Origin of the sequence: Microbacterium ureisolvens (assembly GCF_015278315.1) — a bacterium.
GTDB lineage: Bacteria > Actinomycetota > Actinomycetes > Actinomycetales > Microbacteriaceae > Microbacterium > Microbacterium ureisolvens.
Genome location: NZ_JADIJE010000010.1, coordinates 112,953 through 170,623 on the forward strand (window position 1 = coordinate 112,953; position 57,671 = coordinate 170,623).

Below are 57,671 nucleotides of genomic sequence, written 5' to 3' on the forward strand. Positions count from 1 at the left end.
CCGGCATCCGTCTTCGCCGCGCTGTTCGCGGGCGAGCCGCACGCGTTCTGGCTCGACGCCGGCCCCGATGCCGCAGAGGGGTGGAGCTTCATGGGCGCGGGCGTGCCCGACGACGCGGCGCACGTGCGGGCCACCGTGTGCGCCGACGGGTTGCGCGAGCACACGGCCGGGCCGTTCGGCGGGGGCTGGATCGGCTGGGCCGGCTACGACGAGGCGGCCGCCCGGGCGGGCGCTCCTTCCTCGCACGACGACGACGGCGTCCCCCACGAGCGGTGGCTGCGCGTGTCGCGGTTCGTGGCGTTCGACCACTCGACCATGCGCGCGCACGCATATGCGCCGACCGGTGAGGCGGCCTCGCTGGCCGACGCCGTCGCTTCCGCGTCGGCGCCGGCGCCGTTCGGTCCGACCGCGGTGATCGGTCGCGCGCGCGGCCGCCATGCTCCTGATCAGTACGCCGCGCTCATCGAAGGGTGCCGCGACGCGATCCGGGAGGGCGACGCGTACCAGCTGTGCCTCACGACGCGCTTCGAGGTCGAGGCATCCGTCGATCCTCTCGAGGTGTATGCGCGGCTGCGCGCGGCGACGCCCGCCCATCACGGTGGATTCGTGCGCTCCGGTGACGTGGCGCTCTTGAGCGCGAGCCCTGAGCGCTTCCTGCACGTCGAGCCCGGCCCCGACGGCTCGGGCACCGTGCGGACCAGGCCCATCAAGGGCACACGCCCGCGGGGGACGGATGCCGCCACCGACGCGGCGCTGGCCGCGGAGCTCCGTGCGAGCGAGAAGGAGCGCGCCGAGAACGTCATGATCGTCGACCTCATGCGCAACGACCTGTCGCGGGTGTGCCTGGACGGCACGGTGACGGTCGACGCGCTGCTGGAGGTCGAGTCCTACCCCGCCGTGCACCAGCTGGTGAGCACGGTGTCGGGGCGCCTCGCGCCCGGTACGACGTTCGACCGGCTCCTCGAGGCGACCTTTCCCGCGGGGTCTATGACGGGCGCTCCGAAGCTCTCGGCGATGACGATCCTGCACGATCTCGAGGGTGCCCCGCGCGGCGTGTTCTCGGGGTGCTTCGGATGGGTCGGCGACGACGGCGCGCTGGACCTCGCCATGGTGATCCGCTCGATCGTGGTCGCGCCGCACCTCGCGTACGTGGGGGCGGGCGGGGGCATCACGTGGAGATCGGATGCCGCTGCCGAGGTCGCCGAGGTGGGCATCAAGGCCCGCGGGCCCCTGGCCGCCCTCGGCGCCGCCCTTCCGCCGGGCTGGTGAGGACACCCGTCCGCTAATCTGGAAGACGCGCTTCGCGCGCTGCGCGCGCTTTCCGGCATTCCATGATTGGTGCTTCCCTCGTGAGTCAGACCGAAACCCCCGACACCTCTGCGCCCGCCGAGGGCTACGACGCCTACGCGATCCAGCAGAAGTGGCAGGCGCGCTGGGCCGAAGCCGACCCCTTCCGTGCGGGCGGCCACGACGACACCCGTCCCCGCAAGTACGTCCTCGGCATGTTCCCGTATCCGTCGGGAGACATGCACATGGGCCATGCCGAGAACTACGCCTACGTCGACACCGTCGCCCGCTTCTGGCGTCACCGTGGCTACAACGTGCTCAACCCGATGGGCTGGGACTCGTTCGGCCTGCCCGCCGAGAACGCGGCGATCCAGCGCGGGGCAGACCCCCGCGAGTGGACCTACGCCAACATCGCGCAGCAGAAGGAGAGCCTGAAGAACTTCGGCACCTCCTACGACTGGAGCCGGGTGCTCCACACCAGCGACCCCGAGTACTACCGCTGGAACCAGTGGCTGTTCCAGCGGCTGTACGAGCGCGGCCTGGCGTACCGCAAGGAGAGCCCGGTCAACTGGTGCCCCCACGACCAGACGGTGCTCGCCAACGAGCAGGTCGTCGACGGGCACTGCGAGCGGTGCGGCACCGAGGTCGTGAAGAAGAAGCTCACGCAGTGGTACTTCAAGATCACCGACTACGCCGACCGCCTGCTGGACGACCTCAACCAGCTGGAGGGGTTCTGGCCGCAGAAGGTCATCCGGATGCAGCGCAACTGGATCGGGCGCTCCGTCGGCGCCGACATCGACTTCGAGATCGAGGGGCGGGCCGAGAAGGTCACGGTCTTCTCCACGCGCCCCGACACGCTGCACGGCGCTACCTTCATGGTCGTCGCGCCCGACAGCGACCTGGCCGCAGAGCTCGCCGCCGGGTCGTCGGCCGAGGTCCGCATGCGCTTCCAGGACTACCTGGAGACCGTGCAGCGCGAGACGGACATCGAGCGCCAGAGCACCGACCGGCCCAAGACCGGGGTCTTCCTCGACCGCTTCGCGGTCAACCCCGTCAACGGCGACCGGCTGCCGATCTGGGCGGCCGACTACGTGCTGGCCGATTACGGCCACGGCGCGGTGATGGCCGTGCCCGCGCACGACCAGCGCGACCTCGACTTCGCACGCGCCTTCGACCTGCCGGTCAAGGTCGTCGTCGACACCACGGCGCCGATCACTGGTGCGATCCCCGTCATCGAGCTCGATGACGACGGCGTGCCGATCGACCCGGGCCCGCTCGAGACGCTCGACGACATCGACCCCGCACGGACGGGCATCGCCCTGACCGGCGAGGGCCGGCTGATCAACTCCGGGTCGCTGGACGGGCTGTCCAAGCGCAACGCCATCGCCCGCATCATCGAACAGCTCGAGGCTGCCGGCACCGGCCGGGCGGCGAAGTCGTACCGCCTGCGCGACTGGCTCATCTCGCGCCAGCGCTTCTGGGGCACGCCGATCCCGATGATCCACACGCAGGACGGCCGCATCGTGCCGGTGCCGGACGACCAGCTGCCGCTGCGCCTGCCCGACGCGCAGGGCCTCGATCTGGCGCCCAAGGGCACCTCGCCGCTGGGCGGCGCCACCGAGTGGATGCAGACCACCGACCCCGAGACGGGCGAGCCTGCGCTGCGCGACCCCGACACGATGGACACGTTCGTCGACAGCTCCTGGTACTTCCTGCGGTTCCTGGCGCCGACGTCTGACGTCGAGGCGTTCCCGTCCCGCGAGGCCGACCGGTGGGCGCCCGTCGACTCGTACATCGGCGGAGTCGAGCACGCGATCCTGCACCTGCTGTACGCGCGCTTCATCACCAAGGTCCTGTTCGACATGGGCCTGATCGACTTCACCGAGCCCTTCTCGAGCCTGATCAACCAGGGCATGGTGCTCCTGGGCGGCACGAAGATGTCGAAGTCCAAGGGCAACCTCGTCGAGTTCGCCGCGAGCATGGTGCACCCCGGGGCCGACGCCTCCCGTGTTGCGATGGTGTTCGCAGGTCCCGTCGAGGACGACATCAACTGGGAGGACGTGTCGACCACGGGCGCCCAGAAGTTCCTCGCGCGCGCCTGGCGCATGGCGACCGACGTCACGAGCGACCCCGACGTCGTCTGGGCGGAAGGGGATGCGGCGCTGCGCCGCGTGACCCACCGCCTGCTGGCCGAAGCGCCCGGCCTGGTCGAGCAGACGAAGTTCAACGTCGTCGTCGCGCGCCTGATGGAGCTGGTCAACGCGACCCGCAAGGTGATCGACACCGGCGCCGGCCCCGCCGACCCCGCCGTGCGCGAGGCCGCCGAGGCCACTGCCATGATCCTCGACCTCTTCGCACCGCACACGGCGGAGGAGATGTGGGAGATCCTCGGCTATGACGGCTTCGTCGGACTGGTGCCGTGGCGCAACGCCGACCCGACGCTCCTCGTGGAGGAGAGCGTGACGGCCGTGGTGCAGATCGACGGCAAGGTGCGCGGCACGCTCCAGGTGCCCGCTCGCATCGACGCCGCCGAGCTCGAGCGTCTCGCCCGGGCGGACGAGAAGGTCGTCCGCTCGCTCGCGGGTCGTGAGATCACCCGCGCGGTCGTGCGCCCGCCCAAGGTCGTGAGCTTCAGCACACACTGAGCCTCCTCCACAGGAGGAGCCGGTTCCGGGGTCTGCACATCCCGGAACCGCGACGCGTCGAGCGCCCGCCCGGGGACTCTAGCGTGAGTGCGTGACAGCCGGTGATGCCGACGGAGCCGGGGCGACGGATGCCGCATCCGCACGCCGACGGCTGGGAGCCGGTGCCGTCGTCGTGCTGGTCGTCGCCGCGCTGGCGGTGACCGTCGGCATCGGCATCGTCCGTGGTGCGCTCGCCCCCGTCGATCAGGTCGTCGTCGACACGACTCCCTCCGCGTCCGCCGAGGCCGCCTCGGAGCTGTACGTGCACGTGTCGGGCGCGGTCCGGGCGCCCGGGCTGTATGTGCTGCCGACCTCCGCGCGGGCGGTCGACGCGATCGCCGCGGCCGGCGGCTTCGCCGACGACGCCGACCGTGGCGCCGTGAATCTGGCCAGGGCGCTCGACGACGGCGAGCAGCTCGCCGTGCCCCGCCAGGGCGAGACTCCCGCCGCCCCCGCCGGTCCGGCCGCCGCCACCGGGGCTGCGGACGCGCCGCTCGACCTCAACACCGCTGATGCCGCGCAGCTGGAGACATTGCCGCGGATCGGTCCCGCGCTGGCGGAGCGCATCGTCGCCTGGCGGGATGACAACGGGGGCTTCACCAGCGTCGAAGACCTGCTGGCGGTCCCGGGGATCGGCGACAAGATGCTCGAGTCGCTGCGCGACCTGGTCACGGTCTGACGTGCGGCACCGCGCCGGCCTGCGCCTGGCACCCGTGGCCGGGGCGACCTGGGCAGGTGCAGCCGCCGCGATCCTCGCGCCCGACACCTCACCATGGGTCGCCTTCGTGCTGTGGTCGCTCGTCGCAGTGGGGCTCGTGGTGCTCCTGCGCCTCGGTTCTGTCGCGGACTCCGCCGGCGGCCGCGATACAGGGCGACGGCGGCGCGCTCCCCGGAACGGCCTGCGGCGCGTGATCGTGGTGACCGTGCTGGCGGCGGCGGGTTCTGCGGCGGCCGCGTCGCACGTCGCGTGGGCCCAGCCCGAGCGAGCCGGAGTCTCGCAGCTGGCGCTGGACGGCGGGCGGGCGGTCGAGGCCCGCGCCACCGTCGTGGGCAAGCTCGAGAGGCGCGCCGACGGGAGCCTCTCATTCGACGCTCGATCGACGATCCTCACGACGGGGGCCGAGGCGCACCGAGCGGAGGTGGAGATCACGGTGCGCGTCGCACCCGCCGAGGTCGGCGACCCGGAACAGCTCGACGTCGGGGCCGTGGTGGAGGCGAAGGGCACGGCGCAACCCGCGAGGGCGGGGGAGCGCGCCGTACTGGTGCTGTGGGCGTCGCGCGGCGTCGAGGTCCGCCGGCCGCCGGAGGGTGCGGCCCGCATCGCATCCGACCTCCGCCGCGGCCTCGTGAGCGCCGTCCGCGGCCTGCCCGGGGAGGGAGCAGGGCTCGTTCCCGGCCTCGCCGTCGGCGACACCTCCATCGTGTCGCCGGCGCTCGACGGCGCGATGAAGGAGGCCTCGCTGTCGCACCTGACGGCGGTGTCGGGCGCGAACTGCGCGCTCGTCGTCGGAATCGCCTTCGCCGTCGCCGCGGCCTGCGGTGCCTCACGCCGTGGACGGGTGGCCAGCGGGCTCGGCGTGCTGGTCGGCTTCGTGCTGCTCGTGACTCCTGAGCCGAGCGTCGTGCGGGCCGGCGCGATGGCCGCGATCGCCATGCTGGCGATCCTGCTCGGTCGCAGCGGGGCGGGCATCGCGGTGCTGTCCGCCGCGGTGGCGCTGCTCCTGGTGCTCGACCCGTGGCTGGCGGCCTCGCTCGGCTTCGCGCTCTCGGTCGCGGCGACCGCATCGCTGCTCGTGTGCACGCGACCTCTGACCGGCGGACTCGCCCGCGTCGTTCCGCGCCCGCTCGCCCTCGCCCTCGCCGTTCCGCTGGCGGCACAGCTCGCGTGCGGGCCGCTCCTCATCCTCATCCAGCCCACCGTGCCGGTCTACGGTGTACTCGCGAACCTGATCGCCGGCCCCGCGGCGCCGGCGGCCACGGTGCTCGGCCTCGCCGCCTGCCTGAGCGCGCCCCTGCCGTGGCTGCAGTCAGGTCTGGCCGCCCTGGCGTGGATTCCCGCGTCGTGGATCGCGGCGACGGCCACGACCGCCGCGGCGCTGCCCGCCGACGCGATGCCGTGGCTGGAAGGATGGCCGGGCGCCGTCGCCTTGGCGGCACTCGGCCTGGCGATCGGACTGGTCATCACACTCGAACGGGGTGGTGCGCTCCGCCGCCGGATCGCGCGCGTCGTCTCCATCGCGCTCGTCGCGGTCATCGGGGGCGTCGGGCTCGGTGCCGGCGCGCTCACCACCGTCGTCGGGAGATGGACGCTCCCCTCGGAATGGTCGGTGCTGGCGTGCGACGTCGGCCAGGGCGACGCCGTCCTGCTCCGCTCTGCGGGAGCCGTCGCCCTCGTCGACACCGGACCCGCGCCCGAGCCGCTCGCCGCGTGTCTGTCTCGGGCAGGCATCGACAGGATCGACCTCCTCGTGCTCACCCACTGGGACCTCGACCACGTCGGCGGCGTCGACGCGCTGGACGGCCGGGTCGGCACGGTGCTGCACGGCCCCGCCGACGCGGCCGCGGCGATGCTGATCGCCTCGCTGACTTCCCGCGGAGCGCGGGCGGTCGAAGCGTCCAGCGGATCGACCGGCTCCCTCGGTGACGCGCGGTGGCGGGTGCTGTGGCCCAAGTCCGGCAGCCGCGCCTTTCCCGTCGGTAACGATGCCAGCGTCGTCCTCGACGTCCGCGGCGGCGGTATCCCGGCCACCCTGCTGCTGGGGGACCTGTCGGCATCGCCGCAGCGCGTGCTGACGGCATCCGGCGCGCTATCGCCGCCCTACGCGATCGTCAAGGTCGCACACCACGGCAGCGCCGACCAGGACGCCGAGATCTATGCACGCGCGCAGCCCGCCGTCGCTCTGGTCACCGTGGGCGCCGGGAACGACTACGACCATCCGCGCGACGAGGCGCTCGACATCCTCAAGGCGGTGGGGGCCCGCACGCACCGCACCGACCGGGAGGGCGCGATCGCGCTGTGGTCGTCGGAGGTCGGCGGGGTGAGCGTGTGGCGTGAACGGGGCGGGTGAGCGTGCTCCGGGAGGGGAGACGGGAGAGCTGTCCGACCGGAGCGCCGGACCCGAGCGAGGGCTGGGCGCGACGGGGCGTCGGCGGCCGTCGGTAGGCTGGTGTCATGGCACCCACCGCACGCCGAGCACCCGCGAAGGCGACGCGCAGCGCCATCCCGCAGCTGTCGTGGCGGTCGCCCCAGCCTGCGCCGATCGTCCTCGTCTCGGGCCCGGAAGAGGTGTGCGCCGAACGCGCGATCGCGGGCGTTCGCGAGTATCTGCGTGCCGAAGATCCCACGCTCGAGGTCTCCGACATCCGCGCCGACGACTACGCCGCGGGCACGCTGCTCGGTGTCACCTCGCCGTCGCTGTTCGGCGAGCCGCGGCTGGTTCGCGTGAGCGGGGTGGAGAAGTGCTCCGACACGTTCCTCGCCGAGGCGATCTCCTACCTCTCCGCCCCGCAGGACGGCGCCACGGTGGTGCTGCGCCATACCGGCGCGAGCGTGCGCGGCAAGAAGCTCCTCGACGCGATCCGCGCGGGGCAGGGCTCCGGGGTCGAGATCGCCTGCCCGGCGGTGAAGCGCGATTCGGACCGGTTCGACTTCGCCGCCGGTGAGTTCCAGTCCGCCAAGAAGCGCATCGCGCCCTCAGCGCTGCGCGCCCTCGTCTCCGCCTTCGCCGACGATCTGACCGAGCTCGCGGCCGCGTGCCAGCAGCTCATCGCCGACGTCCCCGGCGACATCACCGATCAGATCGTCGAGCGCTACTACGGCGGCCGCGTCGAGACCTCCGCCTTCACCGTCGCCGACACCGCCATCGCAGGCCGCTACGGCGAGGCGCTCATCGCCCTCCGTCACGCGCTGGCGTCGGGCGCCGATCCCGTCCCGCTCGTGGCCGCGGTCGCGATGAAGCTTCGGACCATGGCCCGCGTGGCCGGCAACCGGGAGTCCGCCTCAGCCCTCGCCGCACGCCTGGGCATGAAGGACTGGCAGGTCGACCGCGCCCGCAGAGATCTCGTGGGATGGAACGAGGAGAGCCTCGGCCGGGCGATCCAGGCGACGGCACGGGCGGATGCCGAGGTCAAAGGCGGCTCCCGCGACGCCGTCTTCGCGCTCGAGCGCATGATCACCGTCATCGCGACGCGCGCGCCGTACGGCGCCTGACCCGGCCCATGCGAAAGGCCCGCCCCTTGCGGGACGGGCCTTTTCGAGTGTCATGCCCGGCGGAGCCGGGGGAGCATCAGAGCGCCGAGACCTGCTTGGCGATGGCCGACTTGCGGTTCGCCGCCTGGTTCTGGTGGATGACGCCCTTGCTGACGGCCTTGTCGAGCTTCTTGCTGGCCTTGCCGAGCGCCTGCTCTGCGGCGGCCTTGTCGCCCGCGGCGATGGCCTCGCGGGTGCGACGGACGAGCGTCTTCAGCTCGCTCTTGACGGCCTTGTTGCGCTCGCGCGCCTTCTCGTTGGTCTTGTTGCGCTTGATCTGCGACTTGATGTTCGCCACGTGTCGACGGTTCTTTCGTTCGGAGGTGAATCGGTTTGATGTGCCGTTCGGCGAGAGAGGGGCGCCTGGCGGCGGTCGTGAGGGCGAACCCACACGCAAGCCAAACAAGGATTCTATCAGGTCGGCGAGCGGCCCGTTGACGCCCACGGCTCCCGCGGATCTGTCCACAGGCACCGAACGCCGAGCCCCGTCCATGATGCATGATCGACGCGTGGGTGCTCGCGCCTCCCGACGCGCGACCCGTGACGAAGGAGTCCGCCGTGCCGCAGCATCCGTCCGTCGACCTCTCGCCGTTCCCGCCGGGGTTCCGATGGTCCACGGCGACGGCTGCCTTCCAGGTGGAGGGGTCCCGCGACACCGACGGGCGCGGACGCTCGATCTGGGACGACTTCGTCGACACGCCTGGTGCCGTCCGTGACGGCGCCACGGCCGATCCCGGACCCGACAGCTACCGGCGGCACGCCGAGGACGTCGGACTCGTCGCGCGCCTGGGCGTGGACCGCTACCGCTTCTCGATCTCATGGGTGCGCGTTCAGCCGGAACCGGGCGGTCCCATCCTGCAGGCGGGACTCGACTACTACCGGCGCCTCGCGGACGACCTGCACAGCGCAGGCGTCACACCCTTCGCGACGCTGTACCACTGGGATCTTCCGAGCGTGCTCGAGGCGCAGGGCGGGTGGCTCGAGCGCGACACGGCGCTGCGCTTCGGCGAGTACGCCGAGATCGTCGCCGACGCGCTGGGTGACCGCATCCGTCACTGGTACACGCTCAACGAACCGGTCTCGACGTCGCTGCAGGGGTATGCGGTCGGCACGCTCGCCCCGGGCCGTCAGCTGCTGTTCGGCTCGCTCCCCACCGTGCACCACCAGCTGCTGGCACACGGGCTGGCGATTCAGGCGATACGGGCCGCGGGCGCGGAAGAGGTGGGCATCGTCAACAATCACACGCTGGTCCTGCCGGCGTCGCGGGCGGATGCCGATCTCGCGGCGGCCGGCGTCTACGACGTCCTGCACAACCGGATCTTCGCCGACCCCGTGCTCGCCGGCGCGTACCCCGACCTCGCAGCACTCGGCATCCCCGAAATGGCTGCGGTGCCGGGTGACCTCGAGCTGATCTCCACGCCGGGGGACTTCTACGGTGTGAACTTCTACAACCCGACGACGATCGCCGCCGCACCCCCCGGAAGCCCCGTGCCGTTCGAGCTCGTGCCGACGCCCGGCGCCCCCGTCACGGGATTCGGGCCGGAGTGGCCCATCGTGCCCACCGCGCTCACGGAGCTGCTGCTCGACTTCCGCGAGCGCTACGGCGACCGGCTGCCTCCGCTCGTGATCGGCGAGAACGGCGCATCATTCCCGGAGCCGGACCACGTCGACCGGCCCGTCGACGACGAACAGCGCATCGCTTACCTCGCGGGGCACATCGACGCGGTGGGAGCCGCGGCTCGGGCGGGTGTGGACGTCCGCGAGTACACGGTGTGGTCGCTCCTGGACAACTTCGAATGGGCCGACGGCTGGTCGCAGCGCTTCGGCCTCGTCCACGTCGACTTCGACAGCGGGGCACGCACCCCCAAGGCGTCGTTCGACTGGTACCGCGAACTCATCGCAGGGGCGCGCTCATGAGCGGGGCGCAGGGCGCCAAAGCCGGCGCGCGGTGGTTCACTCTCTTCACCCTCGCCTGGCTGGCGCTGTGGACGGTGCAGCTCACCCCTCTGCAGCTCCTCATCCCGCTGCAGCTCGACACGCCCGACGACGCCGACGGCTGGGTCTCGGGTGTCGTCTCGTCGGGTCTCGTGCTCGCCGTCGGCGGCGTCGCCGGCGTCATCGCCGCGCCCATTGCGGGCGGACTCTCCGACCGCACGAGGGGCCGGATGGGCAGGCGACGGCCGTGGGCGCTGACGGGCGTCTGGCTCGCCACGCTGTCGCTGGTCGCCATCGCCTTCGCGTCGGGCCCGTGGGGCGTCGGGGTGGCGTGGGTCGGGGTCTCGGTGGGGATCGCGGTCGCCTCAGCGGCCTTCACGGCCCTCATCGCCGACCAGCTGACGACGCAGCGCGGTGCCGCCTCCGCGGCCGTCTCGTCGTCGCAGGCCCTCGGCATCGTGGTCGGCGTGGGCGTGATCGTGCTTCTCGAGCTGGGCGTCGCGGTGGGCTATCTCGTGCTGGCCGGGTTCCTGGCGGTGATCGGCACCGCCGCCGCGCTGCTGCTGCCCGACCCGCCGGCACCGGCGGACGCCGCCGTCGCGCGGGAGGTGCGGACGCTGCGCGAGCGCCTCGCCGTGCTCGGCGACCGGGACTTCGCGTGGCTCCTGGCCGGCCGCCTCACCGTCAACATCGGCAATGCCCTCGGCACCGGCTTGCTGCTGTTCTTCCTGCTGTACGGGCTCCACCGGGATCCGTCGACCGCCGAGGACGAGCTGCTGCTCCTGATCCTCGTCTACACGCTGTTCGTCGTCGTCGCCTCGATCGTGTCGGGGCGGATCTCCGACCGCACGAGGCGCCGCATCCCGTTCGTCGTCTGGTCCGCCGTGCTCCAGGGGGTGGCCTCGATCGTGCTCGTGGTCGCACCGTCGCTCACCTCCGCGATGATCGCGGCGGCCCTCCTCGGCATCGGCTACGGCGCGTACATGTCCGTCGGACTGGCTCTGGGCACAGACCTGCTGCCGTATCCCGAGGACCACGCCCGGGACCTCGGCTTCGTCAACGTGTCAGCGAGCCTCGGGCAGCTCATCGGCCCGCTCCTGGGCGCGGGACTGGTGGCGCTCGTCGGCGGCTTCTGGCTGCTCTTCTTGGTGGGGGGAGTGGTCTCGATCGCCGGCGGGCTCATGACCTACGCCATCCACAGCAGAGAGCGCTCCGGCTCAATCGTCTGAGGCTTCGAGCGTCGTCAGGGCGACCTCGAGCAGCGCGTTGAACACGCGGGGGCGCATCACGGTGACGTGGTGGGTCGTTCGCGGAACGACGACGAGCTCGGCGTGCGGGGCGATCCGCATGAACAGCCGCTCGTTGACGCGCAGCTGGTCGTACTGGCCGTTGACGAACCACAGCGGCACCTCGATCCGCCGGAGAGCGGCGAGGAGATCGAGCACCGAGAGGCTCCGCAGCGCGACATCCTGCGCGTCCAGCGCGTAGCCGCCGGCGCCGAAGTCCGCGCGCGTCTCGTGCGGGAGGATGCGATCGAGCATCCGGTCGGTGAGCCACATGCCGCGGTCGGGGAGCGAGTCGAACCCGCGGGCCAGCACCCGATACGTCGCAAGGCCGACCCCGCGCGGGATGGCGGTGCACGATGCAGCGACGAAGCCGGCGACCGGAGGGGGTTCCTCGGCGCCGACGTACTCGATGCACAGGAGCCCGCCCATCGAGTGACCCGACAGCAGGACCGGCCCGTGCTCCGCGGCGGCTCGTACCGCGCCGTCGATCGTCTCGAACGCCGACTCCAGGGTGAACTCCTCCGCGATGCGCCCGCCGTGCCCGGGCAGATCGACAGCGGTCACCGGGTTGCCCCGTGCGGCCAGATACTCAACCTGCGAGCGCCACATCGTCGCGGACGTCCGGATGCCGTGCACGAGCACGACCTGGACCGTCATGACGAACAGGCTAGCCGGGGGCGCGCCTAGCATGGCGGCATGCCCGACATCGCCCCGCACATCGCGCGCATGCCGGGCTCCGGCGTACGCCACATCCTCGAGCGCGCCCTGCGCCGGCCCGGCACGATCATCCTGGCGGTCGGCGAGCCGGGTGAGGTTGCCGGTGCGGAGATCCGGGATGCGGCTGCCGACGCCTGGCGGGCCGGCGCGATCCGCTACACGCCGAACGGCGGCATCCCCGCGCTCCGCGAGGCTATCCGCTCGAAACTGGCCCGCGAGAACGGCCTGGAGGTCCACCCTGAGCAGATCTGGGTGACGGTCGGCGCGACGCAGGCGCTGTACCTCGCGATGGCGCTCACGCTGTCGCGCGGGGACGAGATCCTGGTGCCCGATCCCGGCTATACGACCTTCACGATGAACGCGCACCTCCTGCAGGCAGTTCCCGTGCCGTACCCGCTGCGTCCCCAGCGCGCATTCCAGCCCGACCTCGCCGAGCTCGAAGCGCTGGTGACGCCGCGCACGCGCGCCCTGATCGTGAACACGCCATCCAACCCGCTCGGCTCGACCTTCGATCGGGAGACCCTGCAGGCGCTGCTCGCGCTGGCACGACGGCACGACCTCTGGCTGATCAGCGACGAGGTGTACGAGCGCTTCACGTGGGGCGAGCCGCACGTGAGCCCCGCCACCCTGGACGCGGACCGTCGCGTGCTGTCGGTGTTCTCGATGTCGAAGACCTACGCCATGACCGGCGCTCGCGTCGGCTGGCTCGTCACGCCGCCGGGCTGGCGGCAGACCATGCTCCGTGTGCAGGAGTCGGTCGTGAGCTGCGTCGACGAGCCGTCGCAGCGGGCCGCCGCCGCGGCGCTCACCGGCGACCAGGCCGCCGTGCAGCGCAGCGCCGCGCACTACCGCGACAACCTCGCGGCGGCGACGGCCGCCCTCGACGCGCGCGGTCTGCGCTATCTGGCGCCCACCGGCGCGTTCTACCTGTGGATCGACGTCTCGCACGTGTCGGCGGGCGACGTGGTGGCGTGGTGCGAGCGTCTCCTCGACGAGCGGGGCGTCGCCGTCGCGCCGGGAAGCGCGTTCGGCGCATCCGGCGAGGGATGGATCCGCGTGTGCGTCGCGAGCGACCGCGCAGAACTTCTGGAGGGCATCGGCCGGATCCCTGCGCCCACCTGACCGCACGGCGATCCGGCCGCTCGCAGGGTTGCGGCATCCGTCACCCGTAGAATCGTCTGGACATGTCACCGCGCGCCCTGAAGCCCCTCGAGCCGTCCGCCACACCGCCCGAGCTGATCCGCAACTTCTGCATCATCGCCCACATCGACCACGGCAAGTCGACGCTGGCCGACCGCATGCTGCAGATCACCGGCGTCGTCGCCGACCGCGACATGCGCGCGCAGTACCTCGACCGCATGGACATCGAGCGCGAGCGCGGCATCACGATCAAGTCGCAGGCCGTGCGCATGCCGTGGTCGACCGGTGACGAAACGTTCGCGCTCAACATGATCGACACGCCCGGCCACGTCGACTTCACGTACGAGGTCTCGCGCTCGCTGGCCGCCTGCGAGGGCGCCATCCTGCTCGTCGACGCAGCCCAGGGCATCGAGGCGCAGACGCTCGCGAACCTGTATCTCGCGCTCGAGAACGATCTTCACATCATCCCCGTGCTCAACAAGATCGACCTTCCGGCGGCCGACCCCGAGAAGTTCGCGGCGGAGCTCGCGAACCTGATCGGCGGAGACCCCGACGACGTGCTGCGAGTGAGCGGCAAGACCGGCATGGGCGTCGAGACGCTGCTGGACCGCATCGTCGAGCAGATCCCCGCTCCGAAGGGGAACGCGGATGCCCCGGCCCGCGCCATGATCTTCGACTCGGTGTACGACTCCTACCGCGGCGTGGTGACCTACGTCCGCATGGTCGACGGCAAGCTGGAGCCGCGCGAGCGGATCCAGATGATGTCGACCCGAGCGACGCACGATCTCCTCGAGATCGGCGTCTCCAGCCCCGAGCCGGTTCCGACCAAGGGCCTGGGCGTCGGCGAGGTCGGCTACCTCATCACCGGCGTGAAGGATGTGCGCCAGTCGAAGGTCGGCGACACGATCACCAATCAGCGAAAGCCCGCCTCCGAGGCTCTGCCGGGCTACACCGACCCGAAGCCGATGGTCTTCTCGGGCATCTATCCGATCGACGGCAGCGACTACGCCGATCTGCGCGAGGCCCTCGACAAGCTGAAGCTGTCGGACGCGTCGCTCCAGTACGAGCCCGAGACCTCGGTCGCGCTCGGCTTCGGCTTCCGCTGCGGCTTCCTGGGACTGCTGCACCTCGAGATCATCACCGAGCGGCTCTCCCGCGAGTTCGACCTCGACCTCATCACGACCGCACCTTCGGTCACCTACGAGGTGCTCACCGACACCGGCGAGACGGTCGTCGTCACGAACCCCAGCGAGTATCCCGACGGCCGGGTAGCCGAGGTGTCCGAGCCGGTGGTGAAGGTCGGCATCCTGCTCCCCAAGGACTACGTCGGCACCGTGATGGAGCTGTGCCAGTCGCGCCGCGGATCACTTCTCGGCATGGACTACCTCAGCGAGGACCGCGTCGAGCTGCGCTACCACATGCCGCTCGGCGAGATCGTGTTCGACTTCTTCGACCAGCTGAAGTCCAAGACGCAGGGTTACGCCAGCCTCGACTACGAACCCGCCGGCTCGCAGACCGCCGACCTGGTCAAGGTCGACATCCTGCTCCAGGGCGACAAGGTCGACGCGTTCAGCTCGATCGTCCACCGCGAGAAGGCCTACGCCTACGGCACGATGATGACCGAGCGGCTGCGCAAGCTCATCCCGCGCCAGCAGTTCGAAGTGCCCATCCAGGCCGCCATCGGCGCGCGCATCATCGCGCGCGAGAACATCCGCGCGATGCGCAAGGACGTCCTGGCGAAGTGCTACGGCGGCGACATCACCCGCAAGCGCAAACTGCTCGAGAAGCAGAAGGAGGGCAAGAAGCGCATGAAGATGGTGGGTCGCGTCGAGGTCCCCCAGGAGGCGTTCATCGCCGCGCTCTCGGGTGACGTCGAGGGTCCTGCCAAGAAGTGATGAGTCTCGCGAAGTAGGCTGGAATCCATGCGTCGAGGGACATTCCGTGACGACACCGTCGACTACGCCGCCGTCGGGGCGACGCAGGCGCCGGATCTGATGCACTATCCGCCGGAGCGCAGCATCCCGGCGGAGCAGTCGTGGCGCATCGGAAGCGGCGAGGCGCGCTTCCAGGCCGCCGGCGAGGCGCTGATGTCGTGGACGGCGCAGCGCGGGGCGGGGCTCGAGGTCACCGACGTGCGGCCGGCGTCGGGGCCGATGTACTCGGGCGTGAGCTTCGACGCCGAGGGCACGCCGATCGCGCCCAGCCGCTCCGAGACCGAACAGCGCTTCGACGCGGACGGCACGCCCTACGTCAGCGCCGGGACGACGATCCGTGTCGACGGTCGCGTGCGCGGCCTCCGCGCCGACGCCGAGCTGCGCGTGATCTTCGCCGTCGAGGAACCTCGGCGCGTCGGGTTCGCTCTGGGGACCGTGGGCGACTCGGTCGTCAGCGGCGAGGAGTCGTTCATGATCGACTGGTACGACAACGACGAGGTCTGGTTCACCGTCCGGGCCTTCGACGCGCCCCGCGCGCTGCTGTACCGGATGATCCCCGGACTCACGAAGCGTCGGCGCCGCGAGCTGTTCACCCGGTACCTCCGGGCCATCTCGCCGCTGTACACGACGCCGGCCTGAGGCGCTGATGGGCTCAGCTCTTCCGCTCGGCGAGCCCGTTCCCGCGGACGGCTCGCTGCCGCCGGGCACGCGCGTCGACCCGGCGACCGACTTCGGCGTCTACCTGCACGTGCCGTTCTGCCGTGTGCGCTGCGGGTACTGCGACTTCAACACCTACACCTCCTCCGAGCTGCGCGGCACCCGCCAGGACCAGTACGCCGACACGCTGCTCGGCGAGATCGGCCTCGCGGCCCGGGTGCTCGCGGGCTCCGGCGGCAACCGTCCGGCATCGACCGTGTTCTTCGGCGGCGGCACGCCGACGCTCCTCCCGCCCGGCGATCTGGCGCGCATGCTGGGCGGCGTGCGCGACGCGTTCGGCATCGCGACCGGGGCCGAGGTGACGGTCGAGGCGAATCCCGACACCGTCTCGCCGGCGGTCGCGGCCGAGCTGGCCGCGGCTGGGGTCACCCGGCTGTCGATCGGCATGCAGTCCACCGTGCCGCACGTGCTCGCGGCCCTCGACCGCACGCACGACCCCGCCAACGTCCGCACCGCCGTGGCCGCGGCGCGCGGCGCGGGACTCGACGTCAGCGTCGACCTCATCTACGGGGCGCCCGGGGAGTCGCTCGACGACTGGCGGGCCTCGATCGAGGAGGCCGTGGCCCTGCAGCCCGATCACATCTCGGCCTACGCCCTCATCATCGAGGAGGGAACCAAGCTCGCCCGTCAGATCCGTCGGGGCGAAGTCCCCGCGCCGGACGACGACCTCCAGGCGGACATGTACGAGCTGGCCGACGATCTCCTCGCCGGCGCCGGCTTCGACTGGTACGAGGTGTCGAACTGGTCACGCGGCGACGCGCACCGTTCCCGCCACAACCTGGCGTACTGGACGGGCTCCGACTGGTGGGGTTTCGGACCCGGGGCGCACAGCCACATCGGCGGCGTGCGGTTCTGGAACGTCAAGCACCCCGCCGCCTACGCCCAGCGTCTCGCGGCGGGGGAGTCGCCGGCGGCGGGACGGGAGATCCCGGATGCCGCAGCCCGGGCGCTCGAGGGTGTGCTGCTGCGCACGCGCATCCGTGACGGGCTGCCGATCGAGGAGCTGCTCGGCGAGGGCCGCCACGCCGTCGCCGCGCTGATCGCGGACGGCCTGATCGAGGGGCCGGCGGCCCTGCGCGGACGCGTCGTGCTGACCCGTCGCGGACGGCTCCTGGCCGACGCCGTCGTGCGCGCGCTCACCGAGTGAGGCCCGCCGGTCGTTCCGGGCCGGCGCTCCGTGTGTCGTCGGCCGTCGCTCGGCGATCGTGGCGAGGCATCGGATAGAATTGGCACTCGAGTCATGCGAGTGCCAGGTCTCAACAGCAGCGTGAGGAGGCGGGATGGTCAGCGAGCGAGGTCTGCAGGTGCTGCGGGCGATCGTCCAGGACTACGTCGACACGCGCGAGCCTGTCGGCAGCAAGGCGATCGTCGAGCGGCACGCCTTCGGCGTGTCGGCGGCGACCATCCGCAACGACATGGCGCTGCTGGAGGACGAGGAGCTGATCGCGGCTCCGCACACGTCGTCCGGACGCGTGCCGACCGACAAGGGCTATCGCGTCTTCGTCGACCACCTGGCCGAGCTGCGCCCGCTGTCCCCGGCGCAGCGAGCGGCCATCGCGTCCTTCCTCGACGGCCCCGGCGACCTCGACGACGCGCTCGTGCGCACGGTGCGCGCCCTGACGCAGCTGACCGGCCAGGTCGCCATCGTGCAGTATCCGTCCTTCGCGCGCGCCACGGTCACCCACGTCGAACTGGTCCAGCTCGGCGGCGGACGGATGCTGGTGATCGTGGTCACCGACACCGGGCGGGTCTCTCAGCGCCTCACCTTCGTCGGCGACGAGTTCGATGACGCCGACCTCGCGCACATCCGCGCGCGCCTCGGAACCCTGCTCGTCGGACGCCCCGTGCGCGAAGGCCTGCAGCGCATCGCCGAGCGGCTCGACGGACCGGATGCGAAGGCCCCTGCCCACGAGCGCGCGACCGACGAGATCGTGCGTGCCGTCGCTGAGGAGCTCGAGGAGTTCCGCCAGGACAAGCTCGTGATGGCCGGCAGCGCGAACCTCGCTCGCAGTGAGTCCGACTTCCGCGGGAGCATCTACCCCCTTCTCGAGGCGATCGAGGAGCAGGTGACGCTCCTGCGACTGATGGGAGAGATGGTCGCGGACGAGCAGGGCCTCGCCGCCAGCATCGGACGCGAGAACGCGGCGTTCGGCCTGGGCGAGGCATCCGTCGTCGCCAGCGATTACGACGCGACCGGCTCGCTGGCGCGCGTCGGCGTGCTCGGGCCGACCCGCATGGACTACCCCACGAACCTCGCGGCGGTCCGTGCCGTCGCGCGCTATCTCACGCGCATGCTCGAGCAGGACGAGAACTCCCGCTGACGCTCGCGCGCACCCACGAATCCGCGGCACGGCCGCGACAGGAAGGCGAAAGTGGCTGACCACTACGAGGTCCTCGGCGTCTCACGCGACGCCTCCACCGACGAGATCAAGAAGGCCTACCGCAAGCTGGCCCGGCAGCTGCACCCCGACGTCAACCCCGGCGAAGAGGCGTCCGAGCGATTCAAGCTGGTGACGCACGCGTACGACGTGCTCAGCGACCCCGAGCAGCGCGCCCGCTACGACATGGGCGGCGGGGACTCGCCGTTCGGCGGCGGAGCCGGCGGCTTCGGCGGGTTCAACGACATCTTCGAGACCTTCTTCGGCGCCGCGGGCGGCGCGCGGGCAGGCCGGCCGCGCTCGCGCCGCGAACGGGGCCAGGACGCCCTCGTCCGGGTGACCCTCGAACTCGGCGACGTGGTCTTCGGCACGCATCGCGACATCGAGGTCGACACCGCGGTGGTCTGCGAGACGTGCCAGGGCTCGTGCTGTCAGCCCGGGACCAGCCCGGTCACGTGCGACATCTGCCACGGCACCGGCAACGTCCAGCGCCAGGTGCGCAGCCTCCTCGGCAACGTCGTGACCACGCAGCCGTGCAACGTGTGCCAGGGCTACGGCACGACGATCCCGTACCCGTGCGCGACGTGCCAGGGCCAGGGCCGCGTGCGTGCGCGCCGCACCGTGTCGCTCGACATCCCGGCCGGCGTCGAGACCGGCCTGCGCCTGCAGCTGCCGGGCTCGGGCGAGGTCGGCCCCGCGGGCGGCCCCAACGGCGACCTGTACATCGAGGTCACCGTCCAGCCGCACGAGGTCTTCAGCCGCGACGGCGACGACCTGCTGGCGACGCTCGAGGTCTCGATGCCCGACGCGATCCTCGGCACGACCACGACCATCGAGTCGCTCGACGGACCCGTCGAGCTCGAGGTGCGCCCGGGCGTCCAGGGCGGCGATGTGCTGACGATCAAGGGCCGCGGCATCACGCCGCTGCGCGGTTCGCAGCGCGGCGATCTGAGGGTCGGCGTGCACGTGGTGACCCCGACGCGCCTGGACCACAAGGAGCGCGCCCTCATCGAGGAGTTCGCCAAGCGCACGAAGGCGCCCGCGCCCAAGCTCGCCGAGTTCCACCAGGGCCTGTTCGCGAAGCTGCGCGACCGGTTCCGGAACGCCTGAGTCGTGGCCCTGCACTTCCTCCTCGACGAACCCGCCTCCGCGAGGCCCGGCGACACCGTGACGCTCACGGGCGCGGAGGCGCACCACGCCTCGACTGTTCGCCGGGTCCGCGTGGGCGAGGAGGTCACGGTCGGCGACGGCCGCGGTGCGTGGCTCGTCGGAGACATCGAGTCGGTCGCGCCCCGCGAGGTCGTGGTGCGGATCCGCGAGCGGACGGATGCCGCGTCCCCGAGCCCGCGCGTCGTGCTCGTGCAGGCGCTGGCGAAGGGGGACCGCGACGAGCTCGCCGTGCAGGCGGCGACCGAGCTCGGTGTCGACGAGATCGTGCCCTGGCAGGCGGCGCGCAGCGTCTCGCGCTGGGACGCAGCGAAGGCCGCCAAGGGCCGGGCCCGCTGGGCGACGATCGTGCGCGAGGCCGCCAAGCAGGCGCACCGAGCCTGGGTGCCCGAGGTCGGGGAGCTGACCACCACCGCGGCGCTGGCGCGCCGGGCCGCGGCATCCCGTCTCCTCATCCTGGAGCCCACCGCAGACGCGCCTCTCAGCGGGATCGCACTTGACGCGGACGAGGCACGCGACCTCGTGCTGGTCGTGGGCCCGGAGGGCGGGATCTCCTCCGAGGAGCTCGAGGCACTGCGCACGGCCGGTGCGGAGCTGGTGCGACTCGGCGACACGGTGCTGCGCACGTCAACGGCCGGGCCTGCCGCTCTCGCGATGCTCAGCACCGCGCTCGGGCGCTGGTGAGCAGCCGACGTGGCCGCCGCCGGTCCGAGCCCGCGCCGGGGGCCCGTCGCTAGACTTGCGGCATGAGCGAACCGTCGATCTTCACGCGCATCCGCAACGGGGAGATCCCGTCCGAGATCATCGCCGAGACCGAGAATGCGTTCGCGATCCGCGACATCCACCCGCAGGCGCCCGTGCACCTGCTGGTGATCACGAAGTCGGAGGACTACCGCAACGTCGTGGAGCTCGCCGCGGGCGACCCCGACCTGCTGGCCGAGCTCGTGGGACTCGCGAACAAGCTGGCCGCGGAGCACTCCGACGGCGATTTCCGTCTGGTATTCAACACAGGCCCGAACGCGGGCCAGACCGTCTTCCACGTGCACGCCCATGTGCTCGCGGGAGGCCTCGAAGAGAAGAGTGTCGGTGACTGATCACGACAGTCATGAACCCGCGGGAGACCGCGACAGCACCGTCGAGCGCATCTATGCGGACGGCGTCGCGATGGTGCAGCTGCTCGGCCCGCAAGACCGTCTGCTGAGGGTCGTCGAGAAGGAGCATCCGGGTGTCGACGTCCACGTCCGCGGCAACGAGATCACCCTCACGGGCGAGCGCGGCGCGGTCGCGGCTGCCCGTTCGCTCGTCGATGAGCTGCTCGCGATGACCAAGGCCGGCCACGCCCTCGGCGAGCAGGACGTCGCGTCGTCCAACCGCATCCTGCGCAGCGAGGGCGGCCCGCGTCCGTCCGAGGTGCTCGGCGAGGCGATCCTGTCGTCGCGCGGAAAGGTCATCCGCCCGAAGACCCTCGGGCAGAAGGCGTACGTCGACGCGATCGAGGAGAACACGATCGTCTTCGGCATCGGTCCCGCCGGAACCGGCAAGACCTATCTCGCGATGGCCAAGGCGGTCCAGGCGCTGCAGCGGAAGGAGGTCAGCCGCATCATCCTGACGCGTCCCGCGGTGGAGGCGGGGGAGCGGCTCGGATTCCTGCCCGGCACGCTGACCGACAAGATCGACCCGTACCTGCGCCCGCTGTACGACGCGCTCAACGAGATGATGGACCCCGAGCTCGTGCCCAAGCTCATGGCGACCGGCACCATCGAGGTCGCGCCGCTGGCGTACATGCGCGGGCGCACGCTGAACGACTCGTTCGTCGTGCTCGACGAGGCGCAGAACACCACGCCCGAGCAGATGAAGATGTTCCTCACGCGTCTCGGCTTCGGAACGCGCATGGTCGTCACCGGCGACATCACGCAGATCGACCTGCCCCAGGGCGCATCGGGCCTGCGACTGGTGACACGCGTGCTCGGCGACATCGACGACATCCACTTCGCCTACCTCACCAGCGAGGACGTCGTCCGGCACACGCTGGTCGGCCGGATCGTCGACGCGTACAGCGAGTACGACGAGCGTCGGATCGCCGCCCGCCGGGAGCGCGACGAGGCATCCGAATTCGCCAACCGCGCCGAGCGCCGCGCCGGCATCGGCCGCAGCGGCGGACCCCGTGACCACCTTCCGAAGCGAGGACGCCCATGACCATCGAGATCGGCAACGAATCCGGCATCGCGGTCGACGAGACGGTGCTGCTGCGGCTCATGGAGCACAACCTCGCCGAGCTGCACGTCAGCCCCGACGCCGACGTCGCGATCCTGCTCGTGGACGAGGGCGCCATGGAGGCGCTGCACGTGCAGTGGATGGACGAGCCCGGCCCCACCGACGTCCTGAGCTTCCCGATGGACGAACTGCGACCGGGCACGGAGGACGCGCCGACGCCCGCGGGCCTCCTCGGCGACATCGTGCTGTGCCCACAGGTGGCCGAGACGCAGGCGGTCGCCGCCAAGCACTCCACGATGGACGAGCTCATCCTCCTGACGACGCACGGACTTCTGCACCTGCTCGGCTTCGACCACGCCGAGCCGGAGGAGGAGCGCGAGATGTTCGGCCTGCAGCGCGAGCTCATCGCCTCCTTCCAGGCGTCCGAGCGCCGACGACCCCGCGCATGACCGCGGCTCTTCTCCTCGTAGCAGCCGCGCTGCTTCTCGCCTTCGGGGCGTTGATGGTCGCGATCGACGCGGCCATGGGCGTCACGTCCCGTGCCGACCTGGCCGAACTCGGCGCGGATGGACGCAACGCGCCGGCGTTGCGAAGGATCGCCGCCGACCCCGACGCGCACGCCAACGCCGTGATCTTCATCCGGGTGCTCGCTGAGACGACGGCGGCGGTGCTCGTGACGGTCGCCTTCGTGGACCTCTTCAACAGCATCTGGTGGGCGATGCTCGCCGCCGCCCTTCTCATGACGGGCGTTTCGTATGTCGTCGTGGGCGCGAGCCCGCGCACGGTCGGCCGCCTGCACGCACGGGGACTGCTGCGCGGCGCGGCGCCGGTCATCCGCGGCGTCCGCATCATCCTCGGTCCGCTGGCGCACGGTCTCGTCGCGCTCGGCACGCGCATCACGCCGGGCGCGTCGCGCGGTTCGTCCTTCGCCTCCGAGGAGCAGCTGCTCAGCATCATCGACGAGGCCGCCGAGAACGAGCTGATCGAACAGGACGACCGCGAGCTCATCCACTCGGTGTTCGATTTCACCGACACCTTCGTGCGCGCGGTCATGGTGCCGCGCACCGACATGGTGACGGTGGATGCCTCGACCTCGACGCGGGAGGCGATGACGATCTTCCTGGAGAAGGGCGTCTCGCGCATGCCCATCGTCGACGACGACGCCGACGATGTCGTGGGTGTGCTGTACCTCAAGGACCTCGTGCAGTTCGGCTTCCGCGACGAGTCGGGCTGGCGGGACGCCCCGATCAGCCGCATCGCGCGCCCGGCGGTATTCGTGCCCGAGTCGATGAAGGCCGAGACGCTGCTGCAGCAGATGAAGCGCGACGCCGTTCACGTGTGCCTCGTCGTCGACGAGTACGGCGGCGTGTCGGGTCTGGTCACCCTCGAGGACCTCATCGAGGAGCTCGTCGGCGAGATCTCCGACGAGTACGACCCGCGGGCGTCGGAGGTCACCGAGCTCGAACCCGGCCACTACCGGGTGAGCGCCCGCCTCGGCCTCGACGAGGTCGGCGACCTGTTCGGCCTCGAGCTCGAGGACGAGGACGTCGATTCCATAGGGGGACTGCTCGGCAAGGCGCTCGGTCGCGTGCCCCAGCCCGGCGCGACGGCCGAGTACGCCGGCCTCGTGCTCACCGGAGGCGCCTCCCGGGGGCGCGGACGCGGCATCTCGACGGTCTTCGTCGAGCGCGGCGACCCCGCGACGGACATCGGCCGGCCGCCCCGGACGGGTGAGATCCGCGTCGTGAGCCCCCGTACCGGCGAGATCCGGCTGCCGAGGAAGGAAGACACCCCATGAGCGACAGCGACTTCACCCCGGAGGCCGGCGCCGCGAGCGAGCCGGTCGAAGGGCGCTCCGGCTTCGTCACGTTCGTCGGCCGCCCGAACGTGGGCAAGTCGACGCTCACGAACGCGCTGGTCGGCGAGAAGGTCGCGATCACCAGCGACAAGCCGCAGACGACGCGTCGTGCCATCCGCGGCATCCTCAACCGGCCCGCCGGCCAGCTCGTCATCGTCGACACCCCGGGACTCCACAAGCCCCGCACGCTCCTCGGGCAGCGGCTCAACGACCTGGTCGAGCAGGTGCTCGGCGATGTCGATGTGATCGGCTTTTGCGTCCCCGCGACGGAGAAGGTCGGCCCCGGCGACCGCCGCATCGCCGAGTCGCTCAGCGGCTATGGCCGTGCGAAGAAGGTGGCGATCGTCACGAAGACGGATGCCGCCAGCCGCGAGCAGATCACCGAGCGGCTCATCGAGGTGGACCAGCTGCGGGAGGACTGGGCCGCGGTCATCCCGCTGTCCGCGTTGACGCGCGATCAGCTCGACGTCCTGAGCGATCAGCTGCTCGCCCTCATGCCGGAAGGGCCCGCGCTGTATCCGGAGGGCGTCGTCACCGACGAGTCGACCGAGGATCGCATCGCCGAGATCATCCGCGAAGCCGCCCTCGACGGGGTGCGCGACGAGCTGCCCCACTCGATCGCCGTGGTGGTGCAGGATGTCGAGCCTCGCGAGGACTCCGACCTCACCGACATCTACGCCGACATCGTGGTGGAGCGCGACAGCCAGAAGGGCATCATCATCGGCCACAAAGGCTCTCGGCTGCGTGATGTCGGCGCTCGGGCACGCGCGCAGATCGAGCCGCTCGTGGGCACCAAGGTGTTCCTCAAGCTCCACGTCCGCATCGCCAAGGAGTGGCAGCGCGATCCGAAGCAGCTGGGCCGCCTCGGGTTCTGACGGCGGGCGGATGCTGCGCCCCGGCCCCTACCGATCGCAACGGGCGTAGCCTGGCCATGAGCCGATCCGAGAGGAGCGCACGATGTCCACGGCCACGGCTGCTCAGGCACTGCCCTGGAACGATCCGCGCGACGACATCGCCGTGGGTGTGCTGATGTCGAACGGCCGCCTTGCACCGCGCAGGTTCTCAGACCGTGCCGAGGCCGAGGCTTGGGCGCGTCCCGAGGAGGGCGATCGCGTCGTCGAGTGGAACCTCATCTGCGAGTGCGACGACTGACGATGCTCAGCCGCCGGTCTCGGTGATCGCCGACCGGATCACGATCGTGTCGGCCCCGTACTCCGCGTCGGCGGCTTCCTGCCAGCTTCCGTCGTCCCACACCACGTCCACCCACAGCCAGCCGTCCTGCGGGAACGACGAGAGGTAGGACTCGCCGAGCTTGTCGGGCAGTTCCTCCTGGATCGCCGCGAGAGTCGCCTCGTCGCCGGCGCCCGGCTTGCCGCCGGTCGGATCCTCCGGCCGGATCGGGTCGTAGAGCGCCAGCATGATCGGCGGCTGCGTGGACGTGAACGTCTCACCGTCGTAGGTGCCGCGCACGGCGTACGCGCCCCAGGTGACGTCTCCCGACGATTCGGCGCCTTCGACCTCGTCCCACGTCCACCCTTCGAGCGGGATTCCCGAGCACTGCGGAGGGAACGACTCGGCCACCGCGCCCAGGCACAGCTGCACCTCGCCGGCGGTGTCGAGGACGGTTCCCGTGGCGGCCACCTCGCCCTCCGGGGGCACCGGGGTGACCGATCCGAGCGCCGGCGAGTCCGACGTGCTTCCCGGCGGCGCACTTGCGCATGACGCTGCGACGAGCATGACGACGGCGGCCGTGGTGGCGACGCCGAAAGGGCGACGAAGACCTCTCATACCCGGTCGGTGTCCCGAGTGCGCCGATCGTCTCAGAAACGGGATGCCGCGGCATCCGTCTTCCGCGTGGTTCGCGCCGGATCCGGAACGGGGTGTAGCCTGGTGCCATGCGCTTCGGCGGGCTCCTCCTTCTTAGCCGCCGCGACGAGACCTCGTTCTAGGGCCTTCCTCGTCGCGGAGCTTCTCGTTGGCCCGCATCATCAGGCATCGAGCCGACCCGATCGGGTGAACCGCTCGAAAGACGAGAGAAGCGACGAATCATGGAGAACACCCAGAAGCCCTCGGGCATGCCGATCCACAAGTATCGGCCGTTCCATCAGCAGATCGCGGTGGATCTGCCCGACCGCACGTGGCCGGACCAGCGCATCACGACCGCCCCGCGCTGGTGCGCGGTCGATCTGCGCGACGGCAACCAGGCGCTCATCGACCCGATGAGCCCTGAGCGCAAGCGCATCATGTTCGACCTCCTCGTGAAGATGGGCTACAAGGAGATCGAGGTCGGCTTCCCCTCGGCGAGCCAGACCGACTTCGACTTCGTTCGACAGCTCATCGAAGAGGACCTGATCCCGGACGACGTCACGATCCAGGTGCTGACGCAGGCCCGCGAGCACCTCATCGAGCGCACCTACGAGTCCATCGCGGGCGCCAAGCAGGCGATCGTGCACCTGTACAACTCGACGAGCACACTGCAGCGCGAGGTGGTCTTCCGCACCGACGAGCAGGGCATCATCGACATCGCCCTCGAGGGTGCGCGTCTGTGCCGCGAGTTCGAGAAGCGCATCCCCGAGACCAAGGTCTACTACGAGTACTCGCCCGAGAGCTACACCGGCACCGAGCTCGAGTTCGCGCTGAACGTGTGCAACCAGGTGATCGAGATCTTCGAGCCGACGCCCGAGCGCAAAGTCATCATCAACCTGCCCGCGACCGTCGAGATGGCCACGCCCAACGTGTACGCCGACTCGATCGAGTGGATGAGCCGTCGCCTGGCCCACCGCGAGAACGTCATCCTGTCGCTGCACCCGCACAACGACCGCGGCACCGCCATCGCCGCCGCGGAGCTCGGCTACATGGCCGGCGCCGACCGCATCGAGGGCTGCCTCTTCGGCAACGGCGAGCGGACCGGCAACGTCGACCTGGTGGCGCTGGGCATCAACCTGTTCACGCAGGGCATCGACCCGCAGATCGACTTCGGCGACATCGACCAGGTCAAGCGCACCGTCGAGTACTGCAACCAGCTGCCCGTGCACGAGCGCAGCCCGTGGGCCGGTGACCTCGTGTTCACCGCCTTCAGCGGATCTCACCAGGACGCCATCAAGAAGGGCTTCGAGGCGATGGAGGCGCGCGCGGCCGAGGCCGGCGTGTCGGTCGACGAGATCGAGTGGGCGGTGCCGTATCTGCCGATCGACCCGAAGGACCTGGGCCGCTCGTACGAGGCCGTCATCCGTGTCAACTCGCAGTCCGGCAAGGGCGGCGTCGCCTACCTGCTGAAGACCGACCACTCGCTCGACCTGCCGCGCAAGCTGCAGATCGACTTCTCGGGTGTCGTGCAGGCCAAGACCGACGCCGAGGGCGGCGAGGTCACGAGCGACCAGATCTGGAAGATCTTCACCGACGAGTACCTGCCCTCCGACATCGCCGACGAGCGCTGGGGCCGGTTCGAGCTGCTCGCGACGAGCACGCGCAGCGACATGTCGGGCGACGTGGCGCTCGATATCACTCTGCGCGACGGCGACGAGCGCTTCGACGCGTCGGGCCGGGGCAACGGGCCGGTGGCCGCGTTCCTCGAGATCATCCGCGCCCAAGGCTTCGATGTGACCCTGTACGACTACGTCGAGCACGCGCTCAGCGCCGGGGGCGACGCCCAGGCCGCCGCGTACATCGAACTCCAGGTCGATGGCGAGCGCCTGTGGGGCGTCGGCATCGACTCGGACATCTCGACCGCATCGCTCAAAGCGATCGTGTCGGGTGTGAACCGCGCCATCCGCACGCGGGAGCGCTCCGGAGCCCTCGCGGGCGTCTGAGCGCGAACCGTCGACGGGTGTGCGCGGGTGATCCCCGTGCGCACCCGTCGGTGTTCGCCCCAGCGGCGAGCCGACGGCCGAGAGAGCGAAGAGTGTCCGCGCAGCGCTGTTCGGCGTGCTGTTCGTGCTCTTTCGACGGGCAGGACGGATGCCTCAGGGCTTGACGATCGGGATCGTCGAGGTCTCGACGGCCACCTTGCGGCGGTACAGCGCGCGCTGCTCCGGCAGGGAGATGTCGAAGATCACGGCGAGCAGACGGATGACCGCGGTCACGACGATGCCGATGACGGCCGCGACGACCACGTCGACGCCGAGCTGCTGCGCGGTCGCGAGGACGAGGCATCCGACTCCCGCGGCGACCGCGTAGAGGGAGCCCACGTGCATGATGGCGACGGGCAGGCCCATGATGACGTCGCGGAGGATGCTGCCGCCCACCGCCGCGCACACGCCCACGAACACCGCGGGAATCAGGGGCAGCCCGAGCACCAGCGCCTTACTCGTGCCGAAGGCGCCGAAGAGGCCGATCACGAGTGCATCGAGCCCGACGATGACGGCGTTGAGCCGCTGGAACAGGCCCGCCAGCAGCATGCCGAAGAGAGCGGCCCCGGCCGCGGTCAGCAGGTACCAGTTGCTCTGCAGCGTGGTCGGCTCGACGTTCAGGAGCAGGTCGCGGATGAGTCCGCCGCCCATGCCGACCAGGATGCCGATGATCGCGACGCCGAGCATGTCGAGGCGCCGCTCTCCCCGGAAGCCGGAGGCGAAGAGCGCGCCCTGGATGCCGCCGAGACCCACGGCGACGAGATCGGCCCACAGGGGGATCACGAAGACCGGCTCGTTCACTCCTCCATTGTCCCCGCCGCCGCGGTCGGTCGGTGCATTCAGGGGATGTGGGTGCGCACCGCGTCGAGGAAGCCGTCCAGGTCATCGGTCCACAGCCGCACCGCGTCGATCTCGACCGGTTCTTCGGAGAGCCGGGTGGTCACCGGCTTCTCGAGGACGATGAGCACGTTGGTCTCGTTCGCCATGCGCAGCGCGAGTGTGCGCCCGTGCTCTTCCTCCCGGACCTTGGGCGCTTTCTCGGCCACGTCGCGCGACCGCTCCACCGAAGCGATCACGTCCCACGGCAGATCGACGTCGATGTCGGCACCGAGCCGGGCGCGGATGCCATCGGGGCCGACCGCGTGCGGACGCGTGAGATAGCTCAGCGCGAGGCCGATCATCCAGGTGAGGCCCCAGATCCCCGCGATCAGCAGCGGGATGCGCACCCACGGCCACGGATGCACGATGAGGTCGATGATCGGGATCTCGACAGCCGACAGCACGATGAAGATCATTAGGATCGTGATGACGGGGGCGTGGTACGCGAAGCCGCTGGCTCCGTCGGGCACGCGCGGCCGGCGGAAGATCCAGCGGTACAGCGCCTGCCAGATGCCGATCTCGGCGCGCACGGCCATCCGCGCGAAGCGGAGGACCGAGTTCCGTCGAGGGGGCGCTTCCGCCACCGCGGCGTCGGCGGGTGCGGGATGGGTCATTCCGGCGCCTCGCGTTCATCCTCGCGCGCCGCGTGCTCTGCGACGAGAGTCTGCAGCCGCTCCAGCACATGCTGCAGAGCGGTCGCGGTGACGCGCACGGTGTCTTCATCGAGTCCCGCGACGAGGTCGGCGCCGAGCGTCTCGTGCTCGGCATCCATCGTCTCCATGATGGTCAGCCCTCGTTCGGTGAGGTGCACGAGCACCGCTCGCCGATCGGTCGGATGCGGTTCGCGTCGCGCGAATCCCGTCGCCTCGAGCGCGTCGACCAGCGTCGTGACGTTCCGCGGCGTGACGCCGATGGTCTCCGCCAGCTGCGCCTGCGTGACGGGACCGCCGTGGTAGAGCACCCAGAGAAGGTGCGTACGGGGCACGGTCAGGCCCCGGCGGTCGAGCTCGCGCGCTTGGTCGGCCTCGAGAACCTGCGAGATCGCGAGCAGGGTGTCCAGAATCTTCGTGGCCGACATAGTGAACATTATACATAATGAACATCAACCCCAGCCTGGTCGCCACTTCGGGGTCGGCGTCGGCCGCTGCGGCCGGATCGGCGGACGCGCAGGGATAATTGACAGGTGCCCACCTACCGCGACGAAGTCGTGGTCCTGCGCACCCACAAGCTGGGGGAGGCCGACAGGATCGTGACGATGCTGAGCCGCCGCCACGGCAAGCTGCGCGCCGTCGCCAAGGGGGTGCGGCGCACGTCATCGCGGTTCGGCGCGCGGCTCGAGCCGTTCATGGTCGCCGACGTGCAGCTGTACCAGGGGCGCTCGCTCGACATCGTTCAGCAGGCCGAGTCGCTCGGCTCCTACGGGGCCGAGATCGCCGCCCACTACGACCGCTACACGTCCGCGCACGCCATGGTCGAGGCGGCCGACCGACTCAACGAGGCCGAGGCGACACCGCAGCAGTACCTGCTCCTGGTGGGCGGACTGCGGGCGCTCTCACGCGGCGAGCACGCGTCGCGCAGCGTCCTGGACTCGTACCTGCTGCGCGCGATGGCCCTCTCGGGCTGGGCTCCGGGACTCTCGGAATGCGCCCGCTGCGGTCGCAACGGCCCGCACGACACCTTCGTCGCCCAGCAGGGCGGCATGATCTGCCGCGACTGCGCGCCGACAGGCGCCGCGCGCGTCGACCCGAGCACCGTCTCGCTCCTGCAGTCCCTCATGGCGGGGGAGTGGGACGTGGTGGATGCCGCGTCCCCGGGTTCGACGGCTGCCGCTTCGGGGCTCATCGCGGCGTACGCGCAATGGCACCTCGAGCGCGGCATCCGCTCGCTCTCGCATGTCTCGTCCTCGCCGGCGGAAGGAATCAGGTGAGCCCCAAGCCCTATACGCACCGCGACGCGGTGCCGTATCGCCCGCTGGACTGGACCGGCGTCTACCCGCCGGAGTACCCCAAGGGGAGCGTGCCGAACCACATCGCTATCGTCATGGACGGCAACGGGCGCTGGGCGAACCGCCGGGGCCTCACCCGCATCGAGGGGCACAAGGCGGGAGAGGCCGCCCTGCTCGATGTCGTCGCCGGCGCGATCCAGGCCGGTGTGAAGCACCTCTCCGTCTACGCCTTCTCGACCGAGAACTGGTCGCGTTCGCCCGACGAGGTCCGCTTTCTCATGGGCTACAACCGCGACGTGCTGCACCGGCGCCGCGACCAGCTCAACGAGTGGGGCGTGCGCATCCAGTGGGCGGGCCGCAAGCCGCGCCTGTGGGGCAGCGTCATCAAGGAACTCCAGTTCGCCGAGCAGCTCACGACCGGCAACGACGTGCTGACGCTGACGATGTGCGTGAACTACGGCGGCCGCATCGAGCTCGTCGACGCCATGCGCTCCATCGCCGACGACGTCGCGGCGGGGCGGCTGAAGCCGTCGGCGGTGTCGGAGAAGCTCATCCAGCGTCGGCTGTACCGTCCCGACATGCCCGACGTCGACCTCTTCCTGCGCTCCAGCGGCGAGCAGCGCACGTCGAACTTCCTCCTGTGGGAGTCCGCCTACGCCGAATTCGTCTTCCTCGACACACTGTGGCCGGATTTCACCCGGAAAGATCTGTGGCACGGCATCGACGTGTTCCTCGGCAGGAACCGGCGGTTCGGCGGCGCCGTCGACGCCCCCGACGCCTCGGCATCCTGACATGGAGGCGTATCCAACGCGCCGTCACACCCCTCCTGCATGATGTGAGCCGCGTGGGCGGCCGGTCAGGAGGCGGGTCATGGCGCTGTCGCGACCACGGTTCGGCGCTGTCGCGCTCGTGACCGTCAGCGCGCTGCTCGCACTCGCGGGCTGCGCAGCGCCGACGACGGAGACGGATGCCGGTGGCACGGCGTCCGCGACCCCGTCCCCGTCGACCAGCCAGACGGCGGACACGGACGACGGGGAAGATGACGGGCGGACGGATGCTGACGGCGAAGCGGATCCGACTCAGAGTCGGGTGCGCGTCGGACCCGCCGTCGACTACGGCGGTCCCGACGGCGGCGACCAGGGTGACGCCGAGTTGATCGCCGACGGGGTGTGGTGCGAGACGATCGCGGTGTTCTGGGGCGGTGCGGTGCCTGACGGCGTGCGGTTCCTCTTCCAGACGGCGCTGATCGGTGGTCCGGGTCTGCAGGTGCGGGAAGGCGCATGCGGATCAGCGCAGAATCCTGCCTGCCTGGGTCTGACGCTCGAGGCGGGCGACAAGACGGTCTTCTGCAGCCTCACCGTTGTGCCGCAGGCGGACTTCGAGAACGGCACGGGCATCTCGTTCGCCGGGAGACTCGAGTGTCCGACTGCCGAGGTGTGCGATGCCGTCGTCGCGCGACATGTGGATCGTGGTCCGCCGATCACGGTGACGGCGCCCGCGGACACGGACGATGAGGAGAATGATCAGCAGGAGCAGGAGCAGGGCCAGAAGGATCAGGACGGCGAGGAGCAGGATCAGGACGGCGAGCAGGAGAACCAGGACCAGGACCAGGACCACCAGCAGCAGAACGATCAGGACCCGCCCTCGAACGACCAGGACCAGGGCTGATGGCTCGCCGCTCTCGCACTGCTGGATCCCGCCCGTCCGACACCGACGAAGCCGGAGCCGAAGCGGATGCAGGACCGGTCGACGCGACGACCGAGCCCGGTCTCGGCTTCGAGAAGTGGATGGGATTCCTCTCCTCGTTCGTGGCACCGCTCACGCTCGTCACGGCACTGCTGTTCTACTTCGGCTATGTGTCCACGCGCGAGTTCTTCCGCTACTTCGGGGTCGACGTGGACATCATCGGGCTGAGCACGCAGGAGTTCGTCATGCGGAGCCCTGGCGCCCTCTTCATCCCGGTGATGGCGCTCATGCTGCTGGCGGCCGCCGTCATCATCGGCCACCGTGCGCTTCGACGCCGGATCATCGCCAAGCCTGGGACGACGCGCCGTCGAGTGATCGGTGCGATCGCGTGGACCGGAATCGTGTTCCTGCTCGCAGGCCTGGCCGCAGCCTTCATTGTGCCGCTCCTCGACGACTGGGCCGTCGGCGAACTGCTCACGCCCTTGTTCCTGGCGATCGGCGCAGGCCTCTGCGCCTACGCCGCCTCGACCGTTCGCGTGCTCGGCGGCGCGACCGTGGGCCGTGCGGTGGTGGTGCTGCTCGTCCTCGTGATGGTGGCAGGCACGTTCTGGGCGACGGCGACGATCGCGAAGTGGTGGGGCCTCGGTCAAGCGCGCGAGCTCGCCGCCGACCTCGAGACGCTGCCCGCCGTGGTGCTGGACACTCAGGAGCGGCTCTATCCCGGCAACGACGCCATCACGTTCCGGCGACTCGGAGAGGCGGCATCCGCCGACGAGGCCGTCCCGCAAGCCGACGCCGCACCGGCGATGTTCGGTTACCGATACTTCGGCCTCCGCCTGCTCGCGCAGGGCGACGGTCGACTGTATCTCGTGCCCGATGCCTGGTCAGCGGATGCCTCGACCATCGTCGTGCCGTACGACGATGTACGCGTGCGGTTCCGGTTCGTGCCGGACGCCGATCCGCCGACGGCGCCGTGACGGCCGTCGCCGCGACGCATTCGGTGGAATAGAAGCGTCGACGTCCGCGGTTGTCCTCAGCATGACGGACGCCATCAAGATCGACGTGTGGAGCGACATCGCCTGCCCCTGGTGCTACATCGGCAAGCGCAACCTCGAGAACGGGCTGGCCGCGGCATCCGCGGATGACGACGCCCCCGCTGTGGAGGTGACGTACCACTCGTTCGAACTTTCGCCCGACACCCCCGTCGACTTCGAGGGCGATGAGCTGGACTTCCTCGCCGAGCACAAGGGCATGCCCCGCGCCCAGGTGCAGCAGATGCTGGAGCGGGTGACCGGCGTCGCAGCCGACGCCGGACTGGAGTACCGCTTCGATCTGCTGAAGCACACCAACACGGTCAAGGCCCACGAGCTCCTTCACTTCGCCAAGGAACAGGGCCGGCAGCTCGAGCTCGCCGAGCGCCTCATGTCGGCGTACTTCACCGAGGGCCGCCACCTCGGCCGTGAGGACGAACTGGTCGAGCTGGCGACGGATGCCGGACTCGACGCCGACGCGGCCCGCGACGCCCTCCAGAGCGGCCGCTACCTCGATGCGGTGCGCGCCGACCAGGCGCAGGCCGCCGCCTACGGCATCAACGGCGTGCCGTTCTTCGTCATCGACGGCAAGTACGGCGTGTCGGGCGCTCAGCCCGCCGACGCCTTCGCGCAGATCGTCCGGCAGGTGTGGGCCGAGCATCGCGAGCCCGCCGACGTCGACGCCTGACTCATCCTGCACAGAGGCCCGTCGCGGATCGCGGCGGGCCTCTGCCATGCCCGCGCCGAGCAGGATCTCGCACCGAGCTTCGCGGCGCCCCGGATCGGCGCGGGCTCCCAACCGTTCCACAGGCCAGGCGCCGTTCAGCCAAGGGACGGATTCCTGTAAGAGAATGGAACTGTGACGACTGCCCTCGCTCCCGCGCGCACGCTGCGCATCGGGCCCATCGAACTCGACGCCCCCGTGGTGCTCGCGCCGATGGCGGGCATCACCAACACGGCCTTCCGTCGCCTGTGCCGCGAGTACGGCGCCGGCCTGTACGTCAGCGAGATGATCACCACGCGCGCGCTGGTCGAGCGCAACGCGACCACGATGCGGCTGATCACGCACCACGACTCCGAGAAGCCCCGCTCGATCCAGCTCTACGGCGTAGACCCCGCGACGACCGAGGCCGCGGTGCGACTGCTGGTGGAGGAGGATCGCGCCGATCACATCGACCTGAACTTCGGATGCCCGGTCCCGAAGGTGACGCGCAAGGGCGGCGGCGCGGCGCTGCCGTGGAAGACCGGGCTCTTCCGCGAGATCGTGACGCGGGCGGCTCGGGCTGCCGGAGACATCCCGCTCACCGTCAAGATGCGCAAGGGCATCGACGCCGACCATCTCACCTACCTCGACGCGGGACGCATCGCAGAGGACGCCGGTGTGGCAGCGGTCGCCCTGCACGCCCGGACGGCGTCCGAGTTCTACTCCGGTGAGGCCGACTGGTCGGCGATCGCGAAGCTCAAGGAGACGGTCACCAGCGTGCCGGTCCTCGGCAACGGCGACATCTGGTCGGCCGACGACGCCGTCCGGATGATGGCGGAGACCGGCTGCGACGGAGTCGTGGTCGGACGCGGATGCCTCGGGCGTCCGTGGCTGTTCGGCGACCTCGCGCGCGCACTGGGCGCCCCCGGCGCCGCCCCGGCCGCTCCGGTCGATGCGACACTCGGCTTCGTGGCCAGGGCGTTCCGGCGTCACGCGGAGCTGCTGGTGGATTTCTTCGAAGACGAGGGACGCGGTTGCCGCGACATCCGCAAGCACGTCGCGTGGTACTTCAAGGGGTATCCCGTCGGCGGGGAGCTCCGCGCGAGCCTCGCCACCGCCTCGACTCTCGCCGAGATCGACGACCTCCTCGCGACCATGGATCTCGACGCACCCTACCCGGGTGCCGCCGCCGAAGGGCAGCGCGGACGCGCCGGCACCCCCAAGCGTCCCGCGCTTCCGGACGGCTGGCTGAACTCGCGCGACCTGACCGCCGAGGCATCCACCGCCATCGCCGAAGCGGAACTCGACCACAGTGGCGGCTGACGTCACGGGCACGGCGTCCGATCGGCCGGGCGGTTATGACGACGCCGATGCCGCCCGTTTCCACGCCGAACGCCACCGATCCCAGCGCGACGACTTCGCGCGTGACCGCGCCCGCGTGCTTCACTCGGCGGCGCTGCGACGGCTCGCCGCCAAGACGCAGGTCCTGAGCCCCGCGAGCCCCGCCGACTTCGCCCGCAACCGGCTCACGCACTCCCTCGAGGTGGCGCAGGTGGGCCGCGAGCTGGCCACGGCGCTCCACCTCGCCGCCGACGTCGTCGACACCGCGTGTCTCAGCCACGACCTCGGCCACCCGCCGTTCGGACACAACGGCGAACGCGCGCTGAACGAGTGGGCCGAAGGCTTCGGCGGCTTCGAGGGCAATGCCCAGACCCTGCGCATCCTCACCCGCCTCGAGCCGAAGGTGATCGACGCCGACGGCCGCAGCTTCGGTCTCAACCTCACGCGCGCGAGCCTGGACGCCGCGTGCAAGTACCCGTGGACCGCCGATCACCCGCTCCCGGATCCCGGAGGACGCCTGAAGTTCGGCGTGTATCCGGAGGACGAGGAGGTCTTCCGCTGGCTCCGCGCCGACGCTCCCGGACGCGTGCGCTGCATCGAGGCCGAGGTCATGGACCTCTCGGACGACATCGCCTATTCGGTTCACGACTTCGAGGACGCCGTCGTCAACGGGTACCTCGACCCCGCGCGCCTGGCCGATCCGCGCGAGCACGAGTGGCTGCTGACCGCGATCCAGTCATGGGTCGGCTTCGACTTCGCGCGAGACGAGCTCGAGGACGCCCTGTTCCGCCTGACGCGTATGCCCGAATGGATCGATGCCTTCGACGGCACGCGGGCGGCCCTCGCGCGGCTGAAGAACCTCACCTCCGACCTCATCGGCCGCTTCGCCCGGGCCGCCACCACCGCCACGCGGGAGTCGTACGCAGCCTCCGTGCTGACGCGCTACCGCGGCCACCTGGTGGTGCCCCGTGTCGTCGAGGCCGAGATGGCCGTGCTCAAGGGCATCATCGGCGCCGCCGTCGTGTCGATCGAGGGGCGCAAGGACCTCTACAAGGAGCAGCGACGGGTGCTCAAGCGGGTCGCGACCGCCTTGTGGGAGCAGCCCGCGGCTCTTGATCCGCTGCACACGCAGGACTTCGCCGCGGCGGAGACGGATGCCGCACGCCGACGTGTCGTCGTCGACCAGGTCGCGAGCCTCACCGACCAGCTGGCGATCGCGTGGCACGGCTCTCTGGTCGGGCCGGTGGATCCGGCATCCGTCGGCGTCTGGGCGCCGGGCGCTCGCCCCATGGACACCGCCGCCGGCCGCGCGGGCGAATCCTTCGGGGTCCGCTGATGGCCGGGCGGATCCGCCAGGCGGACGTCGACGAGGTCAAGGCGCGCACCAACATCGCCGACATCATCGGCGAGCGAGTGGCGCTGAAGTCGGCCGGCGTCGGCTCGATGAAGGGGCTGTGCCCCTTCCACGACGAGCGCAGCCCGAGCTTCAACGTGCGACCGCAGGCCGGCTTCTACCACTGCTTCGGCTGCGGCGAGTCGGGCGACGTGTACTCGTTCCTGCGGGCGATGGACCACGTCACCTTCACCGAGGCCGTCGAGCGCCTCGCCGGCCGGATCGGCTACACGCTGCACTACGAGGACGGCGGAGCCGCCCCCGAGCACACCGGCCGCGCACGCCTCTACGCCGCCAACGCCGCGGCGGCCGAGTTCTTCCGGGCCCAGCTGATGACGCCGGAGGCCGACACCGCGCGCCGCTTCCTGGGGCAGCGGGGCTTCGACGCCGGCGCGGCCGCGCACTTCGGCGTCGGATATGCCCCGAAGGGCTGGTCGGGCATGCACGCGGCGTTGCGGGCTCAGGGCTTCACCGACGAGGAGCTCACGTCCGCCGGCCTGGTGTCGCAGGGGCAGCGCGGCGTCTACGACCGATTCCGTGGCCGCGTGGTGTGGCCGATCCGCGACGTCACGGGCCAGGTCATCGGCTTCGGCGCCCGCCGGCTCTACGACGACGACAACGGGCCCAAGTACCTCAACACGCCCGAGACGACCATCTACAAGAAGGCGCAGGTGCTGTACGGGCTGGATCTCGCCAAACGCGACATCTCCCGCGAGCACCGCGTGGTCGTCGTCGAGGGCTACACCGACGTCATGGCGTGCCACCTCGCCGGCATCACCACGGCCATCGCGACCTGCGGCACCGCGTTCGGCTCCGACCACATCACGGTGCTCCGCCGCGTCATGGGCGACGACTCGACCGCGGGCGAGGTCGTCTTCACGTTCGACCCCGACGCCGCCGGCCAGAAGGCCGCGCTCCGGGCGTTCGCCGACGCCAAGCGGTTCAACGCCCAGACCTACGTCGCCACCGGTCCGCAGGGACTCGATCCGTGCGACCTGAGGCTCGCCCGCGGCGACGGCGCCGTGCGGGCGCTCCTGGAGACCAAGGTGCCGATGGTGGAGTTCGTGCTCGACCAGCGCATCGCCGGGTACGACCTTCGCAGCGTGGAGGGGCGCGTCGGTGCGCTCCGGACCGCGGCCCCCGTGGTCGCGGAGCTGCGCGACCCGCTGCTTCAGCCGGAGTACGTGCGGGTGCTCGCCCGCCGGCTCGGCATGGACACCGAGGATGTGCGCCGTGAGGTGGAGCGCTCCGGCCGCGGAGGAGGTCGGCGTGACGCGACTGCCGGCCCCGAGCCGGCGCAGCCGGCACCCGACGATGGCGCCGTGCGGGTGACGCTCGCCACGCTGCCGCGCACCCCGGACGCCGGCCTCGAGCGCGACGCGCTCATGGGCGTCCTGCAGTTCGGCCACCGCATGGACTCGTCGCTGGTCGCGCGCGCCCTCGAGCTGCCGTTCCGCACCCCAGCCCTCGACGCCGTGCGCAGGGCCGTGCTCGAGGCTCCCGACATGCAGCGGCCAGGATGGTCGGTGGATGCCGTGGCCACCGTCCGCGAGCCCTACCGGTCGCTGGCTGCCGAGCTGCTGGCGGGCGATTTCCCTGCGCTGCACGACGACGCGGCCGTCGCGTCCGCGGGCGACCTGGCCCGCCGGCTGGTGATGCGAGGCCTGGATCGGGAGAAGGCGGAGCTCCTCGGGGCCATCCAGCGGGTGCCGGCCGAGTCGGAGGAGGGGCGAGGCATCCGTCTGCGCCTGCGCGAGCTCGACGTCCGTCGTCAGGCGCTGGCGGACGAGGCCTCCTGACCACCCGTCCTCGAGTGGCGCCGCGCCGAGCCTCAGGGCAGGATGAGAGGATGGCTCGCCGAAGAGACGCGGATGTCGCGATCGATTGCTCCGATCTGTCGATCGCTCGCGCGGGACGCGGCGGCCCCTCGCAGCGCGTGGTCGACGGCGTCTCGTTCCGCCTCCCGCACGGAGGCATGCTCGCGGTGATGGGCCCCACCGGCTCGGGAAAGTCGTCGCTCGCGGCGGTTCTTGCCGGCGCCGACGAGCCCGGTCTCGCGGTCGTGGGCGGTCAGGCGCTCGTCGAAGGCATCCCCGTCCGCCGTCCAGGCCGCGCGCACCGGTATCTGACTTACTACGCGGTCTACCTGCCCCAGTCGGCGGGCGCTCGTCTTCCGGCACGCCTGACGGTCGCGGAGGTGATCGGCGAGCCCATCACGAGCCGCGATCGCCGCGTCAGCCAGCGAGGGCTGGCTGTGCGCGTGGCGTCTCTTCTCGACGAGCTGATGCTGCCACTGGGCGCGGCGCCGAAGTACCCGTACGAGCTGAGCGCGGGGATGCGTCAGCGCGTCGCGCTCGCCCGCGCTCTGGTGCTCCAGCCGAAGGTGCTCATCGCCGACGAGCCCTTCGCCAACATGGACGTCGAGGTCCGCAAAGCTGCACGCGAGGCGGTGCTGCGTCGGCGTGCGGAGCTGAACATGGCCGCCCTCGTGGTGACCAACGAGACCGAGGTCGTCGGCGAGCTCGACGCCGACGTGCTCGTGCTGCGCGCCGGCCATGCCGTGGCCTTCGGCCATGGCGTGCGCGATCTGCTGTGGACGCCCAGCGAAGCCGATCGGCGACTTGTCAGCCCCTGAAAGATGGCGCGGTGGTCATGAGCACCGCTCGAGCTTTGCTAATATGGACTGGTTGCCCGCACGAGAGTGCGGAACATTCCTCCATAGCTCAATTGGCAGAGCAATCGGCTGTTAACCGATAGGTTCTTGGTTCGAGTCCAAGTGGGGGAGCGAAAGCCTCGGGGCTCCACCCCCGGGGCTTTCTTCGTCTCCGGGGAACTGTACGAGGAGTGCACATGGCGGCTCGACCGAAGCCCGCGCCGCGATTGGCGGTGGAGGGCGGCGTCCCAGCTCCCGCCCCGATCCACCGCTCGGCGCCGCTGCTGATCGCTCTCGGTCTCTTCGCCGCCGCGGTGGCCTGGGTCGGGATCGTCGTGCTCATCGGAGGCGACCCGCTCATGTTCCCCATCTCGGTGCCCTCACCGTGGCCTTTCCTGGCGCTCGTGCCGTCGATCGCCGCCATCCTCCTCGCGGTGCGCGGCCTGGTCGCGTGGTCGCTCGTGTGCGCCGTGGCCTCGCTTTGGCTGGTGCCGACCGGCCTCGCGACGGTGGTCGTGGTGGCCGTCGCGCTGGCGACCGCGCGCGGCATCCGTCGCCAGTGGGCGGCCCACGACCTCGACACCGTGATCGCGACCGCCGCCGCGCACGACCTGCCGGTCCTGGTCGTCCAGCATGTCGCAGGAGAGGGGCGCCGCCGCAAGACCACTGACACGACGCAGGTGCAGGTACGCGACGTCGACACGGGCGAGCTGTCGACGGCGCGCGTGTGGGGCCCGATGCGCACGGGCACCACGTTCGTCCGTCAGGGCATGAACGTCATCGCGCAGGCGCCACCGGGATCCGACGCCGAGCTGCGTCGCTGGGTCGAGCGCCAGAACCGCCGATCCGCCGACGGAGCTGAGGACTGACGGTCCCCGTCAGGCGTCGATGTCGTCGACACCGGGCGTCCACGAGCTTCCTGGCCGGCCCCAGCCGCGCTTGCGCGCGAGCTTCTGCACCGTCTTCCAGTCGCCGTCGTCGAGCCGGTCGACGTAGAGGATGCCGTCGAGGTGGTCGAACTCGTGCTGCATGATGCGTGCCCGCCAGCCGTCGACCTGGATGCGCACGGGCTGGCCCTCGAGATCCGTGCCGGTGACGATGACCTCGTCCGAGCGACGGAGCGGGAACCGCTCACCCGGGAATGACAGGCACCCCTCCGACTCCTCATCGGGGTCGGGAGCGCCCGGCGCGAGCGGCTTCATCCAGAGCTCGGGGTTCATGATGACGCCGCGCCAGGGCGCGCCGTCGTCATCGGCGTAGTTGTACGTGTAGATCCTCAGGGGCACACCCACCTGCGGCGCGGCGAGACCCACGCCGGGTGCGGCATCCATCGTCTCGAACATGTCGGCGACGAGCGTGCGGATCTCATCCGTGATCTCTTCGACGGGCGACGCGGGGGAGTGCAGGACGGGATCGCCCATGATGCGAATCGGGAGAACAGCCACGCCTTGAGCCTATCGAGGCGAGCCTGCGGCTAGTGTCGATGTGTGGTGTGGACTGCGGTGGAACTCGAGGACATCGGCGATCAACTCGTCGGCGTGTTCCAGAACCCGGGCATCCTGATCGGCATCCCGCTCGCACTTCTGGGCGCCGTGTTCATGTCGTTCGGGGCGCAGTACCAGCACCGCGGCGTGACCAAGGTCGAGCGGATGAGCGGCGGGCACTCCGCCGGGGGCCTGGGTGCGAGCCACCTGCTGAAGCTCCTGGCCCGGCCGTCGTGGGTGATCGGCACCCTGATGCTGGGTCTGGCGATCGTGTGTCAGCTCTCCGCCCTCGCCTTCGCGCCGCTCATCGTGGTGCAGCCGCTCGGCGCGATCGCCCTCGTCATCACCACGTTGCTGAACGCCCAGATCAGCGGGCACAAGCCGACGAGGCGCTCGCTCATCGCGATCGCCGCCTGCGTCGGCGGCATCTTCGTCTTCGTGACGATCGCGGCGCTCTTCGCCACCGAGAAGCCGGTGGCGAACTGGCAGCTCATCACGATCCTGATCCTGCTGGCGGTCGTCACGCTCGTGTTCGCGGGACTGTGGATCTGGTTCCGCACACGCATGGGCGCGCTGTTCTACATCGTCGCCGCGGGCGTGATCTACGGCTTCGTCGCGACCCTGGCCAAGGTCGTCATCGAGCGCATCAAGGTGAGCGACTTCAACTGGCTGACGTTCCTGTGCCTCGCCGCTCTGATCGCGGGCGCGATCGTCGGCGCCTACTTCGTGCAGAGCGCTTACGCCTCGGGCCCACCGGATCTCGTCGTCGCGGGCCTCACTGTCATCGATCCGATCGTGGCGATCATCATCGGCCTGACAGTGCTGCAGGAGGCCGCCGGCGCGCCGCTCTGGGTCTACATCGCGTTCGGTGTCGTGGGAGCCATCGCCGTGTGGGGCGTGTTCCAGCTCGCGCGGCATCATCCGCAGGTGCTCAGCGAGAGCCAGGAGCTTCCGATCCAGCGGGGGAGCGGTCCGAAGACGGATGCCGCGCACCCGCACACCGCCTCCATCAAGGTCACCGAGGCCGTGGCCAAGGTCTGGCCGGAGCCGCCGGTCAAGGACCCCGCGGACGAGTCCGACCAGCGCTGACGCACTGCCTGAGAATCGGAAGGACCGCCGCCGCCCGCTCGGGCGGCGGCGGTCCTCGTCCGTAGGGCGGGTGGGACTTGAACCCACGATCGTCGGGTTATGAGCCCGCTGCCTTGACCAGCTTGGCCACCGCCCCCTGCGCGCCGAAGCCGCGCTGACGAGCCTACCGCGCCCCAGCGCGAGGGCATTTCGTTCACACCCCTAACTTTCGGAGGGGAAGCTCCTGCGGAACACCTCCCTTTGGGAGTAGCGTCATCGACGAATACTGTCCCTCGCCCTCGTGGAGGCTAACGATGAAGTTCTTTCAGAGGCTCGGCAGATCGATCATGCTTCCGGTGGCTGTGCTGCCGGTCGCCGCGATCCTGTCGGGCATCGGCTACTGGATAAAGTCGGCGGCGGGTGACAACCTCGCGTCCACCTTCCTTGCTGCCGCCGGCGGATCGCTCCTGGACAACATGGCGCTCCTGTTCGCCGTCGGCATCGCCCTCGGCATGGCGAACAAGTCCGACGGCACCTCGGCGCTGGCAGGCCTCGTATCGTGGCTCGTCGTCACGACGCTGCTGAAGCCCGAGACGGTGGCGCTGTTCACCGGCGTCGGCGACGTCAACGAGGTCGACCCGGCGTTCCTCAAGGTGCAGAACGTCTTCGTCGGCATCATCTGCGGCCTCATCGGCGCCTGGTGCTACAACCGCTTCAAGGACACCAAGCTCCCCGACGCGCTGTCGTTCTTCAGCGGCAAGCGGTCCGTCGCGATCGTCACGGCCGGCATCTCGCTGGTCGTCGCCATCGTGCTCTTCTTCGTGTGGCCCTGGGTGTACGGCGGGCTCGTCGGCTTCGGTGAGTGGATCGTCACGCTCGGTGCTTTCGGAACCGGCATCTACGGCTTCCTGAACCGGCTGCTGATCCCCGTCGGCCTTCACCACGCCCTGAACTCGGTGTTCTGGTTCGACGTCGCGGGAATCAACGACCTCAACAACTTCCTCGCCGGTGAGGGCACCTACGGTGTGACGGGCCAGTACATGACGGGCTTCTTCCCGATCATGATGTTCGGTCTGCCCGGCGCGGCGCTGGCGATGTACCTGACGGCGAGAACCACTCGCAAGAAGCTCGCCTACGGCATCCTGTTCTCCGGCGCCATCGCCTCGTTCTTCGTCGGCGTGACCGAACCGCTCGAGTTCTCCTTCATGTTCCTCGCGCCCGTGCTCTACCTCGTGCACGCGGTGTTCACGGGCATCTCGATGGCCATCAGCCAGATCCTCCCGGTGCGCATGGGCTTCGGCTTCTCCGGCGGATTCATCGACCTCGTCCTCGGCTGGGCGAACCCGATGGCGCAGAACCCGTGGCTCATCCCGGTCATGGGCGTCTTCTGGTTCTTCATCTACTTCGTGGTGTTCTACTTCTTCATCAAGCGGTTCAACCTGAAGACTCCGGGCCGCGAGGACGACGACATCCTCGGCGAGGGCACCGAGTACGACACGCATGTGTCCGACGACAAGTACCTCGTCACGGGCAGCCGTTTCATCGACGCGCTGGGAGGCAAAGACAACATCCTCGAACTCGAGAACTGTGCCACCCGCCTGCGGATGGAGATCGACGACGTCAGCAAGGTCGACGACACGGCGCTCAAGCGCGCCGGTGCGGCCGGCACGATGAAGCCGGGCGGCAAGTCGGTGCAGGTGATCTACGGCACCAACGTCCAGTTCGTGAAGGACGCGATGGACCAGCTCATGTCGGGTCAGGTCGAAGCTCCGACCGGCGCAGCGCCCGAGCCCGCCATCGCGCCCGCCACAGGCGGGACCGGCGTGCTCACCGATGCGCCGGCCACGACCATCGTGACGCTGCGCCAGCCGCTCGCCGGCGAGGTCGTGCCACTCTCGGCGGTGCCCGACCCGACGTTCGCCCAGGGCATCATGGGCCCCGGCCTGGCGATCGAGCCGACGGGCGACACCGTCGTGGCACCGGCCGACGGGACCATCGGCGCCACATTCGACACGAGCCACGCGGTCGCGCTGGTGCTCGACGACGGCACCGAGCTGCTGATCCACGTCGGGATCGACACCGTGGGCATGAAGGGCGACGGATTCCAGACGCTCGTCGAGAAGGGTCAGAAGGTCACGGCGGGCACCCCGCTGCTGCGCTTCGACCTGACGAAGATCCAGGCCGCCGGCCACCCCTCGATCACACCCGTGATCGTGCTCAACAACGAGAATGCGGCGGTCGCCTTCGAGTGACGCCGGGTTCCCCGCGCAGGTGACGGGGACGGATGCCTCGGCCCGAGGCATCCGTCCCCCTTTCACATCGCGTTGCCGATGTACGAGTACTTGACGAAGACCTCCGGGGCCAGGCCCGCCTCCTCGAGGACGCCCTGCACCGCGCTCAGCATGTAGCTGGAGTCCCAGCCCATATAGAGCGAGTGGTCGTCGTCGAGGCGGTCCCACTGGCCGTTCCACGACTGCGCCGTGTACACCGGGCCGCCGCGGCGCGCGCTGTACGCCACGACCGCCGCGCGGTCGTCGGCCCACAGCCGCTTGAACACGCGGTTGAAGAGGTACTTGACGTCGGGCACCTCCCAGTGCTCCCCGCAGTACTCGACATACGACCACTCCCGGTGCCAGCCCGGCGGCCATCCCCGTCGGCGCACCGCGTCGAGGATCGGCGTCAGCCCGTCGTCGTCGATCGCCGGGCCGCCGGGTCGCTTCCACACCTCGACGAACCGCTCGGTGAGACGCAGCGATCGCTCCGCGATCGCCGCGGTGCCCCACGCAGGCACGGTCGCAAGATCGGCGGTGCTGGGCACGGAGCTGCGAGCGTAGAGGGCCTGCTTCTCGGGGAACGACCGGTCGAACGCGCGCACGGCGAGGTCCTCTTCGAGCACGGTGAGGTTGCCGATCGTGTTCGCGAGCGCGCGGTGGCTGTTCTGCTCGTCGTCGCTGTACGACGCCCACTCCCGGCGCCCGTCGCCCGTCCAGCCGTCGCCGGGCGCGAGCGGGAAGATGTGCTCGATGTCGAGCCCGCCCGCTCCGTCGACACCCGCGATGCGTCCGAGGACGTACGAGGCGTGGGGGAGGTCGGAGTACTTCAGCGCCACGGCGACGCGCTCGTCGGAGGGGGTGATGCGTGAGATCGCCGTCACGAGCGCGTCGGCGCCCTCCTCGCGCGCGCGGCAGAGGCGTGCGACGAGGCGGTCGGTCCCCGTGCCGACGACCGACCGCCGGACCAGGAGGGACTGGATCATCTCGAGGGTGTCGATGAGCTCGTCGCGGTCGATCGCGCCGAGCTCGAAGTCGCGGTAGGCGCGCATGACGAGCGGATACATGCCGCTCCCGAACGTGCCGAGGTACGTCAGCTGACGACCGATCTCATCGTCGGGGGCCTCGCTCGGCTGGAGAAGCACCCGGTAGACGCCGGCGAAGGACCGCCATTCCTGCGCGTGGCGCACGAGGTCGACGAACTCCAGGCGCGGGAACTCGTGGCGGAACGCGTCGTACACGCCTCGCCCGCCGACCACGGTCACCTCGCGTCCGGTCCTCATGACGAGGTACTGGCGCCAGAACTCTGCGATCGCCTCGCCGGTGTGGTGCTCGATCGGCTGCCAGTACTCGGCCTCGATCTCGCGCTGCTCGGCGTGCGAGAGGCCCATCAGCACGTAGTTGTGGATGAGCTCGTGGTCCCGCAGCGGCTCACCCGTCGAGTTCAGGCTCTCGAAGATCTGCTGCGCATTGGCCCCGGCTCCGAGCGTGATCGCGACGTGCTCGAGCTTCTGCAGCCCCCGCCAGATGTGCGGCGCCTCGTCGAGGCTGATCTGGCTGCGGAAGAACGCGTAGTTGTCGTCGAACCGGGAGTCGCGGTGCTCGCCGGCGGGAAGCGGCAGGTCGAGCACGACGCGTTCGAACACCGAGGCCCACGCGCGGTGCGGGCGGAGCTTGGTACGGGTCGCGTCGTGCGAGTGCACCAGCACGCGCTCGAGCTGATCGGCCAGTTCGGGGTGGGCCTCACGGACGGTGTGGTGCAGTGCCGCCACCAGCAGCATCAGCGTCGTCGTGCGCTGCTGGCCGTCGATCAGCACCAGCTCGGCGTCCTCGCCCTCGCCGCTGGCGGAGGACAGGATGGAGCCGATGAAGTGCATATGGCGGTCATCGAGGTCCGCCACCGCGCGGATGTCGGCCAGGAGCTGCTCGCACCCGCCGATGTCCCATCGGTACTGGCGCTGGTAGACGGGGACCACGATCGTCCAGTCCGCGGCCGACAGCCACCCGATCGTGTTGACGGCGGTCGCATCGACGTTCGTGGCAGTGACCATGGCCCCTCCAGTCTATTCGGGGCGCTCCCGCCGCCCGCCCCCGGCGGCGGTCCGCCGTTATTCACGGCCAGGCCATCCGGGCGCTTCGGACCCCCGAGGTAGGCTTGCCTAAGTTGAGCCTGTTAAAACGTGCTGGCTCACTGACCGAAAGGCAATCCGTCATGGGTTACATCAAGTCCGCCGCTCTCGACGAGACCGGCTTCGTGGTGCTCGACTCCTACAACGAGGAAGTCGACCCGCAGGAGTGGCTGTCCATCGAGTACGTCGACTGGAAGTCGTCGGGTGACACCCGCTTCGCGCCGCTGGCTTCGGCCAAGGGTGAGATCGAGTGCAACGGCTTCTGGAACCACACGCCGCCGCGCACCGACAAGGACGGCGTCTGGATCCCCGAGCAGACCGAGAAGGCGCCGACGCTGACGCGCCGCGCACAGGAGCCCGGCGCGAACGTCGGCCGCTGCCGCATCATCGAGCTGCAGCCGAACAGCTACGCCGACGCGCTGTACAACCTCCACCAGGACGACAACAACCGCCTCAACCCGGACGGCACCGGCTGGGTCGTGCGCGGCTTCTTCAACCTGACCGATGACAAGACCAGCTACTTCGTGCTGCGCGAGAACCGCACCGACCCGAGCATCGAGTACCGCGTGGCGCTGCCCGCGGGCGCCCAGCTGATCGTCGACACGCAGCGCCTCTGGCACGCCGTGCACCACGACGGCACCGAGCCCCGCTACTGCCTCATCACCTCGTGGGAGTCCGGCCCCGAGCTCGACGCCTACATGGAGAAGTACAACGCCGTGCCGACCGCTCCGCAGTTCGAGGTCGCTCAGGAGGTGCTCGACGCCGGTCAGGCCGAGCAGGCCCGCCGCGACGCAGCGCGTGCCGCCTACTACGCCGCCAAGGGCAAGGCTGAGGTTCAGGCGATGAGCGAGGCCTGAGCCGCGCATGCCGTCCGCAGAGGGCGGGGGAATCACAGTCTTGTGATTTCCCCGCCCTCTCGGCGATAATGGCCGCAGCACAACCGAACAGCACGTCATGACACCGTCACAGGTCGTAGGGGAAGACGCACCTGACGAACGGAGAGATCATGGCGACACAAAAGGCGCGTGGGGTGATCTTCATCCACTCCGCGCCACGGGCGTTGTGCCCCCACCTCGAGTGGGCGGTTGGTCGAGCGCTCGGCCGCGGGGTCAGCTTCGACTGGGCCGATCAGCCCGTCCTCGCCGGGAGCCGCCGCGCCGAGTTCTACTGGGAGGGCCCCGCCGGCACCGGCTCGGCCTTGGCTACCGCCATCCGCGGGTGGGAGCATCTGCGGTTCGAGGTGACCGAAGACCCCACGCCGCGCAGTGACGGCGGCCGATGGCTGCACACGCCGGGACTCGGCATCCACTACGCCCAGACCGACACCGCGGGCAACGTCGTCATCGGCGAAGACCGCATCCGCTACGCGATGGAGATCGCCGGCGGTGACGCGTTCGAGCTGCAGCGCGAGCTCGACGTGGCCCTCGGTGCCGCATGGGATGAGGAGCTGGAGCCGTTCCGGCACGCCAGCGACGACGCGCCGGTCGTCTGGCTCCACAAGGTGGGATAGCCCCGCAGACGCAGGCGGTGCGAGGCGCCACTACCGAGGCTCGGAGGCCGTGAATCCCGGGCCGCGGGACCGCGAACCACCGCCTGACACGACAGACGCCCCCGGACTTCGAGCTCGTCGAAGCTCTCCGGGGGCGTCTTCGCGTGTCGTCGCGGCGGGCTCAGACCGACGCGAACGCGGCGACGGCGTTGTGCCCGCCGAAACCGAACGAGTTGCTGATCGCCAGCTGCGCCCCGTCGCCCAGCGGCGTGGGAGTGCTCGAGATGCGGAACGGCACCTCGGGGTCCTGGGTCGTCAGGTTGATGGTCGGCGGAGCGACGCGGTTCTGCAGCGCGAGCACCGTGAAGATCGCCTCGAGGGCGCCCGTGCCGCCGAGCAGATGGCCGGTCGACGCCTTCGTGGCAGAGACCGGGATCTCGTCGATGCGCTCACCGAAGACCGAGCGCAGCGCCGTGTACTCGTTGGGGTCGCCGACCGGCGTCGAGGTGGCGTGCGCGTTGATGTGGGTGACGTCGTCCACCGACGCGTCGGCCATCTCGAGGGCCATGCGCACTGCGCGCGAGGCGCCGAGACCCTCGGGGTCGTTCGCGGTGATGTGGTACGAGTCCGCCGTGACGCCGCCGCCGACGACCGCGGCGTAGATCTTGGCGCCGCGCGCGCGGGCGTGCTCCTCGGTCTCGAGGATGAGCACGGCGGCGCCTTCGCCCATGACGAAGCCGTCGCGGTCGACGCTGCAGGGGCGTGAGGCGGTCGCGGGGTCGTCGTTGCGCTTGGACAGCGCCTGCATCGACGAGAACGCCGCGATGGTCACGGGGTGGATGACCGATTCGGTCCCGCCCGCGATCACGACGTCGGCGTAGCCGGCGCGGATGTGCTCGATCGCGTTCACGATCGACTCGGTGCTCGACGCGCATGCGCTCGCGACCGTCCGCGCGTAGGCGCGCGCGTTGAAGTGGAGGGAGAGGTTGCCCGCGGCCGCGTTGGGCATGAGCATCGGGACCGTCATCGGCAGGACGCGCCGGGCGCCCTTCTCGCGCAGCGTGTCCCACCCGTTGAGGAGCGTCCACAGCCCGCCGATGCCCGTGGCGAAGTCGACGCCGAGGCGGTCGGGGTCGATCTCGGGGCTGCCCGCGTCCGCCCACGCTTCCATCGCCGCGACGAGCGCGAACTGCGAGGACGGGTCGAGGCGCTTGGCCACAGGACGCTCGAGCACGGTGTCGGGCCGCACCTTCGCCTCGGCGGCGAAGGTCACGGGCAGCTGATACTCCTCGACCCAGTCGTACTCCAGGGTGCGGGCGCCGGAGACGCCGTCCAGGAGTGCGGACCAGCTCTCGGGTGCCGTGCCGCCCAGCGGCGACGATGCGCCGATGCCGGTGACGACGATGCGGGAGTTGCTCATGTCGGTCTAGATCCTCATGGTGTGCCGGTGGGGGCCGCAGCCCCCACCGGGGGTGTCGCGTCAGCGGACCGGGGTGGGGACGCAGCCCCACGGAAGGTCTGTATCAGCGAGACAGGGTCGGGGCGATGCCCCGCGGGGAGGTGCTTACGCCTGGTTCGACGTGATGAAGGTGACGGCGTCGCCGACGGTCTTGAGGTTCTTCACCTCGTCGTCGGGGATGGTGACGCCGAACTTCTCCTCGGCGTTGACGACGATCGTCATCATCGAGATCGAGTCGATGTCGAGGTCGTCGGTGAACGACTTCTCGAGGGCGACCTCGTCGGCCGAGATGCCCGTCTCATCGGTGATGAGCTCCGCGAGTCCGGCAAGGACCTCGTCGTTGGTGAATGCCATGGGATTCTCCTGTTTTTCTTGGGGTACGGGGGTAGGACCCGAGCGGGCCGCGTCTCAGTCTAGGGTCGGGGTTCTCCCGGTCACGGGAGGACGACCACCTGCGCGCCGAAGACCAGTCCGGCGCCGAACCCGATCTGCAGCGCGAGTCCGCCGCTGAGCTCGGGGTGCTCCTCCAGCAGGCGGTGGGTCGCGAGCGGGATCGAGGCGGCGGAGGTGTTGCCGGTGGTCTCGATGTCGCGTCCGACCAGGACGGTGTCGGGCAGGCCCAGCTGCTTGGCGAACTCGTCGATGATGCGCATGTTCGCCTGGTGGGGGATGAATGCGGCGAGATCGGATGCCTCGACCCCGGCCGCCTCGAGCGCCTGGCGCGCGACCTTCACCATCTCCCAGACGGCCCAGCGGAACACCGTCGGGCCTTCCTGACGCAGCGTCGGCCACGGCGCAGCGCCGTCGCGGAACTCGGTGAGGGTGTGGTTCATGCCCACGGCCTCGGCCTTCGAGCCGTCGGAGCCCCACACGGTCGGACCGATGCCGGCGGTGTCGCTCGGGCCGATCACCGCCGCGCCCGCGCCGTCGCCGAGGAGGAACGAGATGCTGCGGTCGGTCGGGTCGACGATGTCGCTGAGCTTCTCCGTGCCGATGACGACCGCGTAGTGGGCCGCGCCGGCCCGGATGAGGGCGTCGGCCTGGGCGACGCCGTAGGCGAAGCCGGCGCACGCGGCGTTGACGTCGTATGCGGCGGCCGGGTTCGCTCCCACCCGGTCGGCGACGATCGCCGAGACCGAAGGCGTCTGCTTCGGGTTGCTGATGGTCGCCACGATGACCGCGTCGACCTGGGACGCGTCGACCCCGGAGCGCTCGATGGCCTCGCGGGCGGCATCCGTCGCCAGATCGATCGCGTCGGTCTCGGCGACCGCGCGCGTGCGCGTCACGATGCCGGTGCGCTGCCGGATCCACTCGTCGCTGGAATCGATGGGGCCGACCAGGTCGTCGTTGGGGACGGCGATCTCACCGCGGGCGGCGCCGTAGGCGTAGATGCGCGTGTGGGCGGCGCCGGTGGGCTGGACAAGACTGCGGCTCATGCGGGGGTACTCCGGTCAGGCGTCGGCGGCCACCAGCGCGGCGGCGGCCTCCAGGTCGGCGGGTGTCTTGACGGCGACGGCCGGAACGCCGCGCAGCGCGCGCTTCGCGAGCCCGACGAGGGTGCCGGCGGGAGAGAGCTCGACGATGCCCGCCACGTCGGACGCGGCGAAGGACGACATGCAGAGGTCCCAGCGGACCGGCGAGGCCACTTGGTCGACGAGGAGGTCGACGAAGGCCCGCCCGGAGGTCACGGCCGAGCCGTCGCGGTTGGTCCACAGCGTGACACCGGGGTCGGAGACGTCGACATCGGCCGCCGCGGCACGGAGCTTCTCGACAGCGGGCGCCATGTACTCGGTGTGGAACGCTCCCGCCACCTGCAGGGGGATGACCCGCGTGCCGGCGACCGGGTCGGCGGCCAGTGCCTGCAGCGCCTCGAGGCTGCCGGCGACGACGAGCTGTCCGCCGCCGTTGTAGTTCGCGGGAGCGAGCCCCAACTCGTCGAGGCGGGCGAGGACGGATGCCTCGTCTCCGCCGATCACGGCGCTCATGCCGGTCTCGGCGGCCGCAGCCGCCTCGGCCATCGCGCGGCCGCGGATGCCGACGAGCGTGAGAGCGGACTCCTCGCTGAGGACGCCCGCCGCCGCGGCCGCGGCGAACTCGCCGACGGAGTGACCGGCGACGCCTGCGATCGCCGCGCGATCGGGCAGCGCGTTCCATGAGAGCAGACTCGCCGCGACGATCAGGGGCTGGGCCACCTGGGTGTCGCGGATGCGGTCGGCGTCCCACTCGGTTCCGGCGGCGACGAGGTCGACGCCGGCCCACTCCGAGTACTGCGAGAGTCGGTCGGCAGCGCCGTCGGATTCGAGCCAGGGAGCCAGGAAGCCGGGGGACTGGGAGCCCTGACCGGGGAAGACCGCGATTGTCACCGTTCCATCCTGCCAAGGATCACTCGAGGGGTTCTGGCGACACCGTCACAAGAATCCCGCTGTGCTTTGTGCGTGGCCCACACCGTGGATGACTCCTGCGACCTCAGGCGGACGGGCGTCGCGCCGCCGGCGGGCGACGGCGCGAGGCATCCGTCCCGACCGATCCGAGGATCAGCGCCGTCTGCAGGATCAGCGCCTCACGCGGGCCGGTGGCATCCCACCCGATGACCTCAGAGACGCGCTTGAGGCGGTACCGGACGGTGTTCGGGTGCACGAACAGCTCGCGCGCGGTCGCCTCGAGCGAGCGGCCGTTGTCGAGGTAGGCCCACAGCGTGGATACGAGATCGGCGCTGTGCGACTGCAGGGGGCGGTAGATGCGCTCGACGAGCGTCAGCTTCGCCAGCGGGTCACCGGCCAGTGCACGCTCGGGGAGGAGGTCGTCGGCCTCGACCGGACGAGGTGCGTGCCGCCACGCGCGCGCGACGGCGAACCCGGCGAGGGCTGCGCGTGCACTCTGGCTCGCGTCCACCAGCGCGGGCACGGTGGGACCGAGCACGAGGTAGCCGCCACCGAAGCCCGGCTCGAGGCGCCGCGCGATCTCGGCGAAGGGGAGGTCGGTCACCGTGTCGTCGGCGACCGCGGACGGCTCCGAGCGCCCCACCACCAGGACGAGGCGCGAACCCTGCACGCCGATCAGCACGTCGACGCCGAGCTTGCGTGCCGTCCGGCGCAGCTGGTCGACGTCGAACTGCGGGGGAGTCGTGCCCACGAGCACCGCGACCTCGCCGTGACCGTGCCATCCGAGCGCCGCGATGCGGCTCGGCAGCTCTTCGTCGGCCTCGCCGGTCAGGATCGAGTCCACCACCAGGGCCTCGAGGCGTGCGTCCCACAGTCCGCGCGCCTCGGCCGCGCGAGCGTAGACGTCGGCCGCGGCGAAAGCCACTTCGCGCGAGTACAGGAGGATCGCCTCGCGCAGGTGCTCGCCCTTGCCGGCGACCCGCTCCTCGGTCACCTCCACGGTGACGCGGATGAGCTGGAGCGTCTGCTGCAGGCTCACGCTCCGCAGCAGCTCGCGGGGAGCGGCGGCGAAGATGTCGGACGCGATCCACGGCGTGGAGCCGGGGTCGTCGTACCACTGGATGAACGACGTGATGCCGGCCTGGGCCACCAGCCCGACGGCGGAGCGTCGGGCCGGTGGCATCTCGGCATACCAGGGCAGCGTCTCTTCGAGGCGCTTGATCGTGACGGTGGCGAGATCGCCCGAGATGCGTCGCAGCCAGGCGAGCGTCTCGGGCTTGTCCATCACCTCGGCGGACTTGCCCATGGGCGGGTCAGCTCTCGCCGCCCGCGTTTCCGCTCGTGCCGGCGGTCACGTCGTGCAGACGGTACTTCTGGATCGCCTGAGCGGAGAGGCCGCGGTCGACCGCGCCCTCCTCGGCCAGAGCCTGTAGCGTGCGGACCACGACCGACGGGCCGTCGATCTTGAAGAACCGGCGGGCAGCGGCGCGGGTATCGGAGAACCCGAAGCCGTCGGCGCCGAGGGTCGCGAAGCGGTTCGGCACCCACGGACGGATCTGGTCCTGCACCGCGTGCATGAAGTCGCTCACGGCGACGACCGGACCCGCCGCACCCTGCAGCTTGGTGGTGAGGTACGCCGTGCGCGGCTCCTCCTCCGGGTGGAGGAAGTTGTGCTCGTCGGCGGCGAGGCCGTCACGACGCAGCTCGCTCCACGAGGTGACCGACCACACGTCGGCCTGCACGCCCCAGTCGTCGCGCAGCAGCTGCTGCGCCTCGAGCGCCCACGGCACGCCCACGCCCGACGCGAGGATCTGAGCACGCGGCCCCTCGCCCTCGGAGGTCGAGACGCGGTGGATGCCGCGCACGATGCCGTCAACGTCCACATCGGCCGGCTCAGCCGGCTGCACGAGCGGCTCGTTGTAGACGGTGAGGTAGTACATGACGTTCGGGTCGGGGTGGTTGCCGCCGTACATGCGCTCGATGCCCGAGCGCACGATGTGCGCGATCTCGTACCCGTAGGCCGGGTCGTACGACACGGTCGCGGGGTTGGTCGCGGCGAGCAGCTGCGAGTGGCCGTCGGCGTGCTGCAGCCCCTCGCCGGTCAGCGTCGTGCGTCCGGCCGTGGCGCCGATGATGAAGCCGCGCGCCATCTGATCGCCCGCCGCCCACTGGGCGTCACCGGTGCGCTGGAAGCCGAACATCGAGTAGAAGACGTACACCGGGATGAGCGGCTCGCCGTGCGTCGAGTACGACGTGCCCGCGGCGGTGAACGCCGCGACGGCGCCTGCCTCGTTGATGCCGACGTGCACGATCTGGCCCTGCGGGCTCTCCTTGTAGGCCAGGAGCAGCTCGCGGTCGACCGACGTGTAGTTCTGGCCGTGCGGGTTGTAGATCTTCGCGGTCGGGAAGTACGCGTCCATGCCGAAGGTGCGCGCCTCATCGGGGATGATCGGCACGATGCGGTGACCGAAGTCCTTCGCGCGGAGGAGGTCCTTGAGGAGCCGGACGAAGGCCATCGTGGTGGCGATCTCCTGCGTGCCCGAGCCCTTCTTCGGAAGCGCGTACGCCTCGTCGCCCGGCAGCTGCAGGCCGACGTGGTGCGTGCGACGCTCGGGCAGGAAGCCGCCCAGGTTCCGGCGGCGCTCCAGCATGTACTGGATCGTCTCGTCGTTGCCGCCGGGGTTGTAGTACGGCGGGAGGTAGGGGTTCTCCTCGAGCTGCGCGTCCGACACGGGGATCCGCATCGAGTCGCGGAAGTACTTGAGGTCCTGGAGGGTCATCTTCTTCATCTGGTGGGTCGCGTTGCGGCCCTCGAAGTGATGTCCGAGCCCGTAGCCCTTGATCGTCTTGGCGAGGATCACGGTGGGTTGGCCCTTGTGCTCGGTCGCGGCCTTGTACGCGGCGTACACCTTGCGGTAGTCCAGGCCGCCGCGGCGCAGCTTGCCCCAGATGTCGTCGTCGGACCAGTCCTTCACGAGGGCCGCGGTGCGCTCGTCGCGCCCGAAGAAGTGCTCGCGGATGAAGGCGCCGTCCTCGGCACGATAGGTCTGGAAGTCGCCGTCGGGCGTCGTGTTCATGAGGTGCACGAGCGCGCCGTGGGTGTCCTGCGACAGCAGCTCGTCCCAGCCGCTGCCCCAGACGACCTTGATGACGTTCCAGCCGGCGCCGCGGAAGAAGCTCTCGAGCTCCTGGATGATCTTGCCGTTGCCGCGCACGGGGCCGTCGAGGCGCTGCAGGTTGCAGTTGACGACGAAGGTGAGGTTGTCGAGCCCTTCGTTGGCTGCCACCTGGAGCTGGCCGCGGCTCTCGACCTCGTCCATCTCGCCGTCGCCGAGGAAGGCCCACACACGCGAGTTCGAGAGATCCTTGATCCCGCGGTTGGTGAGGTACTTGTTCGACATCGCCTGGTAGATGGCGTTGATCGGGCCGAGACCCATCGAGACCGTCGGGAACTGCCAGTACTCCGGCATCAGGCGCGGGTGCGGGTAGGAGGGGAGGGCGTTGGGAGCCTTCGACTTCTCCTGGCGGAACCCGTCGAGCTGCTCCGAGCTCAGGCGGCCCTCGAGGAAGGAGCGGGCGTAGATGCCGGGCGAGGCGTGGCCCTGGATGAAGATCTGGTCGCCGCCGGTCGGGTCGTCGAGCCCGCGGAAGAAGTGGTTGAACCCGACCTCGTAGAGCGAGGCCGACGAGGCGTACGTCGAGATGTGTCCGCCGACGCCGATGCCGGGCCGCTGCGCGCGGTGCACGGTGATCGCGGCGTTCCAGCGGATCCACCGGCGGTACCGGCGCTCGAGCTCCTCGTCGCCGGGGAACTCGGGCTCGTTGTCGGGGGCGATCGTGTTGATGTAATCCGTGGTGGGCACCTGCGGAACATTCAGCTGCAGCTCATGCGAGGTCTGCAGCAGGCTCAGCATGATCTCGCGGCCACGCCCGTGGCCCTTCGCCTGCACGAGCTGCTGCAGGGACTCCTGCCACTCGGAGGTCTCATCGGGATCGCTGTCGAGGGGTTCCTGCGAGTACGGATCCTGATCGTTGACAGTCACAGAAGACCTTTCGTCGTCTGGCAGATCGTGCCAGGGAATCGCTACCGGAGCGGCGCGGGCTTTGTCTGCCCTGCACAAACGCACCACCTGCCAGCCTAGCGAGTTCGGGAGGCTGCGGACGCACCTCGTAGACTGGCCGCGAGGGCCTTTAGCTCAGCTGGTAGAGCGCCACGTTTACACCGTGGATGTCGTCGGTTCGATCCCGGCAGGGCCCACCGTGAACCTCAGCGCTCGTCGGAGCGCGGGTCGTCGTCGCTGTCGTCCCGCTGGTGCGAGACGACGTGCGGCAGGGCGAACTCCTGATAGCCGGGCTGGCCGATCTTGGAGTGGCGACGCGAGTATGCGAAGTAGATGACGAAGCCCACCGCCAGCCACACCAGGAAGCGCAGCCACGTCTCCACGGTGAGGTTCAGCATCAGATAGACGCACACGGCCGCCGAGAGCGCCGGGAGCCACGGATTGAGCGGCACCTTGAAGGAGCGCTTCAGATCCGGGCGCTTGCGCCGCAGCACGATCACGCCGATGGAGACCAGCACGAACGCCGACAGCGTGCCGATGTTGACCATCTCCTCCAGGAGGCCGATCGGCGTGAAGCCGGCGACCACCGCGACGATGACCGTGACGACGATCGAGATGACCCACGGCGTGCGGAACCGCGGGTGCACCTTCGCCAGGCCCGCGGGCAGCAGCGCGTCGCGCGACATCGCGAAGATGATGCGCGTGGCTCCGATGAGAAGTGTCAGCACCACCGTCGTGAGGCCCGCCACCGCACCGGCGGAGATCAGGGTGGCCATCCAGGTCGCGCCGTGGAAGGCGAACGCGTTCGCGAGCGCCGCGGCGGGGTCGAGGTCCTGGTAGGGGACCATGCCGGTCACGACGAAGGCGACCGCGCAGTACAGCAGCGTGCAGATCGCCAGCGACGCGATGATGCCGATCGGCATGTCGCGCTGCGGATTGCGCGTCTCCTCGGCGGTCGTGGCGACGACATCGAACCCGATGTACGCGAAGAACACCAGAGCGGCACCGGCGAAGATGCCGCCGACGCCGAACGCGGTCGGCTCGATGCCGGAGAAGAACTGCAGCAGCGGCTGGCTGAGCCCGGTCGCCGCCTCTCGGGGAGCAGGCTCCGGCACGAACGGCGACCAGTTCGCCGGGTTGACGAACAGCAGGCCCGCGACGATGACGAACAGCACGATGAAGAGCTTCACCGCGACCAGGACCAGGTTCACCCGCAGCGACTCCTTGATCCCGAAGGTCATGAGCCCGCCGAGGACGAGCACGAGCAGGATCGCCATCAGGTCGACGGTGCCGCCGTATCCGATCTCGGCGGGGATCGGCATCCCGAGCTGTTCGAAGAGCGTGCCGAGGTATGCGCTCCACCCCTGCGCGACGACGCTCGCCCCCAGAAACATCTCCAGGATGAGATCCCACCCGATGATCCACGCGAACAGCTCGCCGAGGGACGAGTACGAGAACGTGTACGCCGAGCCCGACACCGGGACGGTGGAGGCGAACTCGGCGTAGCACAGTGCCGCAAGGGTGCAGGCGATCGCGGCGACGACGAAGCTCAGCACGATCGCAGGCCCGGCCACCTCGTGCGCGGCGCGTCCGGTGAGGGTGAAGATCCCCGCGCCGATGACGACGCCGATGCCGAAGACGGTGAGGTCGAGGGCGGTCAGCGATTTCTTGAGTCGGAATTCCGGTTCGTCGGTGTCTGCGATCGACTGCTCGACGGACTTCGTACGCATGATGCTCATCGTTCGCGCCTATCGTCATCGGAAGGGCCGGTCGTCGAATGCTAGCCCTCGACGCTCGCCGCGTCGATGCCCCGCGATAGGTTGGACACGTGAACGCCAGCCCCGCAGACCAGCGCCGCCTCGTCGAGGTTGCCCAGCTCGACGCCCGCATCCGCCAGGCCGACAACGCCCGCAAGAACCCCCCGCAGGCGGGCCGCGTGCAGGAGCTTCTCGGACGCCGGCAGGAGCAGTCGCAGGAGCTCAGCACGCGGCTCGGCGCGCGCGACGATCTGCGCACCGAGCTGTCGCGCATCGAGTCGGATGTCGCCGTCGTCGACGCCCGTGCGGCGCGCGACTCCGAGCGCCTCGCGGCCTCCACCAACTCGAAGGAGGCGCAGGGCTTCGAGAGCGAGCTCGCCGCGCTCGCGCGGCGCAAGAGCGACCTCGAGGACGCGGAGCTCGCGGTGATGGAGCGGCTCGAGATCGCCGACGCCGCGGTCGCCGAGCAGGAGGCCGTCATCGCAGCGACGAATGCCGAGGGAGCGGAGCTCAGCGCCGAGGGCAAGC

51 protein-coding genes and 3 tRNA genes (2 of these 54 cut by a window edge) are annotated in these 57,671 nt (G+C 70.3%); 38 read left to right on the forward strand and 16 right to left on the reverse strand.

What is annotated here, in order from left to right:
- From IM767_RS15445 to holA, 5 genes are all read left to right on the forward strand, one after another.
- A protein-coding gene (locus IM767_RS15445) for an anthranilate synthase component I family protein (RefSeq protein WP_109211209.1) crosses the window boundary here: on the forward strand, positions 1–1,269 show its 3' portion. Its footprint begins 45 nt before the window's first position; only the last 1,269 of its 1,314 coding nucleotides appear in the window; the start codon falls outside the window, past its left edge; the stop codon is at positions 1,267–1,269.
- 62 nt (positions 1,270–1,331) lie between these two features.
- The gene (gene leuS / locus IM767_RS15450) at positions 1,332–3,932 is read left to right on the forward strand and encodes a leucine--tRNA ligase (protein ID WP_109211210.1); all 2,601 of its coding nucleotides are present in this window, start codon (positions 1,332–1,334) and stop codon (positions 3,930–3,932) included.
- A 91-nt stretch (positions 3,933–4,023) separates the two neighbouring features.
- Positions 4,024–4,650 (forward strand): ComEA family DNA-binding protein, encoded by a 627-nt coding sequence (locus IM767_RS15455; protein ID WP_109211211.1) that lies wholly within the window; start codon positions 4,024–4,026, stop codon positions 4,648–4,650.
- A gap of 1 nt (position 4,651) precedes the next feature.
- A complete protein-coding gene (locus tag IM767_RS15460) occupies positions 4,652–7,039 on the forward strand; it encodes a ComEC/Rec2 family competence protein (protein WP_239453405.1) in 2,388 nt (795 codons plus the stop codon).
- A 104-nt stretch (positions 7,040–7,143) separates the two neighbouring features.
- Positions 7,144–8,181: a DNA polymerase III subunit delta gene (gene holA, locus IM767_RS15465; RefSeq protein WP_109211213.1), complete on the forward strand. Its 1,038-nt coding sequence runs from the start codon at positions 7,144–7,146 to the stop codon at positions 8,179–8,181.
- Between the two features lie 76 nt (positions 8,182–8,257).
- Here holA and rpsT read toward each other — a convergent pair whose 3' ends face one another.
- On the reverse strand, positions 8,258–8,518 hold the full coding sequence (rpsT, locus tag IM767_RS15470; RefSeq protein ID WP_109211214.1) for a 30S ribosomal protein S20: 261 nt from the start codon (positions 8,516–8,518) through the stop codon (positions 8,258–8,260).
- Positions 8,519–8,718: 200 nt separating this feature from the next.
- Here rpsT and IM767_RS15475 point away from each other — a divergent pair, with 200 nt between their 5' ends.
- Positions 8,719–10,137, forward strand: a complete 1,419-nt coding sequence (locus tag IM767_RS15475) for a GH1 family beta-glucosidase (protein ID WP_109211215.1) — start codon at positions 8,719–8,721, stop codon at positions 10,135–10,137.
- The gene (locus IM767_RS15480) at positions 10,134–11,384 is read left to right on the forward strand and encodes an MFS transporter (RefSeq protein WP_109211216.1); all 1,251 of its coding nucleotides are present in this window, start codon (positions 10,134–10,136) and stop codon (positions 11,382–11,384) included. Before IM767_RS15475 ends, IM767_RS15480 begins: the two co-directional genes overlap by 4 nt.
- Here IM767_RS15480 and IM767_RS15485 read toward each other — a convergent pair.
- Entirely contained in the window at positions 11,373–12,098 is a 726-nt protein-coding gene (locus IM767_RS15485; protein ID WP_109211217.1) for an alpha/beta fold hydrolase, read from the reverse strand. The genes IM767_RS15480 and IM767_RS15485 overlap by 12 nt on opposite strands.
- Before the next feature lie 39 nt (positions 12,099–12,137).
- Between IM767_RS15485 and IM767_RS15490 the strand changes: the two genes are divergently transcribed.
- The 13 genes from IM767_RS15490 to IM767_RS15550 all read left to right on the forward strand — a co-directional run bounded on the left by IM767_RS15490 (position 12,138) and on the right by IM767_RS15550 (position 24,718).
- Entirely contained in the window at positions 12,138–13,280 is a 1,143-nt protein-coding gene (locus IM767_RS15490) for a pyridoxal phosphate-dependent aminotransferase (RefSeq protein ID WP_109211218.1), read from the forward strand.
- 62 nt (positions 13,281–13,342) lie between these two features.
- Positions 13,343–15,193 (forward strand): translation elongation factor 4, encoded by a 1,851-nt coding sequence (lepA, locus tag IM767_RS15495; RefSeq protein WP_109211219.1) that lies wholly within the window; start codon positions 13,343–13,345, stop codon positions 15,191–15,193.
- Between the two features lie 27 nt (positions 15,194–15,220).
- Entirely contained in the window at positions 15,221–15,871 is a 651-nt protein-coding gene (locus tag IM767_RS15500) for a DUF1990 family protein (protein ID WP_109211220.1), read from the forward strand.
- A 7-nt stretch (positions 15,872–15,878) separates the two neighbouring features.
- On the forward strand, positions 15,879–17,096 hold the full coding sequence (gene hemW, locus IM767_RS15505; protein ID WP_109211221.1) for a radical SAM family heme chaperone HemW: 1,218 nt from the start codon (positions 15,879–15,881) through the stop codon (positions 17,094–17,096).
- Positions 17,097–17,229: 133 nt separating this feature from the next.
- The gene (hrcA, locus tag IM767_RS15510; RefSeq protein WP_109211222.1) at positions 17,230–18,270 is read left to right on the forward strand and encodes a heat-inducible transcriptional repressor HrcA; all 1,041 of its coding nucleotides are present in this window, start codon (positions 17,230–17,232) and stop codon (positions 18,268–18,270) included.
- Positions 18,271–18,321: 51 nt separating this feature from the next.
- Positions 18,322–19,437, forward strand: a complete 1,116-nt coding sequence (gene dnaJ / locus IM767_RS15515) for a molecular chaperone DnaJ (protein ID WP_109211223.1) — start codon at positions 18,322–18,324, stop codon at positions 19,435–19,437.
- Positions 19,438–19,440: 3 nt separating this feature from the next.
- The gene (locus IM767_RS15520) at positions 19,441–20,178 is read left to right on the forward strand and encodes a 16S rRNA (uracil(1498)-N(3))-methyltransferase (RefSeq protein ID WP_109211224.1); all 738 of its coding nucleotides are present in this window, start codon (positions 19,441–19,443) and stop codon (positions 20,176–20,178) included.
- Between the two features lie 62 nt (positions 20,179–20,240).
- Positions 20,241–20,588 carry an HIT domain-containing protein gene (locus tag IM767_RS15525; protein WP_109211225.1) on the forward strand — a complete coding sequence of 116 codons (348 nt, stop codon included), beginning with the start codon at positions 20,241–20,243 and terminating at the stop codon, positions 20,586–20,588.
- A 70-nt stretch (positions 20,589–20,658) separates the two neighbouring features.
- Positions 20,659–21,690, forward strand: a complete 1,032-nt coding sequence (locus IM767_RS15530; protein WP_198426023.1) for a PhoH family protein — start codon at positions 20,659–20,661, stop codon at positions 21,688–21,690.
- A complete protein-coding gene (ybeY, locus tag IM767_RS15535) occupies positions 21,687–22,157 on the forward strand; it encodes an rRNA maturation RNase YbeY (RefSeq protein ID WP_109211227.1) in 471 nt (156 codons plus the stop codon). Before IM767_RS15530 ends, ybeY begins: the two co-directional genes overlap by 4 nt.
- A complete protein-coding gene (locus tag IM767_RS15540; RefSeq protein WP_109211228.1) occupies positions 22,154–23,506 on the forward strand; it encodes a hemolysin family protein in 1,353 nt (450 codons plus the stop codon). Before ybeY ends, IM767_RS15540 begins: the two co-directional genes overlap by 4 nt.
- Positions 23,503–24,441 carry a GTPase Era gene (era, locus tag IM767_RS15545; protein WP_109211229.1) on the forward strand — a complete coding sequence of 313 codons (939 nt, stop codon included), beginning with the start codon at positions 23,503–23,505 and terminating at the stop codon, positions 24,439–24,441. Before IM767_RS15540 ends, era begins: the two co-directional genes overlap by 4 nt.
- Before the next feature lie 82 nt (positions 24,442–24,523).
- Positions 24,524–24,718, forward strand: coding sequence for a hypothetical protein (locus IM767_RS15550; RefSeq protein ID WP_109211230.1), 195 nt, complete (start codon positions 24,524–24,526; stop codon positions 24,716–24,718).
- A 6-nt stretch (positions 24,719–24,724) separates the two neighbouring features.
- On the opposite strand, the gene IM767_RS15555 is transcribed toward IM767_RS15550, so the two are convergent.
- Positions 24,725–25,354 carry a hypothetical protein gene (locus tag IM767_RS15555; protein ID WP_109211231.1) on the reverse strand — a complete coding sequence of 210 codons (630 nt, stop codon included), beginning with the start codon at positions 25,352–25,354 and terminating at the stop codon, positions 24,725–24,727.
- Between the two features lie 260 nt (positions 25,355–25,614).
- Between IM767_RS15555 and leuA the strand changes: the two genes are divergently transcribed.
- Positions 25,615–27,375 (forward strand): 2-isopropylmalate synthase, encoded by a 1,761-nt coding sequence (gene leuA, locus IM767_RS15560; protein WP_109211232.1) that lies wholly within the window; start codon positions 25,615–25,617, stop codon positions 27,373–27,375.
- Between the two features lie 153 nt (positions 27,376–27,528).
- On the opposite strand, the gene IM767_RS15565 is transcribed toward leuA, so the two are convergent.
- Genes IM767_RS15565 through IM767_RS15575 form a run of 3 tightly spaced genes read right to left on the reverse strand, consistent with a single transcriptional unit; the run spans position 27,529 to position 29,371 of the window.
- Positions 27,529–28,215 (reverse strand): trimeric intracellular cation channel family protein, encoded by a 687-nt coding sequence (locus tag IM767_RS15565; protein WP_109211233.1) that lies wholly within the window; start codon positions 28,213–28,215, stop codon positions 27,529–27,531.
- Between the two features lie 38 nt (positions 28,216–28,253).
- Positions 28,254–28,907, reverse strand: coding sequence for a hypothetical protein (locus IM767_RS15570; RefSeq protein ID WP_109211234.1), 654 nt, complete (start codon positions 28,905–28,907; stop codon positions 28,254–28,256).
- Positions 28,904–29,371, reverse strand: coding sequence for a MarR family winged helix-turn-helix transcriptional regulator (locus IM767_RS15575; protein WP_162564332.1), 468 nt, complete (start codon positions 29,369–29,371; stop codon positions 28,904–28,906). The genes IM767_RS15570 and IM767_RS15575 overlap by 4 nt, the downstream gene beginning before the upstream one ends.
- 105 nt (positions 29,372–29,476) lie before the next feature.
- Between IM767_RS15575 and recO the strand changes: the two genes are divergently transcribed.
- From recO to IM767_RS15630, 11 genes are all read left to right on the forward strand, one after another.
- Complete coding sequence (gene recO, locus IM767_RS15580) at positions 29,477–30,220, forward strand: DNA repair protein RecO (RefSeq protein WP_109211236.1); 744 nt, start codon at positions 29,477–29,479, stop codon at positions 30,218–30,220.
- A complete protein-coding gene (locus IM767_RS15585; protein WP_109211237.1) occupies positions 30,217–31,029 on the forward strand; it encodes an isoprenyl transferase in 813 nt (270 codons plus the stop codon). Before recO ends, IM767_RS15585 begins: the two co-directional genes overlap by 4 nt.
- A gap of 79 nt (positions 31,030–31,108) precedes the next feature.
- A complete protein-coding gene (locus tag IM767_RS15590; RefSeq protein WP_109211238.1) occupies positions 31,109–31,906 on the forward strand; it encodes a hypothetical protein in 798 nt (265 codons plus the stop codon).
- The gene (locus IM767_RS15595; RefSeq protein ID WP_109211239.1) at positions 31,906–32,901 is read left to right on the forward strand and encodes a hypothetical protein; all 996 of its coding nucleotides are present in this window, start codon (positions 31,906–31,908) and stop codon (positions 32,899–32,901) included. The genes IM767_RS15590 and IM767_RS15595 overlap by 1 nt, the downstream gene beginning before the upstream one ends.
- A 61-nt stretch (positions 32,902–32,962) precedes the next feature.
- Complete coding sequence (locus tag IM767_RS15600) at positions 32,963–33,643, forward strand: DsbA family oxidoreductase (protein WP_109211240.1); 681 nt, start codon at positions 32,963–32,965, stop codon at positions 33,641–33,643.
- A 171-nt stretch (positions 33,644–33,814) separates the two neighbouring features.
- Positions 33,815–34,981 carry a tRNA dihydrouridine synthase DusB gene (gene dusB, locus IM767_RS15605; RefSeq protein ID WP_109211241.1) on the forward strand — a complete coding sequence of 389 codons (1,167 nt, stop codon included), beginning with the start codon at positions 33,815–33,817 and terminating at the stop codon, positions 34,979–34,981.
- Positions 34,971–36,335 carry a deoxyguanosinetriphosphate triphosphohydrolase gene (locus IM767_RS15610; RefSeq protein WP_109211242.1) on the forward strand — a complete coding sequence of 455 codons (1,365 nt, stop codon included), beginning with the start codon at positions 34,971–34,973 and terminating at the stop codon, positions 36,333–36,335. Before dusB ends, IM767_RS15610 begins: the two co-directional genes overlap by 11 nt.
- The gene (gene dnaG / locus IM767_RS15615) at positions 36,335–38,191 is read left to right on the forward strand and encodes a DNA primase (RefSeq protein WP_109211243.1); all 1,857 of its coding nucleotides are present in this window, start codon (positions 36,335–36,337) and stop codon (positions 38,189–38,191) included. The genes IM767_RS15610 and dnaG overlap by 1 nt, the downstream gene beginning before the upstream one ends.
- 50 nt (positions 38,192–38,241) lie before the next feature.
- The gene (locus IM767_RS15620) at positions 38,242–39,027 is read left to right on the forward strand and encodes an ATP-binding cassette domain-containing protein (protein WP_109211244.1); all 786 of its coding nucleotides are present in this window, start codon (positions 38,242–38,244) and stop codon (positions 39,025–39,027) included.
- 77 nt (positions 39,028–39,104) lie between these two features.
- Positions 39,105–39,177: transfer RNA gene (locus IM767_RS15625), tRNA-Asn, on the forward strand.
- 65 nt (positions 39,178–39,242) lie between these two features.
- Positions 39,243–39,914, forward strand: coding sequence for a hypothetical protein (locus tag IM767_RS15630; protein ID WP_109211245.1), 672 nt, complete (start codon positions 39,243–39,245; stop codon positions 39,912–39,914).
- A 9-nt stretch (positions 39,915–39,923) separates the two neighbouring features.
- Here IM767_RS15630 and def read toward each other — a convergent pair whose 3' ends face one another.
- Positions 39,924–40,490, reverse strand: a complete 567-nt coding sequence (def, locus tag IM767_RS15635) for a peptide deformylase (RefSeq protein WP_109211246.1) — start codon at positions 40,488–40,490, stop codon at positions 39,924–39,926.
- A gap of 42 nt (positions 40,491–40,532) precedes the next feature.
- Between def and IM767_RS15640 the strand changes: the two genes are divergently transcribed.
- Positions 40,533–41,618: a DMT family transporter gene (locus IM767_RS15640; RefSeq protein ID WP_194398901.1), complete on the forward strand. Its 1,086-nt coding sequence runs from the start codon at positions 40,533–40,535 to the stop codon at positions 41,616–41,618.
- 62 nt (positions 41,619–41,680) lie between these two features.
- Here IM767_RS15640 and IM767_RS15645 read toward each other — a convergent pair.
- A tRNA-Ile gene (locus IM767_RS15645) sits at positions 41,681–41,754 on the reverse strand.
- 157 nt (positions 41,755–41,911) lie between these two features.
- Between IM767_RS15645 and nagE the strand changes: the two genes are divergently transcribed.
- Positions 41,912–43,849, forward strand: coding sequence for an N-acetylglucosamine-specific PTS transporter subunit IIBC (gene nagE, locus IM767_RS15650; RefSeq protein ID WP_109211248.1), 1,938 nt, complete (start codon positions 41,912–41,914; stop codon positions 43,847–43,849).
- Positions 43,850–43,911: 62 nt separating this feature from the next.
- On the opposite strand, the gene IM767_RS15655 is transcribed toward nagE, so the two are convergent.
- Positions 43,912–45,918, reverse strand: coding sequence for a DUF262 domain-containing protein (locus IM767_RS15655; protein WP_109211249.1), 2,007 nt, complete (start codon positions 45,916–45,918; stop codon positions 43,912–43,914).
- Between the two features lie 161 nt (positions 45,919–46,079).
- Here IM767_RS15655 and IM767_RS15660 point away from each other — a divergent pair, with 161 nt between their 5' ends.
- Together IM767_RS15660 and IM767_RS15665 are read left to right on the forward strand one after the other, a co-directional pair.
- Positions 46,080–46,853, forward strand: coding sequence for a hypothetical protein (locus IM767_RS15660; RefSeq protein WP_109211250.1), 774 nt, complete (start codon positions 46,080–46,082; stop codon positions 46,851–46,853).
- Between the two features lie 149 nt (positions 46,854–47,002).
- Entirely contained in the window at positions 47,003–47,506 is a 504-nt protein-coding gene (locus IM767_RS15665) for a DUF3145 domain-containing protein (RefSeq protein ID WP_109211251.1), read from the forward strand.
- A gap of 160 nt (positions 47,507–47,666) precedes the next feature.
- On the opposite strand, the gene IM767_RS15670 is transcribed toward IM767_RS15665, so the two are convergent.
- The 6 genes from IM767_RS15670 to aceE all read right to left on the reverse strand — a co-directional run bounded on the left by IM767_RS15670 (position 47,667) and on the right by aceE (position 55,368).
- Positions 47,667–48,905, reverse strand: a complete 1,239-nt coding sequence (locus IM767_RS15670) for a beta-ketoacyl-[acyl-carrier-protein] synthase family protein (RefSeq protein ID WP_109211252.1) — start codon at positions 48,903–48,905, stop codon at positions 47,667–47,669.
- A 144-nt stretch (positions 48,906–49,049) separates the two neighbouring features.
- On the reverse strand, positions 49,050–49,298 hold the full coding sequence (locus IM767_RS15675) for an acyl carrier protein (protein ID WP_013586517.1): 249 nt from the start codon (positions 49,296–49,298) through the stop codon (positions 49,050–49,052).
- 80 nt (positions 49,299–49,378) lie between these two features.
- On the reverse strand, positions 49,379–50,380 hold the full coding sequence (locus IM767_RS15680; protein ID WP_109211253.1) for a beta-ketoacyl-ACP synthase III: 1,002 nt from the start codon (positions 50,378–50,380) through the stop codon (positions 49,379–49,381).
- 15 nt (positions 50,381–50,395) lie between these two features.
- Positions 50,396–51,307, reverse strand: coding sequence for an ACP S-malonyltransferase (locus tag IM767_RS15685; RefSeq protein ID WP_109211254.1), 912 nt, complete (start codon positions 51,305–51,307; stop codon positions 50,396–50,398).
- 103 nt (positions 51,308–51,410) lie between these two features.
- A complete protein-coding gene (locus IM767_RS15690; RefSeq protein ID WP_109211255.1) occupies positions 51,411–52,631 on the reverse strand; it encodes a PucR family transcriptional regulator in 1,221 nt (406 codons plus the stop codon).
- A gap of 7 nt (positions 52,632–52,638) precedes the next feature.
- Positions 52,639–55,368, reverse strand: a complete 2,730-nt coding sequence (gene aceE, locus IM767_RS15695) for a pyruvate dehydrogenase (acetyl-transferring), homodimeric type (protein WP_109211256.1) — start codon at positions 55,366–55,368, stop codon at positions 52,639–52,641.
- 142 nt (positions 55,369–55,510) lie between these two features.
- On the opposite strand from aceE, the gene IM767_RS15700 reads away from it, so the two are divergent.
- A tRNA-Val gene (locus tag IM767_RS15700) sits at positions 55,511–55,583 on the forward strand.
- Between the two features lie 9 nt (positions 55,584–55,592).
- Here IM767_RS15700 and IM767_RS15705 read toward each other — a convergent pair.
- The gene (locus IM767_RS15705) at positions 55,593–57,125 is read right to left on the reverse strand and encodes an amino acid permease (RefSeq protein WP_109211257.1); all 1,533 of its coding nucleotides are present in this window, start codon (positions 57,123–57,125) and stop codon (positions 55,593–55,595) included.
- An 89-nt stretch (positions 57,126–57,214) separates the two neighbouring features.
- On the opposite strand from IM767_RS15705, the gene IM767_RS15710 reads away from it, so the two are divergent.
- On the forward strand, positions 57,215–57,671 hold the 5' portion of the coding sequence (locus IM767_RS15710; RefSeq protein ID WP_109211258.1) for a zinc ribbon domain-containing protein. 275 nt of this gene lie beyond the right edge of the window; 457 of the gene's 732 nt are visible here — the first part of the coding sequence; its start codon is at positions 57,215–57,217; its stop codon lies beyond the right edge, outside the window.

Bases quoted from the DNA above. Each gene is read 5' to 3' on its own strand.
- leuS (WP_109211210.1), top strand. From the start codon at position 1,332: ATGATTGGTGCTTCCCTCGTGAGTCAGACCGAAACCCCCGACACCTCT.
- holA (WP_109211213.1), top strand. From the start codon at position 7,144: ATGGCACCCACCGCACGCCGAGCACCCGCGAAGGCGACGCGCAGCGCC.
- IM767_RS15475 (WP_109211215.1), top strand. From the start codon at position 8,719: ATGATCGACGCGTGGGTGCTCGCGCCTCCCGACGCGCGACCCGTGACG.
- IM767_RS15480 (WP_109211216.1), top strand. From the start codon at position 10,134: ATGAGCGGGGCGCAGGGCGCCAAAGCCGGCGCGCGGTGGTTCACTCTC.
- IM767_RS15485 (WP_109211217.1), bottom strand. From the start codon at position 12,098: ATGACGGTCCAGGTCGTGCTCGTGCACGGCATCCGGACGTCCGCGACG.
- IM767_RS15490 (WP_109211218.1), top strand. From the start codon at position 12,138: ATGCCCGACATCGCCCCGCACATCGCGCGCATGCCGGGCTCCGGCGTA.
- lepA (WP_109211219.1), top strand. From the start codon at position 13,343: ATGTCACCGCGCGCCCTGAAGCCCCTCGAGCCGTCCGCCACACCGCCC.
- IM767_RS15500 (WP_109211220.1), top strand. From the start codon at position 15,221: ATGCGTCGAGGGACATTCCGTGACGACACCGTCGACTACGCCGCCGTC.
- hemW (WP_109211221.1), top strand. From the start codon at position 15,879: ATGGGCTCAGCTCTTCCGCTCGGCGAGCCCGTTCCCGCGGACGGCTCG.
- hrcA (WP_109211222.1), top strand. From the start codon at position 17,230: ATGGTCAGCGAGCGAGGTCTGCAGGTGCTGCGGGCGATCGTCCAGGAC.
- IM767_RS15525 (WP_109211225.1), top strand. From the start codon at position 20,241: ATGAGCGAACCGTCGATCTTCACGCGCATCCGCAACGGGGAGATCCCG.
- IM767_RS15530 (WP_198426023.1), top strand. From the start codon at position 20,659: ATGGTGCAGCTGCTCGGCCCGCAAGACCGTCTGCTGAGGGTCGTCGAG.
- ybeY (WP_109211227.1), top strand. From the start codon at position 21,687: ATGACCATCGAGATCGGCAACGAATCCGGCATCGCGGTCGACGAGACG.
- IM767_RS15540 (WP_109211228.1), top strand. From the start codon at position 22,154: ATGACCGCGGCTCTTCTCCTCGTAGCAGCCGCGCTGCTTCTCGCCTTC.
- era (WP_109211229.1), top strand. From the start codon at position 23,503: ATGAGCGACAGCGACTTCACCCCGGAGGCCGGCGCCGCGAGCGAGCCG.
- IM767_RS15550 (WP_109211230.1), top strand. From the start codon at position 24,524: ATGTCCACGGCCACGGCTGCTCAGGCACTGCCCTGGAACGATCCGCGC.
- IM767_RS15555 (WP_109211231.1), bottom strand. From the start codon at position 25,354: ATGAGAGGTCTTCGTCGCCCTTTCGGCGTCGCCACCACGGCCGCCGTC.
- leuA (WP_109211232.1), top strand. From the start codon at position 25,615: ATGGAGAACACCCAGAAGCCCTCGGGCATGCCGATCCACAAGTATCGG.
- IM767_RS15570 (WP_109211234.1), bottom strand. From the start codon at position 28,907: ATGACCCATCCCGCACCCGCCGACGCCGCGGTGGCGGAAGCGCCCCCT.
- IM767_RS15575 (WP_162564332.1), bottom strand. From the start codon at position 29,371: ATGTCGGCCACGAAGATTCTGGACACCCTGCTCGCGATCTCGCAGGTT.
- IM767_RS15590 (WP_109211238.1), top strand. From the start codon at position 31,109: ATGGCGCTGTCGCGACCACGGTTCGGCGCTGTCGCGCTCGTGACCGTC.
- IM767_RS15595 (WP_109211239.1), top strand. From the start codon at position 31,906: ATGGCTCGCCGCTCTCGCACTGCTGGATCCCGCCCGTCCGACACCGAC.
- IM767_RS15600 (WP_109211240.1), top strand. From the start codon at position 32,963: ATGACGGACGCCATCAAGATCGACGTGTGGAGCGACATCGCCTGCCCC.
- dnaG (WP_109211243.1), top strand. From the start codon at position 36,335: ATGGCCGGGCGGATCCGCCAGGCGGACGTCGACGAGGTCAAGGCGCGC.
- IM767_RS15620 (WP_109211244.1), top strand. From the start codon at position 38,242: ATGGCTCGCCGAAGAGACGCGGATGTCGCGATCGATTGCTCCGATCTG.
- IM767_RS15630 (WP_109211245.1), top strand. From the start codon at position 39,243: ATGGCGGCTCGACCGAAGCCCGCGCCGCGATTGGCGGTGGAGGGCGGC.
- nagE (WP_109211248.1), top strand. From the start codon at position 41,912: ATGAAGTTCTTTCAGAGGCTCGGCAGATCGATCATGCTTCCGGTGGCT.
- IM767_RS15655 (WP_109211249.1), bottom strand. From the start codon at position 45,918: ATGGTCACTGCCACGAACGTCGATGCGACCGCCGTCAACACGATCGGG.
- IM767_RS15660 (WP_109211250.1), top strand. From the start codon at position 46,080: ATGGGTTACATCAAGTCCGCCGCTCTCGACGAGACCGGCTTCGTGGTG.
- IM767_RS15665 (WP_109211251.1), top strand. From the start codon at position 47,003: ATGGCGACACAAAAGGCGCGTGGGGTGATCTTCATCCACTCCGCGCCA.
- IM767_RS15670 (WP_109211252.1), bottom strand. From the start codon at position 48,905: ATGAGCAACTCCCGCATCGTCGTCACCGGCATCGGCGCATCGTCGCCG.
- IM767_RS15675 (WP_013586517.1), bottom strand. From the start codon at position 49,298: ATGGCATTCACCAACGACGAGGTCCTTGCCGGACTCGCGGAGCTCATC.
- IM767_RS15680 (WP_109211253.1), bottom strand. From the start codon at position 50,380: ATGAGCCGCAGTCTTGTCCAGCCCACCGGCGCCGCCCACACGCGCATC.
- IM767_RS15690 (WP_109211255.1), bottom strand. From the start codon at position 52,631: ATGGGCAAGTCCGCCGAGGTGATGGACAAGCCCGAGACGCTCGCCTGG.
- IM767_RS15705 (WP_109211257.1), bottom strand. From the start codon at position 57,125: ATGAGCATCATGCGTACGAAGTCCGTCGAGCAGTCGATCGCAGACACC.